Genomic DNA, 56,973 nt, shown 5'->3' on the forward strand with positions numbered 1-56,973 from the left:
GCGTAGGAGTGGCCGGTCACGCGCTCGATGATCAGTCCGGCGATGAGGTAGTTGGTGTTGGAGTAGCCGTAGCCGGTGCCGGGCGGGAAGTCGGCAGGCTTGGCCGCGGCCCGCCGCACCTACCCGGCCCCGTCGTAGTGGCCAAAGCGCGTACGGACGAGCTCCTCGCCCTGCGGCAGGTCCCGCGCGACATCGTGCAGCCCGCTGGTGTGCTGGAGCGCCATCCTGACGGTGATCCTGTCGCCCTGGGGCACCAGCCCCGTCGGCAGATAGCGCGAGAGGGGCGCGTCCAGCGCCACCTCCCCCTGCCCGACGAGCTGGAACAGCACCACCGACGTGAACATCTTGATGGCGCTGCCGATGCGGAACCGCCCGTCGCGCGGCACCGGAGCCCTCCCGGCTCTCTTCGCGCGGCCGGACCTGGCAAGCCAGGACCGGCCGCCCTCGGTCACCCTCACCTGCGCCCCCACCGCGCCGCTCCGGGTCAGCAGGTCCAGATCGCGCTGAACCTCACGGGCCGTACCGGCCGCGCCAGCGGTGCCGGGGCCGGGCGCCGCCGCGGTGGGGAGGGCCAGGGAGCCCACCACGGCGGTGGCGAGCAGGCAGGTGAGCAGGGTCCGGGAGACGCGCATGGTGCCCCTTGGTGTCGTGTGCCGAACGGTTCGCGACACCCACCCCACACCCTGCTCCTTGGCACGTCACGGGGGGGTACCTCCCGTCCTGAGGTAGGAATTCGCGAACCTTGTCGCCCGGCGAGGGAAGCAACGGCTCGCTCAGTTCACGCCCACCGCACGTCGGTCAGCGACACACCGGCCCAGCAAACAGATGGTCCAGACGAAACGGCCGAGTCGTGCCGAGTGAGCAGGTTGGGGGGCGTACGGCTGGGACGACGGGCCGTGCCGTATGTCGAGGTGTCGTGCGCAGATACCGCTGGCAGACAGCGACGGCCCTCTCGGCTGGACTGTGTGACGGCCAGGTTCCAGGACGCGATTCCGCTACGGCTCGTCCGGCTCCGGACGAGCACATCGCAAAATCGGTCCACGGCCACCTTTTCCTGCACCATTCAGAACCGATCAGAGCGTTTAAAGCCCGTAGAAAGTTCGCACGGGCTCCCTGAAATCAAGCGGCGACCGCGCCCGGTGTGCATCTGCCATATGAGGGAATATGCCCTGAGCGCCGCCGTCATGCGCACGTCTCAAGTCCAGCCAATCGCGACAATCGCCGTTATGACATCGATGACGGAGACCTTCCGCCAGGCTCTGCAGACTGCGCTGGCCAACCGCGAGACGGTGAGCATCCGCGGCACCCTGGTCGAGATCCTGGAACGGGATCCCTCCAAGGGGGAGATCTCGGCAGCAAGCAAGGCAGCCCGAAGAATCGCCGAGGCCGGGGGCGCGGTCCTCATTTCTCTGCTTCCCGAGCAGGCCGGCGCCGACGCGTACGTACCCAAGGGACGCGAGTGCAGAAGGCACGCATCGAACTACCTGACCCTGAATGAAAAGACCATCAAAGACTTGCCCTGCCGCGTCGAGTTCGCCACGGAGAAGTGGGACGCGATCATCGACGAAGGGATGCGATCTACCCAGCAGAAGATCGAAAGCGACCCAAGTCTGTCTGCGTTTCTGCCCAACTGGAAGGCCGAACCACGTGCCGAATGGCGGGCCCGCCTCATGGATGAAGCAGATAGTGACAGCTGATCCCCTGTTCAGCGTGTCTCTGCCGACACACAGAACAATTAGCGCAGTGTAGGCAGCAAAGCTTCGAAAGGGCACCGGCACTTCATCGCCGCAGCGCTTCAATGGCGCAGACCAACATCCGCAGCCCATCAGGCATGTCGTAGGGCGGCCTCACGGGCCACCTTGCCAATCAAGTTAGTCGCCGGAGGCCGGCGTACAGCGGACGACCGGATTCGCTATCCATCGACAACTGGCGAAGCACGGTGGAACCCCCCGCATACCATCGCATCCGGCAGGAGTGTGAGCCTGAAAATAGAGGCCTTGGCCCCTTCCCGAATCCTCTGCCGCGTTGTTCCCGTTCAGCGAGGCCACACAGTGAGCGCCCGGGCACGCAGATGCCCCAGGAACCTGGGGGTAGGTTCCTGGGGCATCATGGGCGACGTGTATCGCGTTGTGTCAGTTCTCTTCGGAGGCCTCGTCGCGGCGATGTCGCCGGGCGGTGATGACCGCCCCTCCACCAGCGGCGATCAGTAGTGCCGCACTACCGATCAGCCATGGAGTGGCGTCAGCGCCTGTGTGGGCGAGCACGCCCCTGGACACGGGATTCGAGGCGCTCGGTACGTCCTCGTCTGCGGCAAGGGCGTCGAAAGCCTCGGCGGACGAGGAGGACGAAGAGGAAGCGCTGGGGCTCTTACCGGGCTCGCTCGGGGAGGCCTGGTTCGGGGCCGGCGTATCCGTTGCCGACTTCTCCGGAATTGGTTTGTCAGATGGCTCCCTCGTGGCAGTGGGCGTCGGAGGCGTGCTAACGGTTTGGGTGTGGGTGACGATCATGGTGACCGGGTCGCCGGGTTTCGCGGTGAAGGCACGCGCGGGTTCGTCGAGCTCGTATCCGACTGGCGCCTTGATCTGTTTGACCCAAAATCTGTTCCCCGCTCGTCTGTTGATGTTCAACGTCGCGGCGGCCGTGCCGTTGGGGCCAGTGGTCAGCGTGACAGTGGTCTTGTCTCCGGTGCCGATGTTGACTGTGGAGCCGGCCAGCGGCTTACCGCTCTTGCTGTCCTGCGCCTTCAGCAGGAGGGATGCGGGTTTGAAGGGATCGATGATCGTCAGCAGTGTGTCAGCGCCCGGTGCGACGATGACGTCCTGGTCTTGGACCACATCGTGCAACCGGCTTCCGCTGGTGACCTCTTTGAGTCGGTAGATACCCGCGGCCAGATCCCGGAAGGACAGTTGCCCGTCGGCGTCGGTCTTACCGCTGCCTGCCTGTCGTCCCTCGGAGTCGAACAGTGTGAACGTGGCCCCGGTGACGGTGTCGCCGCCGGGGTCCTTTGTCAGGATGGTGATCCCGCCAGTCTCCGCGCCGTCGCGCGGGGCAGCGGACGCGGACGGGGTTGGCTCGGCGGGCTGGGCCCAGGCGGCAGGGGACCAGAGCACGGCGCCGACCACGGCGGCGACGGTGATGGCCGCAGCGGGAAGGCGGCGTGCGGAGCGGGTGCGCAAGAAGAGATTCTCCTGAGTGGGATGTGAACCAGGGGCATCCGTTGGCCAGCAAGGGTGGGGCGCAGACCGGCTGGTACTACGGAAGGCGCCGACGCGGTGGGTCGTGGGCCCGACGGGTTGGCGTCGTAGATCAGCGGGTGCGGGTCGCTGCGGCACTGATCGGCATGGATGGGGCCTTCCGGACGGTCAGAGCCGGTGAGCGGGAGGGGGTCGTGCCCGTCCACGAGCCGGGGAGCCAGGTCTGCGCGTACCGCTGGATGGCCGCCCGTAGCTCGCCGGTCTCGGCGCCCTTCCAGGGCACCAGGTCGGTGTCGCGGAAGTGCTGGATGCGGGCGTAGCCGCTGGTTCCGGGGCGGAGGCCGTGGGCCGCGTCGCGGCGGGTGAAGGTGTGGTGGTCAGCGAAGGTGAGGACGGCGGCGTCGATCTCCCCTTTTTCCGGGTGGATGACGGCCAGGCGCAGGCCGTCGTACTCGTCGGCGCGGATGGTGCGGGAGAAGTCGATGCGCAGCCGCAAAGGCAAGCTGGGCAGCGGGGTGGCGTAGTACGTGTTGCCGACGATGGCGCTCTCGCCGAACGGCAGCCTGAGGTGCTCGGCGAAGAACTGCTGGGCGTGCAGGGCCAAGGGGTGCCTTCTGAGGGTGCGGACGGGCGAGGGAACGGCACGTTCAGCGGCGCGGACTGCTACGGACACCGGCTGGGGCCGGGGGCAGGGTGGTGGTGCTCCAGCGTGGGACGCTGCTGGTGCCGAGTGTCGGAGGACGGCGTCGCGCGGCGGCGCGGCGGACATCGAGCGGTGTCGGCGCCGGAGGTTCGGGGGGTTGGACCGGGGTAAGCCGGGCCAGGGCAGCCAGCCTGGGCTGAAGGCACTCTCGGTAGCGGGCGACGGGGGCCGAGTCCGTGAAGGCGGCGGCGGTGGCGGCGATCAGGTGAGCCGGGGTGTTGGCGGTGAAGGCGGCCTCGGCGCGGGTGGCCCAGCCGGGAGGGCCCGCCCACAGGGTGACGGTCTCGTCGTCCGGATCGTGGCGGCGCAGGTCGATGAAGGCGCCGGCCTGCTTGTCGGGGGCGATGATCTCCACCGTGCCCCGTTCGGCGGCTCCGTGTGCCCAGCCCGCGGTGAACAGCGGGCGGACGTAGTCGTGCCAGGTCAGCGGCGGGCGGGCGAGGAAGCGGCTGTTGCCGTCCGGGTAGTCCTGGACCAGGGCCTGGGTGAATCCGGCGACGAGTTCCGGGGGTGTGTTCTGGTTGAAGGTCGCCGCCCAGCTCCGGGGGCCGAAGGGGTCGGCGTAGGCGGCGATGTTCCACAGGTCGTAGTCGTCGCCGAAGAAGCCGACGCGGAGTCGGCTGTCGGGTGAGACGTATACGGTCCTGCCGAGGTCGTCATCGACGTGCTGGCTTGGCCAGTTGCTGTCGGTGAACGGTTTCAGGGCGACCTCGTCGACGCCGGGCATGCCGGCGAGGTAGCGCGGGGAGACGTACACGTCCCCCTCGATCGTGTCGGGGTCGGACATGGGCACATCCGGAAGAGTCGGGAGCGGTGTCAGGCGGCTGCCTGGGGTTCGACCTGGACGGTCAGGCGCCGGTACGCCTCGGTGGCACGGGTCTGGGCGAGGGCGGCGGTGGGAGCCGTGGTGATGAGAAACCCGATGCGGGCGGTGAACATGTCTCCGTCCGGGGGCAGGGTGAGCAGGTCCCCCGGTTCGCGCTGGAAGTGGACGCGCTCCAGCCCCTCAGTGATGGCGTTGAGGTCCTCGTCGAGGTGGCGCGCCGTGAGGGTGCCGGAGTAGGCGGGGTAGACGATGCGGATCGCCGCTGCCTGGCGGCGTGTGGCGGTGAGATCGGGAGCGTGGCCGCAGGCGATGTCGGCGGCGGCGCGCGCGAGGTCGATGCCGGTGGCGAGGTGAACGAGGTGGCCGATCACGTCGCCGGCGATGCGGGCGTTGACCTCGATCAGCCGAGGGCGGTTGTCCACCAGGCGCATCTCGACGTGGCTGACGCCGTCGGTGACGCCGAGGGCCTTGAGGGCGGCGACAGCGGCCGGGGCGACGGTGGCGAGAAGTGGGTCGTCGGCGTCGACGGAGTGGGCGAGTTCCTCGAAGTACGGTTCCATGCCGACGGTCTTGCGGGTGACGGCGACCACCGTGATCCGGCCGCGGTAGGTGACGCATTCGACGCTCAGCTCCGGTCCGTCGAGGTACTCCTCCACCAGTACCTGGGTGCTCTCCACCCCACGGTCGGCTGCCTGGGCCGCGAAGGCGCACGCCGTCGGCAGGTCGTCGGCGCTGTCGACGCGGATGACGCCGATGCTGGCGGCGTGCGAGGCGGGCTTGAGGACGACCGGGTAGCCGATGTTTCGCGCGGCCTCGGCGGCCTCGGCGGGTGAGGACACGCTCACGGAGGCGGCCGAGGGGACTCCGTGCCGGGCGAACAGCGCTCGGGCGGTGGCCTTGTTGCGCAGCGCCGCATCGCTTCCGGCGCGTTGGCCGGCAGTCCGAGCCGGCGGGCCAGGCGGGCGACCGGGACGAGGTACCACTCGGTCCAGGTGACCACCCCGGCCAGCGGGTGGCGTTCGGCCAGGACGCGACCGGCGGCGTCCAGCGCTGCCTGGTCGGTGGGGTCGGCGACCTCCCAGTCGACGAGGAACGGGCGCTCCTGGGCGGGTTCGGCCTCCGTGATCAGGACGACGTCGTAGTGGGCCGCGATGTTTTCCAGGCAGTACCCGCGGTATGCCTCGGCCTCCCTGCCGGATGCGGCGACGACCAGGACGACGGGGCGAAGGGACAAGGGAACGCTCCAAGCAGGTGGGAGGAAGAGACGGCGGTCCGGTGGTACGGAGCCGGGTCAGGCGAGGAAGGCGCGCAGGCCGGGGACGGTGCGCAGTCGGGTGAAGGCGGCGGCCAGGCCGACGGCCTGCAGGACGGCGCAGCCGGTGATGACGTGGCCGAGCAGGGCGGACGGGACCGCGGTGACAAGCAGGCCCGCAACGGGGAAGGGCAGCAGGAGCAGCAGGATCGTCAGCGACAGGGTGCTGCCGAACGCGTCGGCGAGGATCATGTGGGACCGCAGGGTGCGCAGGACGACGGTGATGCCGCCCTCGCCGGCCATGAGGATCGCGAGCACCGCCAGGTACGCCTGGTAGGTATGGGCAAGGGGGATCGCGAGGCAGGCCGCGGTCGTGACGAACGCGAATACGGCGCCGACCGGCCACAGGCCCCATCGGTCGATGGCGCGCCGACAGGCCGCGACCGCGGCCAGGGAGGCGATGGCGGCGGCCGACCAGACCAGGCCGACATCTGCATGGGAGTGCCCGAGCTGCTGGACCACGATCACGGGTGCGGCGGCTTGCAGAAGGCCGATCGCGAGGTTGGACAGGGTGACTCCCGCGACCAGCCACGCGAGGGCGGGCAGGGAGCGCAGGGTTACCCAGCCGGTGCGGAGGCTCCGGACGACGGAAGCGGGAGCGGTGGTCCGCCGGTGCCTGGGCTGCCGGAGCGCGAAGGCACCGGCGAGCAGGGAGAACGCGGCAAGCACGGTGAGCATCCCTGTGGGCCCTCCCCACTCCAGGAGCAGTCCGCCCAGTACGGGCCCGGCCAGGGTGGCGGTCTGGTCGATGCCCAGGAGCACCGTCTGTATGCGGTGCGCGCATTCGCCGCCGGAGCGGCTGGCGACGCCGCCGGCCGTCTCGGCCGCGAGGTAGCTGAACTCGGTGAGCATTCCGGTGGAGGCGGCGAGCAGCATGACGGTGACCGTGGCCCCGAGTCCGTCGGCCTGGGTCGGCAGGAGAAGCGCGGCGGCCAGGACGACCGCGGCGCGCAGGACGGTGGCGAGGCGGAAGACGCGGATGGTGCCGTAGCGGTCGACCAGGGCGCCGGCCAGCGCGAAGGCCAGCAGGCGCGGCACCCATTCCAGGGCGAAGGCCAGGCCGGTCAGGGCGGCGGAGCCGGTGGTGGCGAGCACCAGCAGCGGGATGCCGTACGTGGTCATGGCGGACGCCGCGGCGTCCATGCTGCGCGGCAGGTAGACACCGCGCAGGAGGGGGGAAACCGGTCGGCGGGCCGAAGGGTGTCCGGCGTTGGGTCTCACGCGGCGTGCTCCCCTTCGTCCGCCCCGGTCGTGGACCGGAGCCCGTGCTCGGTGAGGACCTGTGGGGTCTCCTGGATCCACGCGGTCAGGGCGGTCCAGGGCAGGTACAGGTCGGACGCCGCCTCGGAATGCGGGAGGAGGCCGGCGTCCACCAGTCGCTGCGCCCACCGGCCGAAGGAAGCGGGCCCGTAAGTGATGGTCGGCACGCGGCTCAGGAGCAGGAGGGTGTGCTGGACGCGGGTGACGAAGTCGGCGGCCGTAGAGGGGAACTGGTGGGTGCGGGCCCACCGGGCGGCGGTGTCGTATACCTCGGCAAGCCCGGTGCCGCGGTCGGTGAGCAGGTAGCTGGTGCGCGCGTGACGGCCGAGGCGGACCAGCCCCAGGGCCCGTCCGGCATCCAGGGCGTGGCGGACCTGGTGGCGGGTGAGGTCGGCGAAGGTGCGCTGCAACATGCGGCGGTCGACGGGGCCATTGTCGTCGATGTCGCTGATGATGCGGATGAGGCCGGGGTGGGACAGGGCGGTGACCACGCGGGCCGTTCGACCGGTGCGGGACTTCTCGGGAGGGATCATCGACGCGGGCCCCCGGCCGGAGCGCTGGGGCGGGCGGGCATCTGGTGCGAGAAGAGGTCACTGGCCCGCCACGGCGTGGCCGGCGCTCGTGTGGACAGCGCTGGAGCACCCGCCGCTCCGGAAGCGACCGACGGGACCCCACGCCGGGACTGGGTGGTCAGCCACGCGCCCGACCGTGCCTGGGAAGGCGCGGGACTCTGCCCCCACAGCGGGTGCGCGTCGGCGCCCTTGAGCGAGCGTCCGGCCGCCCACGCCGACAGGGCCTGGTAGGCCGGGGCCAGCGCCTGGCCGCTGGCGGACAGCTGGAAGTCACCGGTCTTCGTGACCTCGATCAAGTCGTCGTCGATCAGTCGCCGCAGCGGCGGGTACACGTTGCTCGGACTGGTCTCCGGCATGGCTTCGGCGGCCAGCGACTTGGCGCCGGCGGTACCCCGGGACTTGAGCACCCACAGGAGCGCGGTGGTGTGGCGGGGAGTGATCAGGGCGAGGGTGTCTTCGATGTTCTGCGCCGGCGGAAGCGGCTTCGGTTCCAGTTCGCCGGTGGCCTCGTTCCGTATGAGGGGCTTCTCCAGGTGCGTGTCCCCCCAGGTGGCCAGCACCGCCAAGACCGGCATCAGGTCGGTGCCACGGCTGGTCAGTCCGTAGGTGACGTGGCGCGGGGCGTGCTCGGTGCGCTCGACCAGCCCGGCGTCGACCAGCTTGCCCAGTTTCGGATGAAGCTGGCCGTCGTGGAGCCACGGCAGGCGGGGCTTGATCTCCGCGTAGCGCAGCGGCTGCGAGGCCAGGGTCATCAGCACCCACACGTTCCAGGTGGGAGCGAGCATCTCCAGGCTTTCGGTGACGCGCGAGATGTCGTTCAAGGTGGGGCGGGACAGACCGGTAGGGGCCAAGGGGGAACTCCTGGAACGGGCGGGAAGGTCAGCGGGTGCGGGGCGTGGCCGACGCCGGAGCGGGAGCCGGTACGGGCGGCGCGGTCGGCGGCGAGGGCGTCGGCTCCGAAGCCGATTCCGGGGCCGGGACACGGTGCAGGCTGCTCAGGACGCTGCTGAGGCTTTTGGCGTACGCGTCACGGGTGGCGACGGACTCGGAGATCCGGCGGGCGCAGTCGAGGATGTGGCCCGCTGTGAAACGGCCGATCTCCTTGCCCGGCCCCACCAGTTCGCGTAGCCGCGCCAGTTGGAAGGCGATGTTGCGCTCGGCGAGTTCCAGGTCGGTGCGGCTGCCGGTCAGAGCGGCGAGCATGCTGTCGCGGGGGTGGGCGGCGACGTGGGCCTCAAGGGCGGCGAGCGGGGCCCCGTACAGGTCTTCGATGCGCGCGGTGAGTGTCTGGGCAACGGTTGGGTCGGTGGTGTGGTGCTGGGGCTCGGCCAATCGGCGGTGCCTTTACGGTCGGTGCCCGGGTGCCGCCCCGGCACGGTGGGCTGCAGGGGAGGGCGGAAGGGCAGTGGTGATCTTCGGCTGGGTCATCTGTACGGCCCGGCCGGGCACCGGAGCGGGAGGAGGCATGCTCCGCAGCAGCTCGCCGAGCGCGGTGAGGTAGCCGTTGCGTCCGGCCAGTGCCGCGTCCATCCACTGAGCGTCGAAGCGCAGGTCGGTGGCGGACAGCTCGTCCATATCGCGGTCCGCGGCGGTGGCCTGGTGGACACGGTCTCGTACCCGGGCCACCTGCTGCTCGGCGACCGCCAGGAAGCTGCGCAGTTCCAGCGCGCGTACCAGGGCCGGTGGTGCATCGGGCCTCACCGCCCGTTCGTACAGGTCACTCACCGGGGCGCCGAAGGCTTGCTCCAGCGCCTCGTCCTGGCTCGTGGGTTTCGTCCGCGCGCTCATCGCATCGCCCCTGGTACCGGGACGGTCGCGGTGGCCGGCAGGGTGGGTGGGGTCGTCGTCAGGGCGGGACGTTGACGGCCGCCGACGTGGACCTCCTGTCGACCCCTGCGACCGTTGGAAGCATCGGGGTCGAGGAGGTACTGCACGAGCACGGCCCGCCCGTCGCGCACGGCGACGGCGGCGTTGACCTGTTGGGCCAAGTCCATGACCGGGTCCGCAAGCTCTCCGGGTTCGGTGCCCAGCGCCTCGACGAGCGCGTCCTCGGCCCGTTCCAGCGCGGCCTGAGCTTGGGCAAGAAGGCCGTACCAGTGCACGGTGGCCGTGGCCTCCCGGTTGGCCTGCGGCGCCGCCGTTACCGCCCGGCGGAGTTCATCCAGCGGCATCCGGAATCGGTTCTCCACCTGCTGGGTGATGACGCCCATGACGTCCTCGGCGTCGAACACGGCAAGACTCCTTTCTTTTCCTTCCCATGCGAGGAGCGGTGCACGCTTCGCAGGCAATGCGCGTTGCCGGTGACGGGATACCAACCGAGCCGGGAGCTGGCGTAAGCCGGCCGGTCAGTGCAGGCAGGTGTAGACGTCGCGGAAAACGTAGTTTCCGGATACCCAGCCCTTTACGCCAGTGGTCTTGTCGGTGATGTAATGCCAATTCCCACTGGTCTTGTGGACGGTGAACTTGTGGCCCCGGTACAGGATCCCGACGGCGGTGGACCTGGTCGTGGCCTTGGAGCGGATCGTGACGGCGTTCGTATCGATCACCCACGGCCCGAGCCGGTCACACGGCCCGGACACGGCTGCCGAGACCGACGTATGGGCGGGAGCGGCGCTCGCGGTCGTGGTGGTCACGAGCGGCAGGGCCAGTGCGCCGAGAACGGCGGCAGAAACGGCTATGCGGGTTGCGCGCATGGGGAATTAAGCTCCATTGGGTGAGAGCGAGAAAGAGGAATCAGGCCCGGGAGTTACCGTGCAGGCCGGATTCAAGAGTCCGAGGAATCCCCGGTTTCGCTAACCGGGTGCGGACTGCTATGTTCCGCACGGACTGACGTCGGCGGGTCGGCATTTCCCAGCGAGCCTGAAGCGCGCCATTCTCAGCGGCTGTGGCCGCGCGGCGGCGCGGGAGGTACGGGTCGGCCAGGAGTCGAAGGCAGCGCCGCGCGGCGGTCGGACGCCGGAGGGGCCGGCAGCGGAACGTCCTCGCCGTACCAGTGCGCTTCCCACCACCTCGTGGCGGCTTCGAAGGTGGTGAAGCCGCCCTCCCGCAGGGTGTGCGTCCAGGCGTCGGTGTCGATCTCTTCCAGCAGCACCCGGAAGGGCAGCGGTTCCCGTTCATCGCAGGCGCGCAGGAGCACCGTGGTCTGTTCGGGCGGGCTGTCGCGGGTGTAGCTGGTGAGGAGGGCGAAGTGATCGCCGTCGCCGCGCAGCCGCTCCTCCAGGGTCCGTGTCGCGTCGTCCGCCGGGGCGGTCCCTGTGTCCCGGGACAGAAGGGTCTTGTCCTCGGGGCAGCCGCGGGCGATCAGCCAGGACTGTGCCATGGCCGGGAGCGGCAGTTCGGCGTGGTCGAAGCGGAAGGTGCGCGCGGCGACGTCCCGCTGGAGGTGGAGGGCGACCATCTGTGGTTTTCCGGGGGTGTCCCAGGTGACGGACTGGTTGTGCAGGACGTAGAAGCTGTGCCGGTCGTCGCTGGTGTGGTGTTCGGCCAGCACGGTGAGCATGTCCTGGTCACCGGCGATGTGCTGCGAGAACTGTTCGTCCACCCGGTCATCGGCCGCCTGGTAATCGTCTAGGCGGAAGTCCGGTTCGTAGGAGGGCATCGGTGCTTTCGGATCGGAGGCGGGCGCGGCCTCGTACGGGTGCCCGGCCTGGCGCTCAGCGACGGGCGCGGGAGGGCGCGGGCCAGGCTCCCGGTCGTTGTGCGGGAGCCGCGGCAGGCGGACGCTGACCGGCGAGGAGCGCGCGGCCGGCCTCGGTGACGGTGACGGGCTGACCGGCGTGCAGGGGATGCGAGTCGTCGCGCACCACGAGACCGGCGTGCTCCAAGCGCTGGAACTGGCTGTAGGCGACCCGGGTACCGGAGGCGGTCACGACCGACAGGCGCTGCGTGAGCAGGTGCTCGCGCAACGTGGCTCCCTGGGTGATGGCCAACAGGGCTGCGTGATCCAGTGTCGGCAGCTCCGGTGCCGGACCGGTCCGGTGGGTACGGGCGGCGGCTTCGATGGGCGTCAGCGCGTGCTCGACCTGCTGGTGGCATTCGTCGCGCGTGGCGGCTGCCTCTTTCAATTGCCGGACGGTTCGGTCGAGTCGTGTGAACAGCGCCTGGTCGACCGGGAATTCGCCGGAGGCCAGTCGCTGCAGGAGGACACGGTAGAAGGTCACCGCATGCCCGGCCTGGACCAGAGCGCGGTGGGCGTCGGCCAAGCGGGCGTGCGGTTCGGCGAGCAGCTCGCGGTCGCGGTGCTGCCAGAGCTGATCGATCGTGTGGCCCACCGCCGCCTCGATGCGGTGGTCGAGGGCCGTGAACGCCTTCGTGGGTGGTGTCGGTGCGGGGGCTGCGGGCATGGCTGCGGTAGTTCCTGAGTGCGGTGATCACGGTGGCCCGCTGGCGACGAGAGCACCTGGCCGACCAGGTCGTGAAGGGGTGACGGCGTTACCGTGCGCGGCCCTTCGCGGTCGTGGGTGCGGGTGCGGGAAGGCCGGGCAGCGCGTACGGCGGCGGGCCCGGCTTCGGGACCGTCCGCCGGGGGACCAGTTGCGGCGAACGGACGCGGGCGGCGTGGGCGCGGGCCAGGCTCGGGCGCCGGACGACGCCCAGGCGGGCGCGGGCGGTCTCGTAGACCTCCTGCTTGGCGCGCGGGCCGACGGCGACCACGTGGATCTCGACGCGATGATCCGAATGCGGCGGAGCCGGACGCTGGGCGTACACGACGCGCCACGCGTTGCGGTGATCGATGTAGAGCTTTCGGCAACCGACGAGTTCTTCGGTCAGCTTGCTGCCGAACACCCGGGCGCTGACGACATCCTGGAGGCGGGCGAGGGCCAGGTCCCGGATGTCGCCGGGGGCCTGGAGAAGGTCGGTCAGGGCTCGCGGATCGAAGGACAGGCCGAAGGCCGACCGGGCTTCGGGGCCGGTCATCCGGTGGCCTGGCCCGGTGCGCCGGGCGTCCGCGGCTCCTCGACCTCCGGGCTCGAAGATCGGACGGAGGGCATGAGACCGGGCAGCAGGCGGTGGGCGGGACGGTCCGGGTCGGTCATGCAGGCGGACAGCGGCCCGCCGGGGGCCCGGACGGCGGCCATGGCGTGGGTGAGGAAGTCGCGGTGCCACACGAACAGCCCGCTGGGCCCCGCTTCCGGGTCCTTGTGCTGCTGATAGGCCAGCCACAGGGCGTGTAGCCAGGCGACGACGGCGTCGTGCTCCTGCCACTGCCGGCACCAGGGCGCCGCGGTGGTGACCTCCACGCCGTAGACGGCCATGAGGAAGTCATCCACCCAGTCCGACAGGGCGTCGAGTTCGTCCTCGTACTCCTCGCCCTCCAGTTCCAGGATCGGGCGGGGCTCCGGCGGTGCGGACGGCATCGGCATACCGGAGAATCCCGGAAGGCCGAACGCGCCGAAATCCGGCGGTGGCGGTGCGGAGGACAGACTGTCGAGCTGCTTGGCCTGCTCGGCCGACTGCTCCAGCAGCTTGCGGACGCTCGCCTCGATGCTCTCCAGGTCGGTGTCCGGCAACCGGACCGGTTCCCTTTCCCCGCCGCCTGTCGGGTCTATGGATTCAGGCACGAGAAGGTCCTCCTTGAAGCCCCGGCCGATGAACGTGCAGTGCGGTCCCAACCATCCGGGTAAAACCCGGTTTCGCCAACCGGAAAGGCGCTGCTATACGCCCGGCACGGCCCGGCGAAAGTTCCTCTACCGTGCCGCGCCATAGGCGCGGATCAGGAGGACAGGACGAAATCGTCCTGGTGCAGGGTCTGGCGAACGGTGTCGGTGAGCCGGTCGGCGGCGATCTGCGCGTAGTGCTTGGTCTTTTCGACGCCGATGAAGTCCCGTCCCTCCAAAAGGGCGGCGACGCCTGTCGAGCCGGAGCCCGCGCAGAAGTCGAGCACGGTGCCGCCCGGCGGAGAGATCTTCACCAGCTCGCGCATCACCTCGACCGGCTTCTGTGTGAGGTGTTGGCGGTTCTTGCCCGAGGGCTGCGAGGCGCTGTAGAGACCCGGCAGGTAGACCGGGTTGCGCGTACCGTCGATCGGCCCATTCGACGCCCAGACGACGAACTCGCAGTTCTGGGTGAAGCGTCCCTTCTGCGGCCTGGCCAGCGGCTTGTGCCAGGCGAGCACACCGCGCCACAGCCAGCCGGCCGCCTGGATCGCGTCCGTCGTGATCGGCAACTGGCGCCAGTCGGTGAAAAGCAGCGCGGTGCCGCCCTCCTTGGTGAGCCGGTGCGCCTCCGTCATGATCTGCGTCAGCCAGAATCCGTAGGACCGCTGGTCCATGTTCTCGCCGGTGAAGTCCGGCAGGTCATGGCCGGCGTCGGCGGAGGCGTACTTCTGGCGGGCGCTGCGGGACGTGCGCTCCTTCGCGGTGCGGCCACCGGAGTTGTACGGCGGATCGGTGATGACGGAGTCGACGCAGTTGTCCGGCAGTTCGGCGAGAACGCTCAGCGCGTCGCCCTGGTGCAGGGAGAAAGGCAAAAAGGTACCCCGATTCGGGTCGTGCGGGTTACGGGAAAGACACTCCGGCTCGCGTGCGTCATCCGCAGCCGGGCCATTCGGGTATGGACGCGCCGCGCGGTGGGATGGCGAGGGGAGGAAGCAAAACTGTAGGGGACGATTCCCGGTTGAACGGTGCCGCCGCCCGGCAGCCCAAGGCGCCCGATGATTTCGGCAACCGGAGTTCCGCCCCTACTGTTGTGGAACTGCTGCCTGACGTGTCCCCGCCCCTGCCTTTCGCAAAGGCACGGCTTTCCCCGGTACGGCTGATGCGACGCGGGCCACCGCACCTTCTTCCCGTACGGCAGGGATCTGATCCGGTACGCGCGATTTCGGCCGCAGCACTCTTCCCGGCCCCCGTTGACACCCGGCCGAGGCTTCACTTCGAAGGACCCCTTGTGACCGATCCCCATCCTCGCCTGCCCACCTCCCGGCCGCCGGACGGCCCGCGCCCGTCCACAGACGGCCCGCACCCGTCGGCGGACGGCCCGGATTGAAGGGCATAGCCGCCGGCATCGGCGTCGTCATCCTCTCCCCGCTCCTGTTCGCCGGGACCGCCATGATGATGGCCGCCTCCAGCGAAGCCGCCCAGACCACCACTTCCCTCAGCAGGTGCTCCGGCGACCTGAACACCGAGGCGGTCGCCAAACAGGTCACCGCCATCCTGGACGGGGCGTCCGCCAAGGACGTCAAGGTCGAGGGGCTGGACCTGCCCGCCGAGCAGATCCCCAACGCCCGGACCATCGTGGCCACCGGTATCAGCCTGGGCGTCCCCCCGCGCGGGCAGATCGTCGCCCTGGCCACCGCGATGCAGGAATCGCGCCTGCGCAACCTCAACTACGGCGACCGCGACAGCCTCGGGATCTTTCAGCAGCGCCCCAGCCAGGGATGGGGGACCGCCCAGCAGGTCCGCGATCCCGTGTACGCGAGCGAACGGTTCTACAAGGCCCTGCTGAAGGTCCACGGCTGGCACCAGTTGTCCGTCACCCAGGCCGCCCAGGCGGTACAGAATTCCGGCTATCCCGGCGCGTACGCGCAGTGGGAGAAGCTGGCGACGGCTCTGCAGAAGGCCCTCGCCGCGACATTCCCCAAGAGCGGCCAGGGCCAGCCCGGTACGGGTGCGGCCGAGAGCAAGGAGGCCGAGACCGGCACCCGCGGCTGCCCCGCCGCCAACGACGGATCCGGCTACGGGCGCATCCCCGAGGGCAGCGTGCCGAAGGGGTACGCGATCCCCAAGGACGCCGCCCCCGCGGCCCGCAAGGCCATCGACTGGGCGATGCACCAGCTCGGCACCCTGTACCAGTGGGGTGGAAGCTGCACCAACCCCCACGGCCCCGATCCGATGGGCCGCTGCGACTGCAGCTCGCTGGTGCAGCAGTCCTACGCCCACGCCGGCATTACGCTCACCCGCACCACGTACACGCAGGTCAGCGAGGGCAAGGCGGTCTCCGCCGGCGATCTGCGGCCCGGTGACCTGATCTTCAGCCGCGGCACCGCGAGCCGACCCGAACACGTCGGCATGGCCATGGGTGAAGGACTGGTGATCGAGGCCCCCAGGACCGGGAAGCCGGTCCGGATCACGCCGCTCAAGGACTGGAACGTCCTCGCCGTCCGCCGCGTCGTGTGACACCCGTCTCGAACGATCCCCGGCCGGCCTTCTCGCGCCCCGAGCGCCGCCTCCCTCTCCCCTTCCTCTCACCCCGGCGCACGCAAGGAGCCCCTCCATACCCATGTCACTCGCAGACCGCGTCGTCCACCTCGCCTACGACCCGGGCGTCTCGCCCCAGGGAGGCGGCCTTCCGGGCCTCGCCGTCCTGCGCAACGTCGTCAACAGCATCAATCTCTTCGGCATCGTCGCCGTGGTCGGCGCCCTCGCCGTCTCCCTCGGGGTCTGGGCCTGGGGCCACCACACCGGCGGCCACCAGGCCGAGGCCAACGGGAAGAAGGGCGCGGTCGTCGCCGCCGGTGCCGCGCTCGGCCTGGGCGCCGCCAACGGCATCGTCGCGTTCTTCAGTGCCCTGGGCTCGCAGGTCCACTGATGAAGAAACGCCTCCCTTCGCTGTCCGCGTTCGGCGCCGGCTGGTCGGCCAACCGCCGTATCGCGCTCGTCTCGATCGTCGTCGCCGCGCTGCTCGCCATCGCCGCCGCTGTCGCCCTGGTCACCGGACGCGGCGAGCAGCAGCCGCGCAGCAGCACCCCGCCCACCGCGGCGAACAGCCCGTCACCCTCCGAGGCCGCCGTGAAGCCCGCGGCCGGGTCGGGATCGGTGCTCCGTCCGCCGCAGATCGCCGAGCCGGTCGCCTACGCCAAGGCCGCCGCCCGGATGCTGTGGTCCTACGACACCCGCGACACCGGCCGCGACCAGCAGCTCGCCGGAATGCGCGCGTGGATGACCGCGGAGAGCCGGTACGCCGACTGGAACTCCGTGTCCGGCCAGGTGCCCGATCCCCTGCTGTGGTCACGTATGCGTGATCAGGACCAGTACGCCACCGCGACGGTCACCGAAGGGCACTACCCGAGCGCGTTCAAGCAGGCCCTGGCGGACGATCCCTCGGCGATCACCCAGGCGTACCTCTACGTCGTCACCGTCAACGGCAAGCAGCACATCGCGTGGAAGAAGGGCGGCTCGGGCGCCGAAGAGCGCGCCGTGACCCTCGCCGTGCAGTGCCGGCCCGGCCACGACTGCTCTCTGGCCGCCATCGCTCCCAGCGTCACCCAGTGACCCACTCCCGCTGAAAGGAGGGACGCCCTCCCTTGGGCTTTTGCGACTTCCCCCTCGCGAAGCAGCTGTGCGCCGTCGGTGACGCGGTGGACTTCGCCTCCAACCCCGGCAAGGCGATCGGCGACTGGATGGCCAAGAGCGCCGGTGAACTCGCCGCCGCCGCGGCGGACCTGGCGGCCAAGGCCGTCAACGCCACCACCACGGTCGACCTGAACGCCGGCTGGTTCCGCGACAACTACGAACTTCTGCTGCCCATCGGCCTGATCATCCTGGTCGGTACCTTCTGCGCGCAGCTCATCCGGGCCGCCGTCAAACGCGACGGACAAGCCCTCACCCAGGCGTTCACCGGCACGATGAGCGGCGTCCTGTTCGCCTTCGCCGCCATCGCGCTGACCACCGTCGCCATCGAAGTGGTCGACGCGCTCTCCAACGGGCTGTTCAAAGCCTCGCACCTGGACATCGAGTCCGCCGTACGCCGCATCATGAAGGTTTCCCAACTGGGAGCCTTGTCCGGGCTGGGCTGGCTCGTCGCGGTGTTCGCCGGGCTCGGCGCCGCCTTCGGCGCGTTCCTGTACTGGTGCGTGATGATGGTCCGCAAGGTCGGCATCCTGGTCATGGTCACCCTGGCGGTCTTCGCCGGTGCGGGCGGCGGCTGGGAGGTCGCCCGCCGGTGGCGCCGCGGCTGGATCGAGGCCACCGCCACCCTCATCGTCTCCAAGCTGCTGATGACCGTGATCTTCGTGCTCGGCATCGCCGCGATGGGCCGGACCGAGGCGAAGGACGGGCTCGGCGCGCTCGCGGACGTCCTGTCCGGCATCGTGATCATGGTGTTGGTGCTGCTCTGCCCTTCGCGACGTTCAAGTTCGTGCACTGGGCCGCCGAGGGCACCTCGGGCGAGGAGATCCACCGCGCCGGCGGCGCCGGTGCCCAGCTCGCCCGGCAGCACGCCGAACGCGCCGGACGCAAGGCCACCGCCATGGCCGCCACCGCCGGCAGCGGCGGCGCGGCGGCCGGAGCGGGCGCCGCCCCACAGGGCCCCGACTCGGTCCCCGGCGGCTTCCCCGGCGATATCGCCGCCCACTCCGTCAGCGGCGGGCAGGGGAAGAAGGGCAGCGGCTCCAGTGCCCCGTCCGGAGGCGACCCGCTCACGAGCAGCCTGCGCAAGGACGCTCCTCCCCCGCCCGTCCACGCTCCCGAAGACGCCGGAAGCCCGTTCGGCGGCAGACCCGGCCAGGGCGGCCCCAGCCCGGAGCCTCCCTCCAGTCGGCGCGGGGCATTCCTGTCCACGCCCCCGGTGGGCGCGCCTCCGCCCCAGGGAACTCCGCCCACCCCGAACGCCGGCAGTTCGGCCATCGGGGCCGGCACACCGCCACCTCCGCCGACCGGCCCTTGATCCCAGCCCTTCACCGGGGCGGCACCCACCGCACTCCCGTGGCGTGCCGCCCCGGCTCCGCCCCGCGCTTCCTCGGAACGGCCCTTGTCTGAACTCTCCGTCCCCCCGATCACGGTCAAATTCCCGCACCGGTCCAGGCGGGGCGTCCTGCTCGGCCTGTCCCTCCCCCAGCTGGTCCTGGTCGGCTGCGCGCTGGCCCTGCTGCTGGCCACCGTGGTGGAAACCGGACTGCTCGGCGCCCTCGTACTGACACCCGTGTGGGCCGTGATCGCAGCCCTGGTGGTCATCCGCCGGCACGGCCGTTCGCTGGTCGACTGGGCACCGATCGTCCTGCGGTACGCCCGGCGCCGCCGCAGCGGCCAGACCCTGTGGCTCGCTCGGCCCGTCTCCCGCCCCCGGCAGGACGGCGTCCTGCACCTGCCCGGTACCGCCGCCGCGCTGCGGGTGGTCACCCCCGGCGACTCGGTGAACCAGGCCGCCGCCGTGCACGACCCGCACCGCCAGACCCTGACCGCCGTCGCCCGCCTCTCCTCCCGCGCCTTCGCCCTGCTGGATCCCGCCACCCAGAACCACAACGTCGCCGCGTGGGGCAGGGCCCTCGCCGGCATCGCCCGCACCGGGCACGTCGCCACCGTGCAGGTCCTGGAACGCACGGTGCCCGACTCCGGCGACACCCTCACCCGCCACTGGGCTCAACAAGGCCGCCGCGACACCCCGGTCGCCGGCCAGGTGTACTCCGAACTCGTCGCCTCGGCCGGGCCGGCCGCCGCCCCGCACGAGGCGTACCTGGCCATCTCCCTCGATCTCAAGGCCGCCAAGCGCCTGATCAGCCAGGCCGGCGGAGGGCTGCCCGGCGCGTTCACGGTCATGGAGCAGACCACCTCCTCCATCGCCCAAGCCGTCCGCAGCGCCGGGCTGGTCGTCACCGGCTGGCTCACCGCACGCGAGATCGCCGCCGTCATCCGCACCGCGTACGACCCCAAGGCCCTCTCCGGCCTGCAGCAGTGGTCCGCGTCCGGTCGCGCCGAAGCCGACCCCGCAGCCGCCGGACCGGTCGTCCAGGTCGAGGAGTACGACCGCCTGACCACCGACTCCGCCCGGCACGCCACCTACTGGGTCGAGGACTGGCCCCGCACCGAAACCAGCGCCGGGTTCCTGCACGGCCTGATGTTCACCGCCGGAGTCCGGCGCACCCTCTCCCTCGTCTACGTGCCCCAGGGACTGGAGTCCGCCCTGCGCGACGTCCAGCGCAAGAAGGCGGCCATCATCGCCGACGCCAACGAACGCGCCCGCCGCGGCCAGGTCGACTCCGAGGCCGACTCCGTCGAATACGCCGACGTCAAGGCCCGCGAACGCCAGTTGATCGCCGGGCACGCCGACATCGCCCTGACCGGCCTGCTCACCGTCTCCGCCGAGACCGACGCCCTGCTCGACGCCGCGTGCGCGCAGATCGAGACCGCCGCCGTCACCGCCCAGGTCGACCTGCGGCGCCTGAACTTCCAGCAGCCCGACGCCTTCACCCTCGGCGCCCTGCCCCTGGCCCGCACCGCCCTGTGACCGCCCCGCCACGGCGCCCTGCCCGCCACCGAACCCCCGGCACGGAGGACTCCCCCTTTTGACCGCAGCCGCCGCTCCCGACGCACACCCCTACCTGCGGGCCGCCAGCGCCGGCATCCGCCACCACGCTCGTACCCTCGCCCGCGGCGCGCCGAGTGCTCCGCCCCCGCCCGGGGACCGCCTCCACCTCGACGTCCTGCACGTGCACCTGATCACGCTGCACCGGCTGCTCGACCAGCTCACCGAATCGACCCGGCCCCCGTACCCGGCCGCCGCGCGCCACCTGGCCGCCACGCGCACCCGGCTGTGGCAGGCCACCGCCGAAGTGCACGACGCCTTCCATCTCCTGCCCACGGCCGACACACCCGCACCCGACACCAGCTGCCGCCCCGAACGGCTCCCGGACGGCCCCCCGGTGCTGACCATCTGCCAGCGCCACCTCGCCGCCGGCCACAGCGTCCGCCGCACCACCACCCCCACCGATCTCAACACCCCGCTGCACGGCCACACCACCACCTGCAGCCAGTAGCTCCCTTCCCGCAGGTCAGCGCGTTCGCGAGCCGAAGCGCCCCCTGTTCTTCCTCTGCACGAGATCGTCTCCGGTCCCGGACCGGCCACCGCTGGAACGCGCCCCGACCGGGACGTCCAGGAGGGGAAGCACCCGTTCGACACCTCGTCGATGGTCTGACCCTCGGCGCCGCTCCACACCCCCGCCCCGTGAAAGCCGCCCCTCATGACCCACCGGCCCGCACGCCGAGCCCGCCGCGCCAGCGCCAGCCCCCTGTTCACCCCGCACGGCACCGACCGCGCCAGCCGCAAAGCCACCCGCCGACAGCTCGCCGAAGCCGTCGCCAAGGCCCGCGCCGAATCCGCCACCCTCGCGGCCGGGACCGAATCCGCCGAGCACGAGACGCCGCTCCCCCTGTATCCGCCCGCGGGCCGGCCCGGCCCCGCCTCCGCCCGGGGGAACAAGCTCAAGCTGCCCGCGCACCGCATGACCACCGCCACCGCCTCCGGCGCGTACCCCTTCCTCGCCGAAGGCGGACTCGGCGCCGAGGGCATCTACATCGGCCGCGACGTCCACGCCGAAGCCTCCTTCTGCTTCGACCCCTTCGCCCTGTACGGCAGGATCGAGGGCTTCACCAACCCGAACGTCCTGCTGGCCGGCGTCATCGGCCAGGGGAAGTCCGCGCTCGCCAAGAGCTTCGCCCTGCGGTCGGTCGCCTTCGGGTACCGCGTCTACGTCCCGTGCGACCCCAAGGGCGAGTGGACACCGGTCGCCGCCGCGCTGGGCGGCACCTCCATCGCCCTCGGCCCCGGCCTGCCGGGCAAGCTGAACCCGCTGGACGCGGCCCCCCGCCCCGCCGGCGTCGCCGAGACCGACTGGGCCGGTGAGATCCGCAAACGCCGCCTGCTGCTCCTGGGCTCCCTGGCCCGCACCGTCCTGGGACGCGACCTGCTGCCGATGGAACACACCGGCCTCGACGTCGCCCTGGACACGGTCGTCAGCCGAGCCACCGCCACCGGCCGCACCCCACTGCTCGGCGACATCGCCGCCACCCTCAACAACCCGGCCGAACTCGTCGCGGCCGGCGGCACGATGTCCGGCCGCCTCGGCGACGCCGCCCGCGACCTCGCCCACGCCATGCGGCGCCTCGTCCACGGCGACCTGGCCGGCATGTTCGACGCGCCCTCCACCGTCACGTTCGATCCCAGCAGCCCGATGCTCACCATCGACCTGTCCCGCCTGGGCGGCTCCGGCGACGACACCGCCCTCGTCCTCGCCATGACCTGTGCCTCCGCCTGGATGGAATCCGCGCTGACCGACCCGAACGGCGGCCGGCGCTGGATCGTCTACGACGAGGCGTGGCGCCTGATGCGCCACCCCGGTCTCCTCCAGCGCATGCAGTCCCAGTGGAAACTCAGCCGCGGCCTCGGCATCGCCAACCTCATGGTGATCCACCGCCTGTCCGACCTGCTCACCGCCGGCGACGCCGGATCCCGCGGACGCGCCCTGGCCGAAGGTCTGCTCGCCGACTGCTCCACCCGCATCGTCTACCGCCAGGAAACCGACCAACTCCACGCCGCCGCGTCCCTCCTGGGCCTCACGTCCGTCGAGACCGAGGCCATCGCGCACCTCAACCGTGGGCGGGGCTTGTGGAAGGTCGCCGGACGGTCCTTCATCGTCCAACACCTCCTGCATCCGCATGAGCTTGCTCTGTTCGATACCGATGCCCGGATGCACTGACAAGTGCAGGTCCTGCCCACGATCGAAACCTGGCCGGCGGGGGTGAGGTGTTCGTACGCCAAGGTCGTGCCGTGTCTTGGGGGAACGGTGACGTTGTCCACGCCCACCATCCGTCCTCTGATCCCACCCCCCACCGCCCCGCCAGGGCTCTTCCGCCGCTGGCCCGCACCTGAAAGGAGCGGCCCCTGCCCGATCACTTCCATTTCGGTACCCACCCCGAGCACGGCTACGTCGTCGCGACCACCGCGCGCATCCCCCGGCACCTGGCTCACTGGTTTCTCGTCCGCGAACAGTTCGAGCCCGTGCCCGGCACACCAGGCCTGTACCGGCTTTCCGAGCCCCACCGGGACGGCGCCCGTCGCACCCGGCAGGCCGTCCATGACCTGCGCCGTCATGGTTACCGGGTGCAGGCCGATTACGCCCTCGACCCCGCCTTGCCCTCCGACCCGCCACGACCGGTCATCAGCCACGAGCTGTCGGAGCGCCGCAGCCGCATCGCGCAGGCAGCCGCCGCGCCCTCCCCTCAACGAGCGCCGGTCCTCAGCGCCACGCACGGTCTTCCCTCCCTTCCGCCGTCCGGCAGGCCGATCACCGGGCCCACCCCGTCGGCCAGAACCGGCCGGGGGCGGTGAGCGTGCGCAGCGATCCCATCCGCATTACCCGGGACGCGCTCGGCGCCGTGGAAGTCGGCGGTCCGGTGGATGCCTTCGCGGCGGGCCTCCTGGCCAGGGCCGGGTTCGAGACCCATCCCATGCTGGGCGGGGTGTGGATCCGGCTGCCGTTCGACATGGGCGAAGCATGGGAGAACGAACATGCCGGCTGGGCTGCCACCATGCTCACCGCCGCCCGTTACCCGGTCGACCTCGATCCGGACCTGCGCGGCGGCCCGGCCACCACGTCCCCGCCAGCATCGGCCCCCCGCCGCGCACCAGACGCCACAGCAATGTGGCCCGCGCCCCCCAACCAGCCCACGGCACGCACGCCGCTGAACGCCACAGGAGAGGCCATCCCGCACCCCACCACCCCTGAGCTGCCCGTCCTCATCGATCGCCTGCGCGACTACCGGCTGCGGTTCTCGGTGATCCACCTGCGCTGTGAGACCGCTTTGAACCAGTTGCGCGACCGGCACCGCAACATTGTCGGCAGCGACGGCCTCTCCGCCGCGCAGGCGGCCCGCGACGAGCGCAACCGGGTCGCCGAACTGTTCCGCAACACCGTGCTGCCCCACGCCGACACGCTTCTCGATGCGGCGCGCAGCGCCATCGAGACGATGCCGCCCGCCCCGCATCATGCCGCCTGGCGGCTGCTGCTGGAGGACCTCGCGCACGCCACCAACGAAATTCGCAGCGTCCTCGCCGCAGCGCCCTCCCCCACCGGGCAAGAGCAACTGAAGGCTCGCGACATGGGACTGTGGCCCTATGTAAGGGCTTGGGCCGAGCACTCCTCCATCGTCAGCGATCTTGCGGAGCAACATCGCGCCCCCGCAGCGCCACTGTCCGCCGATGAGCAGCGGGAGTGGAACGACCGTGCCCAGGCCGCGTGGCACCGAGGCGAGTTGGACGCCTCCCAGCGCTGGCACGACGCCGAGGGCCGGATGATCACGCTGGCCTACCTCCTCGAAGGCGACGAATCGATCATCCTCGTCCTCGCCGGAGAGCTCGGTACACCGCAGATGCAGGTTCTGGGGCACTACGACACCGAGTATGAAGCAGGGCAGTCCTCTCCACCCCAGGTACCTGCTGGCGTGCTGCGCCCGGACGTGCACCCGTTCGCGCCTCGCAGCTCCGAGAGTGAGGTCTCGCTGAAAGACCTGACTCGGCACGTCGTCGCTGCTCAGCACAGCGCGGATGTCGCTGACGCCCTGCTGATCGCCGTCGAGAGCGAGGGAAGCGAGCGCGGCCCGCTGCCCCGCCTTGGCGAACTCATCTCCACAGCGGCGGAATTCGCCCAGGCGCTGGATACCCAGCGCGGCTGGCGCTCCGCCGCTCGGCTCGGGGCCCTCGCCCAGCAGCTGGATGTCCTGAGCCGGGAAGTACGGGCGGCGGCTGAGGAGCTGGAGGCCGCCATCGACGTCCTGCCGCCGCACCGTACGCCCCACCCCCTTTTCCTCCCGCCCGCACCGCGCTCGGCCCCAAGCGCCACACCGCCGCCGTGTCTGCCTGGCCGCCCCTACAGCGGCTCCGCACTGCGTCGCTGACCCCGGCCACCCACTCTGTCCACCGACAGCCTCATCAGCGGTCTCCGGTACGGGCAGCTTTCCGGGCCGGCGTGCGCTTCTCAATTTGGAGGCTGTGTCGAACCGTTCGCGCTCGTCTGGTAGCCGCTCAGGCCGCCCCGGTCCTTTCGCGGCAGAACACGGTGTGTCGAGTCCGTCTTCACCACGCTGGTCGACCGTGAACACGTTCGTCTCCTGTCGGCATCGCCACGGGGACGTACGCCTGGCTGATCGTCTCGCTCCGGATCGACCAGGCGCCCGGGCACTAGCCTCCGCCCCTTCCCCGGCCTCGGGCTCCCGGCCGCCCTAAGCCGCACCCACCCTCGCGCGTTCCGCGCCGCCCGCCTCGGCCGGCGCCGCCCCTCCCCGTACGCGCCGCCCACGCGCCCTTGCCCCTTCCAACCCGACGAAGGAGTTCCCATAGCCGTCCGTAAAACGTGGACCGTCACCCACCGCTGTGGCCACGAGGTCACGCACGACCTGTCCCATCGCCCCGCCGATCAACGCGCCGGCTTCGCTCGCTGGCTGGCTGCCAAGGACTGCACCGACTGCTGGAAAGCCGCCCGCGACGGCGACAGCGTCGGCAAGGAAGAGTGGCTCGCCGCCAAGCGGGCCGCGGAACAGGCCGCGGCCAAGGAGTGGGCCGAGCAGTTCGACATGCCCGCACTCGAAGGTCCCCAGCGTGCCCTGGACTGGGGCGAACGCTGTCGCCATCGGCTGGTCACCACCGCCTATACCGCTCTGGTCACCGAAGGGACCTGGGACGAGGCGGACTGGGCGCAGTTGGAAGAGCAGGCCCGCACGGTCACGCGGGCCGGGTGGTGGATCGACCAGCGCGAGGCGGAGGGCACCGACCTGCCCGAACTCCTCGACTCCGCCGCCGAGGAGGATCGCGGCACGGAGAATCCGTTCCGGTGACGAGCCGGGCGTATACCCGGGCGGGCCCGGTTGGCCAAACCGGGGATCGCTCGGACCATTGATCGTCCCACCGCCACCCGCGATCCCGTGGAAGGAACCCTTCGTGCCCGACGCCGTCTCCCGGCCGCCGTACGTTCCCGGCGACATCCTCACCCCCGAGCGGGAGATCACCCACCAGCACTTCCAGCCCGGTGACCACGTCATCATCCTCAAGGGTGTCGCCGACGGCGAACTCTGGGGCGACGCGATGACCGTGATCACGCCTTCGTGGCACACCCCGACCGACGAGGACGGGTGGCGGCTGCGCGACCCCGACGGCGGCGAACGCACCTACATCACCGCCCACCCCCGCTACCTCGTCCACCTCTCGCGGCGCTGCCCCGACTGCCTGATCTACCAACGTGCCGTGGAGCAGTACCTGTTGCCCCGGTTCGCCGGCACCCGAGAGGTGATCGACTGCGGCTGGTACTCCCTGACGCATCTCAACCAACTCGTTCACGTCGATGACGTCCGAGGTGGCCGGTGACGTCGGCAACCGGCCCCGAACGGACCGCACAGCGGTCGGCCGGCGTTGCCGTCCCGGCGCAGCCCGCCGACGTGAGCACGGCGGTGAGTGCCACGGTGCAGCTCGCCCAGGTGCTGCATCAGCTCGCCGATGAGGCGACCGGTCCGCTGGCCACCGTGCGCGGCCTTGTCGAGCACGCGGCGCACCGTCTGGGCGCCCTCCCTCACGCTTACGGGCCCGAGTCCGGCCACCAGCTGGAGCTGCTGGCCCGACGCCTCTACGGAATCCAGCACGACCTCCACACCACGGCCGTCGCCCTGTCCGCACACGCCCGGCCGACCGTCTTTCCCGCCTGGGCAACCGCCGTGCCCCAGGCAAACGCAGCCCACGCTTCCCGCTGAGCCGCCTGCCGAAAGATCCGGCCCTGAGCCTGGCTGGCCACCGCACACGGACGTTCCTCCGGGTTCTCCCCTCGGAAGCCCTGCGAAAAGCCCCCCGGGCTTCGTCCTCGTGCTCGATCGGCGCGCGCCCTGCCATCGCTGACCATCGGTCGTCTGCCGCGTGCCCCACCCGCCATCCCCGGCTCTTCTCCGGCTCGACCACCGCAGTCGGCCGACGGCCCTGACTCCCCCTTCAAGGAACACATGCCCGATCCGCACGACACGCTCGATCTCGCGTCGTTCGCCACCACCCTCGCCGCAGAGCTCCCCGGCCGGTGGACGAGCGAGTACCGCGGCCATGAGGAGTACCCCGACCAGGTCGCCCGCGCCGTAGACGTCTGGGACATGAACCTGCTCGCCCACGCGATTGCCGCAGAGGTCCTGGAGCACGACGCCGTCCTCACCCGTGACGACGGTGTCCGGCTTTACGTCATCGCCCGCCCCCGCCATGACGAGGAGTTCCTCGTCGGTGCCATGGCCCCGCCGGGCATCGATGCCCACGCCTTCCGCGGCGTCCGGGAACCGGACGGGATCGTGGTGCCCGACGACCCCTTCCGGGCCGCCGAGGACATCACCGCCGATCTGCTGCCCCGGTACGACAAGGCCGTCGCCCAGGTCCAGGACCACGCCGCGCGCCCGGCCCGGGCGCCCGAACCGGAGCGCGTGGTCCTGACGTGGTCCGGCCAGGACCTGGTCACCGCCGAGCCGGAGCACTCCGAGGTCGCCCGGGCGCTGACGGACCACAGCTTCGTTCACGTCCCGGACCGGCAGGCGTACGTGCTCTCCGGCGACGACACCGCCCGGCAGGCCCGGTGCGTTCGCTCGGTGAGCGCGCGGCTGGCGGACCTGGGGATCGGCGTGGCCCTGCGCCATCCGCCGCGGCGGCCCGCCCCGGAGACCACGGCGGTCGTGCCGCCCGCCCCGCGCATCCCGGCCACCCATCGACCGCGTTGAACGGCCCGCGCGAGGACGAACCGCTGTTCCTGGTCGGGGACTATGTCACCATCACCCGGGACGCGCGCACGCGGCTCGTCGTGGCCATCGGCGGCGACGAACGCGCCGCCGGTCTGCTGCAGACCAGAGGTGGCTTCGTCTCCGCCGCCGGACCGCGCGGCCCCTACCACCGTCTGCCGCACTCTCTGGCCATCGAAGAACAGCGTCAGGGCGCCACCGCCGCGGCCCATGCCCTGTTGGGGGCCGGGTTCAGCGTTCATCTCGACCCCGCTCTGAATGTGCTGGGCACAGTAGGCGGAGATCGCCAGGCCGCCCACCGCTACCTCGCCCAGCTCGCTGAACGCGCCCGCGCTGCCGACGAGGACCACGAAGTCGCCGCTGTCCTGTCCGAGATTGCCACGCCGTACGAGGGACTGCTGCCCCGCCTGGTGGAGACGCTGATCGCCGCCTGGGCGCCATGGAGCGAGCGTCTGCGGGACACCGGACGTGCCCCAGACCCCGCGCACCAGCTGATAGCCGTCACCAGCCGCCTGTCCGAGCACGCCCGACGGATCGAGGAGATCCGCAACCAGGCCGCCCGCAAGACCGCGCCACCCACGACCGCCCCGAGCGCGGCGTCCGTCCCCTCGTCCTCCCCGTCCGAGCCGTCTGTCCGACGGCGCTGAGCCCGACCGACGAACAGGAACACGCACCAGTGGGAAACCGCGCCGACGAAGAAGGCACCGATGTCGAGATCTACCGCAAACCCCTGAGCGACACCGTCCAGGTCGACACTCCCACCGGGGCGCCCGAAAGGCTCCTCGCCCTGCTCGACAGCCTCGGCTTCGAGCGCACGACCGTGGAGACGAACGGGCCTGTCTACGTCTGGCACGAGGTCCCCGGCCACCTCGGTGAGGACGAGAAGAAGCAGCTCGTCAGCCGTGCCCTGCCCCCGCTGCTCAGCGCGGGATGCCTGGTCAACCTCCCCGCCGATCTCTTCGACCCGGTCGTCTACCAGGACGCCGTCGCGGAAGCAAAGCGCCGGTCCCGGAGTTCCGCGCCTGTCCACGGTGGCCCGCCGCATCCCGCACCGCGTCCCGCCGACGGTCGCACTGCCCCGCGCCGACGGTGACCGTCACGGGCCCGAAGCTCGACGCGGACTGTGCTGGTGCGTACGGCATCGGGGCCCGGTCCGGCACCGTGACGACCCCGCCCCGTACTCCCACACCGCCTCGGTCCGTTCCCCGATCTCGGCCTCCACGCCGCTCCGCGCCCGGAGAGAGGCGAACCCGTACGCCCTTGGAGTCCTCGTCACCCGCAAGCCCCAGCGCACCCCGCCTCCGATGAGCGCGGAACGCCCAGCCCGCCTGGCCACCTTCCTCTTCCGCCGCTATCTGTACGCCAGCGCCGTCGGTTGCCGGGAGCACGGCATTCCGCTGGCCGGTGGCCGTCCCGAAGCGGCCCCGAGCGAAGCCCGCCGCCTCGACGCCCTGCCTCCTCGCCATCCCGCCCGTCCGCACCGCCCAGGAGGTCCGTGACCGCCCCCACTTCCCCTCCCGTCCGCCTCGCCGAAGACATCGCCCGCCAACTCGGCCGACTCGCCGAACTTCTCGCCCAGGCCCCACCGCACCAGGCCGCCCGGATTCTCGGAACGGTGCTGGACGCGGACGAGGGCATCCTGGGGCGGGTCACCGGACTACTCGTCACCGGGGCCCACTTCGCCAAGGATCGCTCCGCGCGCGGAACCTTTCCGCCCGAGGTGTGGCTCGCGCTGGGCCGGGCCGCCAACGCGCTCGACGACATCGGCCTCGACCTCGACGAACACGCCGAAACCCTCCGCACGTTCACCGGTCCTCCCCGACCGGCAACTACTCCGGCGCCACGGCCGGTGGTGTGTGCCCTGACCGGCAGGCGGCGTGGATGAGAAGGAAGCAATGGTCCGGCCACGGCGCGCAGGCCGTGCAGCACTACCTCGTCCATCCCCGTCACCTCGCCGGCGGCGGTGACCTGCGCCACGCCACCGAGTTCCTGCGCGCCTCCGGCTGGCGGGACCGGTCCAAGGCGCGTGGTCCGCTGGTCTTCGACAGCCCGGACCGCACGGTGCGCGTCGGGTACGACCCGTTCATCCAGCCCGGTGGCTGGACGATCACCGGCAAGCCGACCGCGCACCAGGACGCGTGGCACGCGACCTTCACCCGGCAGACGCCTGTCGAGATCGTCTCCGGCTTCACCGACGCCCTCACCCGTCCCCGCTCCGCGCACGCCCCCCACGTATGGGCGCCGCTCCAGCAGCAGGGATGGACTACGGAGCGCGCACCGCAGTTCACCGCCACCAGCCCGGACGGCGACGCGTTCGTACGGTTCCACCAGTCCGGTCCCGGGCAGGCCCACTGGTTCGCCGGCGCCCGCACCGAGCACGGCCGGACGTGGGATGCGATGTTCACGGCCACCACCCCGATGCATCTGCTCCAGGCGTTCACCACCGCGCTGGCCGACCCGCAGCCGGTGATGCGTCCGCGCGGCCACGTCCCGCTCTCCGACCGGGTCCGCACCACCTCCGTCTCCGTGCTGCCCCACGAGCTCAGCGCCTGGCAGCAGGCCCGGCTCACCTCGGCCCGCGCCGCTACCTGGGCCCGCGCCTCCGGGGCGTCCGCCCGCCGTGCCGCCTTCCCGGGTCCGTACGCACCGGCCGGCGGCGCGCGGCAGCGGCGCTGACCGGCCCGGTGCCGCATCACGCCCCTTTTTCCCGTAAGGACGTCCATGCCTGAACCGCGCCTTGCCGCCTGCCCAGTGCCTGCCGGAATCCAGCGGTCTGCCCGCGCCGGCATCGTCACGGATGCCACGAGCTCCGCAGAGGTCGCGTGCCGGTGACCGAGCGGCAGCTCGCCGCCTTCGCCGACCGGCACGCCTGGACCCTCCCGCTGGATGTCGGCCCCCGCTACCTGGCCGGTCCCGGTGACGCCCGGCACGTCACCCACGCCCTGGCCGCCGCCGGATGGCCCGGCGGCTCCGACCCCCTCTCCCCCCACGGTGGAGCTCACCAGCCCCGACCACCAGGCCAGCGTGGTGCTGGACCCGCAGCACCCCATGGGCGAGTGGTGGCGCGTCCTCGGCCGCCCGGACGGCGGACCCGCCTGGTGGGCGTCCTTCGGCGAGAAGACCCCCGCGGAGGTCCTGGCCGGACTGACCGACGCGCTTACCGCGCCCGCCCCCGAGGACCCGCCGGAGGTGTGGGCGGTGCTGGCCGAGCGCGGCTGGACCTGCACCGAGCAGGCGGACGGCAGCGAACTGGCCGTCTCGCCCGACGAACTCGCCCACCTCACGCACGGCAAGCGCTTCCCCGACGACCCCTACCCGCCCTGGCGCATAAAGGTCATCGAAGCGCCCTGGGCCCGAGGGCCCTTCTGGGAGGCGCAATTGCACCACACCACGCCCGCTCACCTGCTCTCGGCCCTCGGCGCGGCGCTGGCCAGCCCCGAGCCGGTTCAGCGCGGCATGCACGACCGCACCGCCTACAGCGCCCACCGGAACGAGAGCCCGCTCACCCCCGAGCAGGTCGTCGAAGCCCACACCCGGCGACTCGACGCCGCCCGCGCCCGGGCCCGAGCCGCCCGGCGTGCCCAGAAGTTCTCCGCCCAGCGCACGCCGGTCCCCGACCGCCCCGTTCCCGTCTCCACGGCCCGAGGCCGTTGACCCTCGGCCCGCTACCGAAAGACCGCCATGCCCTCCCCCTCCGCCGACGATGTCCACCAGTTCCGCCTGAACCAGCTGGCCGTCTTCCTGCGCGAGAGCGAGCAGATCCTCGCCTCCTGGGACGCGTACTCCGACGAGCACACCGACCGTGACGGCTGGCCGTACGACGACCAGGCGTACGGGCGACGCGCCGCTGCCCGGGACGCCGCGACCTGGCGCAGTTTCAACCGGGTGCGGCAGTACGCCACGCACCTGCTGGCCAGCGCCGAAGCCCAGCTCCAGCAGTTGTCGGCCCCGGCCGTCCAGCCCCGCTGGGCCTGGCAGCTCGGCGTTCTCCAGGACGCTCTGCGGTGCCTGGATGATCTGCAGCGTGAGTGGCTCGTCGCCCGCGAGGCGCTCCCCGGCTCCGCGGCACCGGGCACGGAGGCGTACGAAGCGGTGCTCGACGAGCGCAACTCCGAGGCGTGGCACCCCCTGAACCAGTGGGGCGCCCACGGGCAGGTGCTGCTGGACATTCACACCGCGGCCCGCACGTCCCCGTCCCGGTTGCCGCCCGCCCCCGCGAAGGCTCCGACCGTACCCGGTGCCACCGCCACGCGGTCCACAAAGCGCCGGTGACGAGCACGGACGAGGCCGCATCCAGCCGCACCGCCCGTCCTGTGGCGAGCCTGCCCGCCCTACCCCCGGAACCGCCTCTTGCCCCAGCCCTCCCCCAGCTCGTCCACCGACGGCTACGACATCGCCTTCAAGCTCCTGCTCGGCGTCCTGGCCGTCGCCGTTCCCCTGGCCAACCTGGCCTGGCTCGGCGGCAACCTCACCGCCCGGACCACCGGTTCCCGCCCCTGGACCCCGTACCAGCCCGTCCAAGCACTGCTGCACCCCGATCAGCTCTGGCCCGACGCGGCAGAAACGTCCCTGCTGATCGGGACGCGCATCCTGCCCGTGGCCTTGCTGCTCGCGCTCGGCCTCACCGGCGCCGCCCTGTGGTCCCGGCACCGGGGCAGCGGGGGCAAACGCACCAAACGCGTCGCCGGAATGGCCAAGCACACCGACGTCCAGCCGCTGATGGCCAAGGCCATCACCGACAAGGCTCGCTCCCTGCGTCCGAGCCTGAAAAACGCCAAGCGCCTCGACCCCAAGGACACCGGCGTCCTGCTCGGCAACCTCCAGGGCACCAAGTACGAGGTGCGCATGGGCTTCGAGGACGTCGCCGTCGCGATCATGGCCCCGCGTTCCGGCAAGACCACCAGCCTGGCCATCCCCTCCATCCTCAACGCCCCCGGGCCCGTCCTGCTGACCTCCAACAAGGCGGCCGGCGACGCCTACACCGCGACCCTCGACGCGCGGCGTGAGACCGGGCGGACCTGGTCGATGGACCCCCAGCAGATCGCCCACACCGAACGAGAGATGTGGTGGAACCCGCTCGCCGACGCCAAGACCCTCGATGGCGCGGGCCGTCTGGCCGGACACTTCCTGGCCGCCTCCGTGGACGCGAGCCAGCAGGGCGACTTCTGGTCCAAGGCGGGCAGCAACATCCTCTCCCAGCTCTTCCTCGCCGCCGCCTTGGACGACCGGCCGATCACCGACGTCATGCAGTGGCTGGCCTTCCCGGCCGACCGCACCCCGCTGGACATCCTGCGCGACCACGGCTTCACCGCGGTCGCCGCCCAGCTCAAGGGCACCGTCGAAGGCCCGCCGGAAACCCGGGACGGCATCTACGAGACCGCCCGCCAGTACGCCGCCGCCCTCCTCAACAGCGAGATCGCCGCCTGGGTCACCCCGCAGCCGGGCGTGCGGGAATTCAAGCCGTCGGAGTTCGTCACCAGCACCGACACGCTATACCTGCTGTCCAAGGACGGTGGCGGCGGCGCCAGCGCGCTGATCGCGGCGTGCGCGGACTCGGTGATGCGGGCCGCGACCGCCCAGGCCGAACGCGCCGGCGGACGCCTGGACCCGCCCATGCTGGCGATCCTGGACGAGGCCGCCAACGTCTGCAAGATCAGCGACCTGCCCGACCTCTACTCCCACCTGGGCTCGCGCGGCATCATCCCGATCACGATCCTGCAGTCCTACCGCCAGGGCCAGAAAGTGTGGGGGGACGCGGGGATGGACGCCATGTGGTCCGCCTCCACGATCAAGGTGATCGGCTCCGGCATCGACGACCCGGACTTCGCCGACAAACTCTCCCGGCTGATCGGCGACCACGACGTGGAGACCAAGTCGACCTCCACCTCCGACAGCGGCACCTCCACCAGCATCAGCATGCGCCAGGAACGCATCCTCGCCGCCGACGCGATCCGCGCCCTGCCCAAGGGCACCGCGCTGTGCTTCGCCACCGGACTACGCGCCGCGATGCTCGACCTGCGCCCCTGGTACCTCGAACCCGGCGCCGACGAACTGGCCGCCGCCTCCGGCCGCGCCTCCCAGGCCATCACCACCCGCGCCGTGGCCAAGACCGCACCGCGGCGGAGCGACTTCGGTACGGCGGCCTGACAGCCGGCAAAGACGCCGTTGCCGTGAACGCCCCGGCTTCCCAGGCCTCTTCTTACGGAAGAGGGGTCATCTCCCCCGTCTCTGCGTAAGGCCCGGTGACCACCGGCGTCCACCCGCTCTCCCTCGTAGCAGAACAGGTCCCCGTGCCCTCCATCGACATCACCGAACAGATCGAGCGCCTCCAGCGCCTCGGCGAAGACTTCGCCTCACTGCACCAGAAGGTGCGCACCCTATCCTTCACCCCTGGCACCGACGCGCTGAACAAGATCTCCCCGCTGCTCCTGACAGCCCAGGACCTCACCGGCCAGGCGCTGCGGCGGCTGGCCACCTTGAACGGCAGCCCGTACACCGACCTTCCCGGCAGCCGCCCCGCCCTGACCGCCCTCGCCTCGGTCGTCTCCTCCTCGTCGCTGGCCGGCAGCGACCTGTCCGGCGCGCTGGGTGCCAACCCGTACGAGGGCACCGCCTTCCCCGGCCCGCCGGCCGACGAGGACTCCGTCCGCAAGACCCGGCACGCCCAGGCCCGTCCGGTGATGACCGAGCATCTCGCCGACACCGCGCACCAACTCGACCTGTGCGCCACCGGCTGCCGGTATCTGGCCGCCGGCATCCGCCGCGACCTGCGACACGCCGCCGAACAGCGGCCACCGCACACACCGGCGCCGAAGCTCAGCGCCACCCAGCACGCCGCGCTGCGGGCGCTCGCGCAGGGCGAGGGAAAGCTGTACGAGTCACACCGGATCGGCACCCTCCGCGTCCAGACCAAGGACGGCACCCGCGTCAGCATGGCCACCTTCCGCGCGTTGAAAAACCGCGACCTGATCCGCGCCGACGCCAGAACCTCGCTCCTGCACGGCCGGGACATCACCGTCACCAGCCAGGGACAGCGCGCTCTGGCCCACGCCCACCAGAGTCCCGGCCCCGCGCCCTTCCCCTCCTCGCCCGCACCTGCCGCCCTACCGGCCGCCCGTCACAGCGAAGTGCGGCGGTGAGGGACTTCGCGCCCGAGGACCGGGTGCTGGTCTCCCCGCGTCATCTGGCGGGCGGCGGCACCGAGCGCCTCGGCGATGTGATCGGCCCGCTGATCCACCTCTTCGGCTGGCGCTACCACCACGAGGCGGCCACCGGGCACGTCACTCTGGACAGCCCCGATCACAGCGTGCTGTTCGACTTCACCCCCGGCCGCAGCGACGGCACCTGGTGGCGGATCGCCCACCACGATCCCTACTGGGAGGCGGAGTTCAGCCGCCAGACGCCCGTCGAGTCGCTCGCTGCCCTGTCCCAGGCCCTGCCGCAATTCCTCGGCGACCGCCGCCACGCCGAACGGATCCCGGTCACCACCGCCACGCTCGCCCAGATCGCCGCACTCAACCACTGGACCGCCGCGCCGGACCAGACGGCCTTCGCCTCGCCCGACGGACGCTGCGTCCTGCGCCACGCTCCGGACGCGGAGACGGCCTGGCGCTTCCGGCACGCGGTGCATGACGGCTTCGACACCCACTGGCAGGCCATCTTCACCCGGCAGGTCCCCGAAGCGCTCGTCGCCCAGTTCTTCGCCCACCTGGCAACGCCCGAGCCCGTGGAGCGCGCCTTCCGCGACATTCCCTACCTCGCCCGGGACCTGGGCCAGGCACTCATCACCCCGGTGCGCGGCGCGGCCGTCAGCCCGCGCGTCCACCACGCCGTCGCCCAGGCCGCGCGTACCCACCCCGCCCGTCGCCGCTGACCGCGCCACCGAAGGGAACGCTCCGCGCCCCGATGACCGACTCCCTCTCCCCGGCCGAACGGCTGCTGACGCTCGGCACGGACTTCACCCGCTATCACGACACCCTGCGCACGCTCACCGTGGACGGAGCCGCCCCCATCACGGCGCTGCGCCACCAGATCCCAGCCACCCAGGACCTGGCCAAGGGAGCCCTCGCCGTCATCGACGCCCTCAACGGCCGGCGGATGTACCACAGCGCCGGCGTCCGTGCGGCGTACGCGCGGATCAGGCAACTCGCCCACCTGACCACGGACGCCGCCGATCACCTCCTCGACCGCGACAGCATCCTCACCGGCGCCGCCGCCGACGGCGAGCAGCCCCGGAAGTACTACGACTTCGGCGACGGTTACTGCAGCTACGACTTCTTTGCCAAGTGCCCCCACCGCATGGCCTGCGCCCGCTGCCCCTTCTACGTCCCCCAAGGAGTCAAACCAAGGGCCGGCTCCTTGCAGTCAAGGACGGCATCAACAAGTGCTCGAACAGGTCGACCTCACCGACGACGAACGCGACGCCCTTGAAGGCGACCGCGACGCCGTCACCGCCCTGGCCCAGAGGCTGGCCGATGTCCCGACTCCCGCGGGTCCGACACCACGAGACCTCGGAGCCACTACCGCCTTCGTCCCCCTTACCCAGCTGACAGACACGATCAAGCTCGGCCAGGAGCCGTCTGGTCAGGAGGGCCAGTCGTCGCCCTGAACCCGTGCGTGAAGGTGCTCGTCGTGCCATCCGTCGGCATGCAGCAACGCCTCGCGCATCGTTCCCTCCAGCCGGAACCCTGCCCTGGCTGCGATCCGACAGGATGCCGTGTTCTCGACGGAATGGACGATCCGCAGACGATGGAGGCCAAGGTCCTCCAGAGCCCAGCGGCTGACCTGAGTGGTGGCTTCAACCATCACCCCGCTCCCACGGCCGGCAGGGAGCAGCCAGTACAGGAACTCGCCCTGCCCACCTGGTAGATCGAGGTCGGCAAGACCGATCAGGCCCAGGGCTTCGCCGCCATCCGGGGCGATGGCCCAGATCGCCGCGTCTTCGCTCCGCCAGCGGCCCCGCCACTGGTTGATCTTCTGACGAGCTGCATCGACCGTCAGATGAGCCGGACGGTTCCAGTGCCGAATGTCTGGGTCGAGGCACGACTGAGCAAGCGCGCCAGCGTCCCTCGCCTCCCAAGGGCGCAGCTGCATGCCGCAGGCAAGCCGGAAGACCGGCTGCTCGCTCTGACTCATCCGGCCGGGAGTAACCACTGGCGGTATCGGGCTGATCATCCGCCCATGATCACAAGCCATCCCTAACCAACACCACGCGAAAGGTCACAGCCCTGTCTCGATTCTCAATAACTTGCCCCTTCCACGGAAACGCCCAATGGCGCCACATCCGCGACACCTCACCACAGGAATGGCAGGACGTCGTGGCGTTCGACGCGGCGATCCGCAAGGGCAACGCCCGCGTCAACGCCACCGGCAACCGCCTGCTGGGCGAGGCCTTCCTTCACCGCTCCCGCGTGCCGCTGGAGCAAGCCCCCATCGACCACGTCACCGCCGCCGAAGGAGCCGCGCTCCAGCAGGAACCCACCGACGCCGAAGCGGACCCGGAAGAGCTGGAGTACGGCGTTCCCGACGGCTGTTCGCCCTGGGCCTGCCGCGGTCACATCGAGTCCGGACGGGACGACTTCGGGCTGGCCGCTTGATCACCCTGGACCTGTTCGCCGGTCCGGGCGGCTGGAGCCACGCGCTGACCGTCCTCGGTGCCCGGGATGTCGGTCTGGAGTGGGACGAATGGGCCTGCCGGACCCGCGCGGCGGCCGGGCAGCTGACGCTGCGTACCGACGTGGCGCTGTATCCCGTCCGGCCGTTCGTCGGCAAGACCGGCGGGCTCATCGCCAGTCCGCCCTGCCAGGCATGGTCGAGGGCCGGCAAACGCCTGGGCCTGGTGGACCAGCCCCTGGTCCACCAGGCGGTCGCCGACCTCGCCCAGGGCCGCGACACCCGCGCCCGCCTCCTGACCGCGTGCCGCGACGAACGGTCCCTGCTGGCGGCCGAACCGATGCGCTACCTGCACGCCCTGAACACTGCCGGCCAGCCGGAGTGGGTGGCCATGGAGGAGGTCCCCGACGTCCTGCCGCTGTGGAAGCAGTACGCGGTGATCCTGCGCGGCTGGGGCTTCTCCGCCTGGACCGGCATCCTCAACGCGGCCGACTTCGGCGTCCCGCAGACCAGGAAGCGCGCGATCCTGCTCGCCTCCCGGATACGGACCGCCGCTCCCCCGGCGCCCACCCACGCACCGGTCGCCGAGCCCGAGACCCTGTTCGGACCCGGCCGCGCCCGGTGGGTCTCCATGGCCCAGGCCCTGGGCTGGGGCGCCACCGACCGCCCGGTGCCGACCGTCTGCGCCGGTGGCGGGCCCGGCGGCGGCCCCGAGCCCTTCCCCTCCGGCTCCCGCAAGACCCTCACCGACGCCCGTGACCGCGGCACCTGGAAACCCCACCCGCCCCACACCGGCATCGTCCTCAAACCCCACACCCGAGGCGCCGGATGGACCGCACGCCACGGCACCCGCGCCGACACCCCCGCCGAGAACCCCGCCCCCACCTTCACCAGCAAGGCCACCCACTGGCGCTGGGCCCTGCGCAGCAACAACCAGGCCAACGCCACCATCCGCGGCGTGGACAAACCCGCCGGCACCCTGTTCTTCGGCCACCGCGCCAACGAATGCACCTGGGTCGCCGAACCCGCCCCCGACGCCTCCGACACCGCCCCCGCGCCCGATCCCATCCGCATCACCGCCCGGGAAGCCGGACTCCTGCAGACCTTCCCCGCCGACTACCCCTGGCAGGGCAACAAAGGCCAGGTCTTCAGCCAGATCGGCAACGCCGTCCCACCCCGGCTCGCCGCCCACCTCCTGGCCCCGCACCTCGGCAAAACCCTCACCCCCGACGACTTCGCCCTGGCCGCTTGATGCCCCACCCCACCGATCCGCCTCCGCACGAACCCCCGGACGACCCGGCGCCGCCGACACCGGTGCACTACGCCGAACAAGCCCTCCTGGGCGCCCTCCTCCTCACCCCGCAGCGACTCGCCGACCTCGGCCCCCTGACCGCGCAGCACTTCACCGACCGCACCCACGGCGCCCTTTTCACCGCCCTGCGCACCTCGCCGGCACCCGACCCCGAACACCACCGGACGAACCCGGCCTGGCTGACCACGGTCCTGAATTCCGCGCGCCCCATGGCGCCCGGACTGACCCCGTCCTACCTCCACACACTCATCCAGACCTGCCCCCGGCCACGGCACGCCGCGGCGTACGCGCGCCTGCTCCGCACCGACCACGCCCGCCGCACCCTGCGCACCCACGCCCAGCACCTGGCCGACACCGCCGCCGACCCCACCCTGCCCGACCCGGTCGCCGCCACCCTCGCCCAGGCCGACGCCCTCGCCCGATTCCTGGAAGACCTCACCGGACAGTTCCCCTCACACCCCGGCTCGCTGCCCCGCACCACCCCACCCCCAACGCCCCCACGGGTCACGTCCGAAGAAGACTTGGAGGAGGAGCGTTACCTCCTCGCGAGCGCGACAGCACACCCGACGGAACTGACACAGACGCGGTGGCTCCAGCCCGAGGACTTCGCCCTCCCCCTGCACGGCACCCTCTGGCAATGCCTGACCACCCTCGCCCACCGTGCCCAACCCATCGACCCGATCACACTGATGTGGGAAGCCCAGCACCACGGCCTCCTCACCAGCACCATCACATCCACCGAGCTGATGACCCTGCTCTCCACCCCCGTCGGCACACCCGAACACTGGGCCCAGAAGATCTTTCAACGCGCCCTGCTCGCCCGCGCCCACACCGTCGCCACCCGCATCACGGCCTACACCGACGACCCGGCCAACACCCCCCACCAACTGATCACCGGCAGCCGCCGCGCCCTGGCCGACCTCACCACCCTGCGCGCCCGCCGACCGCAACCCACCAAGCCGACGAAGCCTCCCCGCGTCGGGTCGCCCCGCGCCGGCCCACCACCGTCCGCCACCACGCCGGCCGCCCGCGCCGGCCGATAGGCACCCGGGAAGCCCCGGTGCCGTCACCACAGTCATCGACGCCGAACCGCAAGCCGCCCGGAGAGCACTCGGGGCCGATGCCGGTGCGGGTGTGGGTGCGCGGCTCACCTCCGCTCGCACGGAGAGCACCCGAAGTCGCTCACGCCAGCTCGCGTCCGCTTCGGCTCAGCTCCGCTCGCACGGAAAGGACGGCACCTCTAAGCCCGTCGCGATGGCCAGCACCGGCTCACCTCCGCTCGCACAGAGAGGACGCCGTGCCGCCAGCGCGCGAGGCCCCCTGCGACGGCTCACCTCCGCTCGCACGGAGAGAACCACGTCAGGGCGTGCGTACGGGCCCGCGTCGGCGGCTCACCTCCGCTCGCACGGAGAGCACGGCGCATGCGCGGGGAAGGACCCCGCGCATTCCGGCTCACCTCCGCTCGCACGGAGAGCACCCTTCCCGACCTGCGCTTCTAGAAGCCCTTTGCCATCTCTTTGTCGTTTGGCTTCTTCTGGAATGCGATCAGTGTGAGGCCGTCGAAGTCTTGTGGAACTCGGCGTCGGGTGCCGGCGGTGCGCAGGGCGAAGCCTTGTTCGTTGTCGGCGGGGTGGGCCAGGACGGCCATGCCGTCTTTGGTGCAGGCGGCGATGGCGTCCCAGAGTTCGTCGCGGACTCGGGCGGAGACGGTGCCCACGTAGAGCTCGGGGGTGGCTTCCAGCAGCCAGCGGGTCAGGGCGCCGCGGAGGTGGTCGGGGACGGCGGTGGCGTAGAGCACGATCATGGAGGACATGGGCGGCCTTCTCGCAGGGGGTGGGTCATGGTTCCTGTCCGTGGTTGGTGCCGCCTTGGACGGGGCCGGTTACCGGGTCCCACAGGTCCACAAGTTGTTCGTCGGGGTCGGGGGTCTCGTAGGTGGCGTTGGGGTCGAGGAGGCGTTGGATGTCGGTGACGATGCGGGGCAGGAGTCTGAACAGGCGGAGCCCGTCGCGGAAGGAGCGGCGGGCTTCGGCTTCGGGGTTGGTGGAGGCGTGGAGGGCGAAGGCCAGGGGGATGGTCAGTTCGGCTTTGTAGAGGTCGGCGATGTCGTAGACGAAGGCCTGCTGGTTGCCGCTGTGGATGTAGCCGAGGGCGGGTGAGCAGCCCAGGGCGAGGATGGCGGCGTGGACGATGCCGTACAGGCAGGTGTTGGCGGAGGACAGGGCGAGGTTGACGGGGTCTTGGGTGTTCCAGGAGGCGGGGTCGTAGGCGCGGCGGAAGCGGCCGATGCGGTATTGCCGGGCCAGGAGCTGGTAGTGGGCTTTGACGCGTTGGCCTTCCAGGCCGCGGAGCTGGGCGAGGGTGGCGCCGGCGGGAACCGTGCCGGGGCCGAAGCGCTGTTCGTACATGGCGGTGGCCACGGCCAGGCGCTGGTCGTCGTCGGCCCAGGCGCGGGTTTGGCGTTCGAGCCAGGTGGTGGTGAGCGAGTCGGGCAGGGCGGCGGCGTAGCAGCGCACCCCGCCGGCGCCGGTGACCAGGACGGTGGTGCCGTGGCGGGCGAAGGTGGCCAGGGCGCGGGCTGTGATGGAGGTGCCCGGGCCCAGCAGGACGCAGCTGAGGGCGGCGGTGGGCAGGTAGAGGGTTTCCGTGCCGCGGCGCTCGCTGGTCACCTCGGCGCACACGCCGGTGTCGTCCTGGTGGATGCGCACCACGTCGAGGTAGAGGAAGGAGAGGGAGTCGGCGACGCGGGGCAGCATGGCGACGGTGGGCGCGGCGAGTCTGCGGCGGGCCTCGGCGGTGCCGCGCGGGTGTCCCGGAGGGGTGTACGGGCTCATGCGGCGTTCCGTGCGGGGGCGATGGTGAGCAGGCCGCAGCCGTAGGGTTTGCCGCGCCCGATGCCCTGGGTGATCTTTGTGCGCAGGGCATCGGGGTCGATGATGGCGGCGCGGCCCTCGAAGGCGGTGCGGGCGTGGCGGATGCGTTGCCGGGCCGCGGGGCCGTGGGGGGCGCGGCGGCCTTGGGCGGCGTCCAGGGGCTGGGAGTGCAGGCTGAGGGGTTTGAGGCCGGCGGCGTCCGCTTGGCGCAGCCACCACTGGTCGGCGGCCGCGCCGCTCAGTGCGACGACGGCGGGGAGTTGGTAGAGGGCACGGGTGGTGGCGCCGGGTTTGCGTACCGGGCTGGCCACGCACCGGTAGTGGACGGTCAGTCCGGGGCGCAGGGCGTCCAGGAGGGTGTCCAGGGGGCGGGTGTGGAGGGTGCCGTAGCCGTCGGGGAGGCGGTCGGGGTCGGGCTGGTGGGTGCTTTGCAGCAGGAGCTGGGGTCCGGTGGGGGTGTCGTCGGTGCGGAAGAGGACGCCGAAGTGGGCGCGCGGGTCGGGGCCGGGGTGGTCGGGGAAGAGGGACATCAGCCGGCGGTGCAGGCGGATGGCGCCTTCGCGGTGGGCGGTGTCCTCTCGGGCCTCGCGGGAGCGCGGGTCGGGGACGATGCGGGTGAGCCACACGGTCACGGACGGCTCCCTTCCGGATGGGGCACGTGATCCTTCAGGTAGGCGGTGAGGGCGTTGAGGTAGGTGGTGCCGAGCCCGGCGTACTGGGTGGCGGGCAGGGGCAGGGCGCGCCGGTAGTGGGGGCGGGCGCGGTAGGTGCGGCGGCGGGGGTGGAAGGAGAGCGGCTCGTCGGTGACCTCGCCGACGATCTCGGCTGCCTCCGGGGCGGCGGGACCGGGCAGGCGGTCCAACGGCCGGTCGGAATAGAACTGCACCTCCGGGTTCGGGGTGCGGGGCGGTGTGCCGGTCAGGGGCAGGTGCACCAGGTGGTGCAGCGCGTCGTCGGTCTCGCCGAGCAGGACGGGGCCCTCGGGTGGGCAGGAGCGGCGCCCCAGGAACAGTGGCCAGCGCGGTCGTTGCAGCGCATGTGCCACCTGGTGCAGCAGTTCCCGGCTGTCCGCGTCGTCGGCGGTGGGGGTCAGGGCGAGGGTGAAGGCGGCGTCGGCGAGGTAGGTGCGATGGGTGAGCAGGGTGCCGGTCTCGCCGCTGCGCTTCTTGCCCTCGGCGGTGGTGACCGTGGCCTGCGGGGGCAGGCCGCCGCCGACCGTGTGCAGGTCCCGCAGGGGGATGCCGGGACGGTCGGCGCGGATGGTCAGCGACAGGCGGGCCAGGTCCTGCACGGGTTCGTGGCGGCCCCGCCCCAGGGCGGCGGCCAGCAGGCCGATGACCCCGGAACGGGTGGGGAAGGCGGTGGTGTCCCGTTCGTTGAAGTGGCTGCGCTCACCCCAGGACTGCAAGGGGCCGGCCAAGCGCAGCAGCAGGCCGGGCTCGGCGGTGCTCACGCGCCGGCCTTCGAAGCGGCCGGGGCCAGCGCGGCGTCCAGGACGTGGCGGATCAGCTGGTCGAAGCTCTCCTGCCGGTCCCCGAGCCCGGTGAGGTCCTTGGCGGCCAGCCCGGCCCAGCCGCGGGCCCGGATCCGTTCCTGGCCCAGCAGGGTGTTGGCGGCCTTGGCGTAGCGGTCCAGTTCCCGGGCGGAGGCGGCCTCGAAGCCGCCCTCCGAGGGCGCGGCGACGGGCTTTTCGAAGGCGGCGGCGAAGGACAGCGGACGGTCGGCGCGCACCGCCAGGTGCACCAGGCCGGGCAGGGTGTGCGCGGCGGTGGAGTTCTTCTTGGCCTGCGGCAGCGACTCGATGAACGCGCTCAGGAAGGCGGCGCTCAGCTCCCGCAGCGCGGCCGGCTCCTGGCCGATGTTGGCGGCCAGGTCGCGCAGGTCAAGGGTGGCGTAGCGGTAGAAGGTGCCGGCGCTGAACTCGGCATGGCCCATGTGGCCGCTGCCGGTGGCATCGCCCCACCACTGGCTGATGTCGTCCACGGCGCTGAAGTAGTCCAGTTCCACATCCGTGGCATGGGTGGTCAGGGCGTGGGCGACCTGCACGGCGCCGTCCACACCCGCGTCGTCGACCTCGGCGAGCATCCGGCCGAACAGATTGATCACACCGTTGCGGGAGCGGAGCACCGCCTCGATCGGCCCCTTGGGCAGCACGCTCTTGTCACCGGACTTCTTGATGTCCTTGGCTCCCGCGAGCTTGTCCCGGTGCTCCTCGGCCAGATCGGCCAGCTCCACGATGGCGGCCTGCGGTACGTAGATCATGGCGTTGGTCAGCACCTTGTTCGGCACGGTCTTCTTGGGGTCCTCGGGGTCCTTGGCCAGCTCGAACTTGATGCTGCTGCCGGCCGCGAGGTGCCCGCCGGCCCGCCGGGCCAGCTCGGTCGGCCAGCCGCGCTCCTCCAGCTCGCGGGCGACGCGCTCGCCGATCCGGCGGGTGCGCAGCGCCACCTGTCCGATGCGCTCTTGGAACAGTTCCCGCGCCGCCCGCTTCCAGGACTGGCTGGAGACCCGGGTGCGCAGCACGTTGCCGTACTGGACGGTCTTGACGGCGTTGTTGTCGTCCCGGTTGAGGTTGGCGAACGGCATGGACTGCAGAACGTGGATGTCGACGAAGCGAGCGGGCGCGGTCATGACGGCTTCTCTCTCACAGCGGTGAACGGAAAAGGTGATCTTCAGGTGCGGTGGCCGGGTCGTCCCCGGGCCGGCGGGGTGGCCTACGGGGTGGGCTCGGCCAGTTCCTGCTGGTCGGCGGCGTCCGCCTGGTCCCGGTCGGCCGCGGCCCGGGCCCGGTAGTAGTCCTGCAGCCAGTGCCGGGCGATCCGTCCCGAGTGCACCGGCCAGGCGATCAGGTCGTCGAGCAACTGCGCCCAGTCGACGGGCACGCCCAGCTCGCACAGGTACCGGACGGAGGAGGGCAGGTGCCGGTGCAGGCCGGTGATGCTCTGGCGGGTGAGCAGGTTCAGGCGGCTCTCCGCCGCCGACTCGCGCATCTCCCGCTCCCGGCCCGGCCCGGCGGCCACCGCCAGCGCGAACGCCGCCCCCAGGCTGGCGCCGTACCGCTCCTTGGATGGCGCACGGCTTTGTGCGGTGGGGGAGGGCGCGTCCGGCTCGGCGCGCGGGGCCGTCGTGGCGTCGGCGTGCGCGTCACCGGGCCGGCTGCCGGGCCCGGTGCCGGGCTCCGGCGCATTGGACTCGGCGTCGGGAGTCGGTTCTTCTTCGGTGTCGGCGAAGCTGCTGCGGGGCTGAACGGCGATCATCGCGGCCACCGCGTAGTACGCCCACTGCTCCGTCTCCGGCGTCTCCTCCTTGGGGAGCCACGCGGCGACCAGGCGGTGCATGCGCGGCACGCTGTCCAGGCCGCGGCGCCAGCCACTGCGCAGCGCGGCGCGGGCCCCAGGGTCCTCCTTGCAGAGGCGCTCGATCCAGGAGACATACTTCAGGTGCTGCCGACGCCGGGCCGTGGCCGCATCGGGGGTGGTGCCAAGGGTCATGAGCATCTCTTTTCTTCACGCTCCGCGCATCGCACGAGGGCGGAGGACGAGGCGGGGCGGGTGTTACTGGCCGTTCCTGCGTCGGCCGCCATACAGCTCGATGCGGGCCTCGGACACCGCCTTGGCGCCGCGCTGGGTGCGGGTGACCGTGGCGGTCACCGCCTCGTACGCCGCCTCCGCCAGACGGAGAAACGCCCGCCGGGCCGCGGCCTGGTCCAGCCCGGCGTCCAGGGCCTGGCCGGTGCGGTCCAGTTGCCCAAAGCGCGACCAGAACTCCGTCTCGGCCTGCGGCCAGTAACGGGCCGCCGCCTGGGCCACCCAGCTGTCCGCATTCGCCTTGGGATCGTCCCGGTAGGCGGCCCAGGCCCGCTTCACCGCCCGCTCCAGGCGAAACCCGTACCGCTCCCCCAGCTGCCGCAGCCGCCCCACCGCCGGCGCCGACCGCCAGGCCCGCTGCTCCAGGTAGCCCAGCACCGGCGGGGTCGAGCCGTCCACGAACTGGATGTCCTTGGCCTGCGCCTCCTGCTCGAACCCCAGCGCGCGGACCCGCAGGAACTCGGAGACCTCCACAGCGGAGGCGAAAACTTTGGGCTGGCGGGGCTGTGCGGTGCCGGGCGGGTGCTGCAGCAGCAGGGCGTCCAGGTCCCGCCACAGCGCGCGGCTCGCGTCAGCCGGGCGCGGGTAGCGGTTGTTCTGCTGGCTGGTCTGCCAGATCACGAAAGCGTCGTCGCGCGGGATGCGGCCGGTGCGATACGCCCAGGTGATGAAGGCATCCCGCACCAGGAGACCGTCGCTCTCCTGCGGCACCAGCAGCAGCGCATGATGGGAACAGGCGGTCAGCCGCGAGCACGGCCCCACCGGCTCCGGCGGGGCCGCGTCCGGGTCGGGCAGCTGCTCCCATTCCCAGGGGCACTGGTCCTCCGTACGCCGCACGGTGGCACTCGGCGGCACCAGGCCCGCCAGCAGCGTCTCGAACAGCGTCTCGCCCACCGGGTGGTAGGACAGCGCGGTCCGCAGCGGCCCGGCCATCACGCTGGCGCTCTTGACCCCGCCCACCGTGCGCGCCGAACACCGCCCGGACGGCCCGTAGTAGTGCCACACCAGCAGGTTCAGCACCGCTTCCGGCACCGTCGGCAAATCCGGCGCCGCATCACGGCCGTGCCGGAACCAGGCGTGATTGTTGCCCGAGGGCCGGGTCACCATCAGCTTGTTCACCCCGGCGGTATTGCCCGCATCACACTGCTCGGCCAGCCGCGCATCCTGCATCCACGGCCGCCCGCCCTCGGCATCGAAGACGAAAAACCGGTCCCGGAAGGCGGCGAAGTACTTCTCAATCCCCTCCGCCGGCAGCCGCCCCGCATCCAGCACGTCCAAACGACGGTCCGCCCAGTCCCCAGGTTCGGTGGCGGACCGGGCCTCATCGAGCCCGGTCACCCGCGCGGTCAGCGCGTACAAGATCCGCAGCAGCGCGGCGTGCGCGGGCGGCTCCACCACCGCCAGCCCCGCGATGTCCGCACTGCGCAGCAGCACCTCCCGCAGCCCCACCCGATCCGGCAGTGATCCGGACGTGGGACGCGGTGCCGTGGCAGCCCAGCGCACCGGGATCCACGGTTCATCGATCAGGTTGTAAGTGCTCATCGAGATCAGGTTTCTGTGGGTAGGCCACAATGGTGTGGGAACCCCGCAGCGAGCGGGGGTGACCCGCTCGCTGCTTATGGCGATGAGCTGGGTGTTGTCCCATGCCCGCGCAAGCGGGCGAGAGCCACTCCGGCAAGCGCTCTGAAGGACCCGAAAGCCCTGCCGGAGTGGCCACGCGTCACAGTACAGCAGAAGCTTGCCGCTTAAGGAGCTGCTTCCAGGCCAACTGGTGAGACCCTGATGGTCTGTTGACCCAGCACGCACGCCCAGGCCCCGTCCCCGGCCGGTCGCATGCGCAGCAGCACCACCTCCCGCAGCAAGGGCTGCTTCGCCCAGCCGGCCGGCGCCGGCTCCCCGGCCGCCTCCCCCGGCAGCCAGCTGCCGGGCACCGGCGCGACGCCCCGCAGGATCTGCACCAGCTCCTTGCGCGACGGACCGTTCCCGCCTCCGCGCGGCAGGGGCACCGCCCCCGCCTCGTCCAGCGTCAGGGCCCCATCCGGCTGCTCGTACAGGCACAGCACCCGCCGGCCGTCCGCGCCCAGCCGCGTCGTGAGCAGTTCCTCGGTCACCCCCGCCTCGTGCACGCTCAGCGCGTACAGATCCCCCGCCACATCCGCCGGCGCGCAGATCTCCACCATGGACGCCTGCTGCCGCTCGACCATCTGCCGCGCCTCCCGCTCGGCATCCATCCGCCGCAACTCCTCCCGCGCGGCCCCCGCCAAGTCCTCCACGAACTCCGGCGCGTAGACCGCGTCCACCAGCTCCTGGACATCCCCCGGCACCGCGATGCCACCCGCTACCCGGGTCCGCAGCAGGCGGGCGGTGCGGTGCAGCAGCCCCGGGTCATACACCGTCCCCCAGGACTGCGGCACCTGCGTCACCTTCTTGCGGTCGACCGGCTCCAGCACCACCAGCCGGGGCTCGTCCTCATCGCCGGCCCACCCCGGCCGGCCCGACGCCCCCCGCTCGTGGCGGCACCCCCGCCCGGCTCGCTGCAGCAGCTGCGCCAGCGGCGCCAGATCGCTGACCACCAGATCGAAATCCAGATCCAGCGACTGCTCCACCACCTGCGTCGCCACCAGAATCGACCCCGGCCGCGCCCGCGCCACCTCCTCGGGCCCGCCGGGCTTGCCGTAGGCCGCCTCGCACTCCGCGGCAATCCGCTGCCGGACCCCCGCCGGATACCGCGAGTGCAACAACCGCACCCCGCCCTCCGTACCCGCCAGCGCCGGGAACGCCCCACACAAATCCCGATACGTGCGCTGCGCCTCAGCCACCGTCGTACAGCACACCAGCGCCGTACCGCCCTCCTCGGCCACCGACCGCAACACCTCCCGCAGCGCCTCCCGCCGCCCGCCCGAAACGACAACGGCATCCGGCTGCTCGTCCACATCCCAGGCGACCTGATGCACCTCCACCCGCACGGTGCGCTCACGCGCACTGCCGGTCGCGCGGGGAGCGGAGACCTCCCCGGTGCCGGCATCGACGAACAACCAGCCCGGGTAGCACGGCTCCACCCGCGACGGCTCCACAAAGCCCGCACCCCGGCGGTAGGCATCCACCAACGACGTCGCCACACGCCCCGTCAACGTCGCCGACAACAACACCACCGGCGCCCCCATCGCCCCCAACCACTCCAGCAAACGGGTCAGCAACTGGTGCATCCACGGCCCGTAGGCATGCGCCTCGTCCACCACGAAAACCTTCTCCGACAAGCCGAACAGCCGCAGCGCGTTATGCACCAACGGCAGCACCGCCGCCAGCGCCTGATCGACCGTGCCCACCCCCAGCGGCGCCAGCAGCCCCCGCTTGGGCCCCCGCAACCACTGGCCCGCCTCCACCGCCGTCGCCCGGCCCGCAACCACCCCACCGGCCGACTCCCCCTCATCACCGGCATCAGCGCCGGTGTCGGCGTCGGGACCGGCATAGACCGGACTGAGCCGCGCCATGGAGTGCAGCAGCGTCAACGCCCGCTCCCCGCCCAGCGCCCGCCCGGCGAACTCCGCCACCCGCGGAAACATCCCATCGGCCGTCGCCATGGTCGGCAACGCGAAATACAGCCCCCGCGCCCCCGCCGCCCGCCCCAGCACCGACGCCGCGAACAACGCGGCCTCCGTCTTCCCGTCCCCCGTCGGCGCCGTCACCAACACCAACCCCGACCCCCGCTCCCCCACCAACCTCGGAAGCCCCTCCACCAGATCCCGCTGCAAAAGATTCGGGGCAAACGGGAACATGTCTTCAAAACGGTCGGCCGTGAACTCGGCCCGCCCCAACCGCGCCTCCCGCACCAACCCCTGCGCCGCCGCCCGCGCCCGCCGCCAATGCTCATCCAACTCCGCCGGCGCACCCGCCCACCCGGACGGCGGCAGCAGCGGCACAATCGCCTTCTCCTGACTGGCCAGCCAGTCCGCCACCACCACCAACCCCGCCACCACCACCGCCAACTCCGCCGGCAACCCACCCACCGGCACCGCACCAGCCCCCACCACCCGCCGCAACTCCGCAAAATGCACCCGCCGCTGCGCAGCCCATCCCTCCTCCCCCAGCCCCGGCTGATACGCACTCGGCGCCGCCAACTGCTGCGCCTTCAACGCCACCCCGAACCGCCCGTGATGCCCACCCAGCAGCTGCGCCACCTGGTGACTCACCGCAGCCTTCACCCGCCGGTGCCCCGGATAACCGGCCTCCGCCAGCAACTCCGCCACCGCCCAGTGCGTCGCCATCTCATGCCGAAACCCCCGCTCGGCCTCCGCCCCCGGCGCACACCGATACACCGGGTCCTCCCGCACCGCCGCGAACGCCTCCGGCACCTGCACCTGAAACGGCGGCGAGATCTTCCCCAGGTCGTGCAGCCCCGCCCAGAACGCCAGCACCGCCCGCGTCTCCTCAGCCGACAACCCCAGCGCCCCCGCGATCCGCTCCCGCATCCGCGCGCCGACCACCACGTCCCACAGCGCCAGGAACACCGCGGCGGTATCCAGCAGGTGACACACCACCGGATACGGACGCGGCAACCCCTTCTGCTTGCCCCACATGCACGTGTCCACGACCAGGCCCGACCCGCCAACGTCCTCGCGCTTCATCATGCGCACAGACATAGCAGGAGGCACTGACAACGCCTCCCGGACGCCCGGTCGTTCACCCGCGACGGCACACGCGCGCCCGCCCTCCGGACCGAGACAAGAACGGGTGCAGAGGCGCAATCTGCGGCTAGGCATGAGCGAAAACCACAGCCGAGCCCGACGGCCCCAGACCGCCACGAGGCTGGCTTCCTCACCTCGGCCACCGACAAGGGCGGCCACTGGCCAACCCGCTCCGAGCAGCACCTAGACTCCGAGCCATGACGTCACACCGCGTGATGAGGCCGCCACCTCCCCACCATGGTAAAGAAACAGCAAAGCCCCTCTAACGCCGCAGGTCAGGAAGTGTCCTCTCCGTGCGAGCGGAGGTGAGCCGGTGATCAGGGAGCCCCGGCCGGCCTCGTCCACGTCCTCTCCGTGCGAGCGGAGGTGAGCCGACGACGGGTCCCGCTCCAGTTCCCGCAGCATCGTCCTCTCCGTGCGAGCGGAGGTGAGCCGACGTCGTCGAAGGCCCCGGCGAGGGGTGCCCGGTCCTCTCCGTGCGAGCGGAGGTGAGCCGTCGATCCGGCCGCCGGTGGTGATGGCCTTCTCGTCCTCTCCGTGCGAGCGGAGGTGAGCCGCCCTTGACGGCCGCGGCACGGGTGGGGGCGAGGTCCTCTCCGTGCGAGCGGAGGTGAGCCGGCCCTCGTCGTACCAGTCGGCCAGCTTGGAGGGTCCTCTCCGTGCGAGCGGAGGTGAGCCGGCACCACCTCCGGCGTTCCCCATGGGGATACCGTCCTCTCCGTGCGAGCGGAGGTGAGCCGGGAACGCAGGGCGCTCGTCGCCGCCTGGAACGGTCCTCTCCGTGCGAGCGGAGGTGAGCCGGCCAGGTTGTAGCTCAGGCCCGCCAGGGTCAGGTCCTCTCCGTGCGAGCGGAGGTGAGCCGAACGCCAGTCGGGTGCCCGGTGAGATCGTCGTGTCCTCTCCGTGCGAGCGGAGGTGAGCCGCGTCCAGCGCCCCGGTCGCGGCGTCCCACATCGTCCTCTCCGTGCGAGCGGAGGTGAGCCGGGGGAGGTATGGGGTCCATCGAGCACCAGGTCGTCCTCTCCGTGCGAGCGGAGGTGAGCCGCTGGTGCAGCAGCTGACGCAGGTGGCCGAGGAGTCTTCTCCGTGCGAGCGGAGGTGAGCCGATGTCGGGGAATTCGCGGTGGAGGATGCCTTCGTCCTCTCCGTGCGAGCGGAGGTGAGCCGTCGCAGCCGTGGACCCGCGAGGGCAGAGCGTGGTCCTCTCCGTGCGAGCGGAGGTGAGCCGTAACGGGCGCCGTGCCCGGGACGGGCCGCAGGGCCCTCTCCGCGGGCGCAGAGGTGAGCCGGGCTGTCGTACCATCGGGCCCTGAAACAACGGGCCCTCTCCGCGTTCGCGGAGGTGAGACGAACTTGTGGCGGCGGCCGCCTCGATCGCCCGTTCTTCTGGTCGTGGTTGGTCGGGAAGCGGTGGTCGGTTTCCGGCTGTCGCTGCACCGGGCGATCGTCGTCCGGCTTGCTCGGTGTTCGACTCGCATGTCGGCCGCAGTGGGATGTGCCACCGCGTTTTCGAGCTGCTGCGCCGTGGTCTTCCGGGCGCCGTAGACTCCCGGCCATGACTCCACAGTCTGCAACCGATCGTCCGGAAGTGCCTGACAGTCACGGTAGCAATGAAACGGCAAAGCCCGTCTAACGATGCAGGTCAGGAAGTGTCCTCTCCGCAGGCGCGGAGGTAAGCCACCAACGCCGCACGCGCCACCGGCGACCCGACCGTCCTCTCCGCAGGCGCGGAGGTAAGCCGCGCCTGGAACTGGCCGGGGACAAGCACGAGGGGTCCTCTCCGCAGGCGCGGAGGTAAGCCGGTCGGGGCCGTGGTCATCTTCCGCGGTGCCTGGTCCTCTCCGCAGGCGCGGAGGTAAGCCGCGGAGGCCCGGCGGGCGTACCGGACCGAGCAGGTCCTCTCCGCGGGCGCGGAGGTAAGCCGACGTCGCCCTTTGTACGGAGCGATCGGATCTTGTCCTCTCCGGCGCGGGACAACGTCCTGGGTACCGGTCTGCCGTGCGGCGCGTTCAGCTTGTGTGCGCCGTACGGTTGCGGTGCGGGTGGTCTCGGCTTGGCGGCGTTGCGCCCGGGCAACCTGGAGCAGGGCTCGCCCGCCGGCCGGGGCCAGGTTGGGGAAGGCGTGTTCGCCGAGTCGGCGCATCGCTTGGGTCTGCCGCTCGTACGCCGCGATGATCGCCGGGTCCGTCTGGTGGTCGGGCCCGGTGGCCTGCAGCGCGGTGGTATCCCGGGTGCGCACCGGCCCGGCGGACACTGCCGCGGGAGCCGGGGCGAGGTCGGTAGGCTCGGGGACGGGCACCGTCCCGGGGCGAGGATCTTAAGGGCGCGCACCACCGTACGGCCGACCGGTTGGCGGCCGCGATGATGCAGGCCTGCTCCAGCCGGCGTCGTTCGGGCTGGCGAGTCCGGGCACACGGTGAGTCGGCTGGTGCCGGTGTCGAAGCCGACCGCCACCACATGTCCAGCCAGGTCTGGGGCGAAAGTTGCCCACCACTTCGGGAGGGAGGAGCTGACGGCCGGGAGGGCCAGGCCCGCTCGGTGTCCAGCGCGCCGAGCGCCGGGCCCGCCGCCCGTATGGACACAACAGCGCGCGGCCACGCCTTCATTCGCTTCCGGCGGCCGCCGTTCTTCCGCGCCGCTTCCTGCGCGGCCCACAGTGCCACGCGGGCCAGGTCCACGCCGCTCAGCTCGCCGCTGCTCATCCCTGCCCCACGGGGTGAAGCCCGAGTTCGGATGGCCCAGCCTGCTCAGGCCCTGCACCTGGTCCACGAACCCGCCGGTGAACCGCCGCAGCTCCGAACTCTTGCCGTACCGCTCGATGTGCTCGGTCACGAGCTGCGCGTCCGTGGCGGCGCGGGCGCGCCAGTCGACTACCTGTGTGCAGGTCAACTCTTCCAGGACCAACTTCTGGTCGACGTTGACCTCCGGCTCCGATTCGGGCGGGAAGACCGTCGGGCGCGGCGCGGGCAGCACAACCGGGGCCACCGGTACGACCGGGAATTCGTCCTCGGGGTGCTCGGCAACGGCCTGCTCGGCGCGGGCCTTCGCAGCCTCGTTCTGCCGGGCCCGGACCTCCGCCCGCCGACGTGCCTTGGCCCGCGCGTCGGCGGTCACGGTCTGGTGCAGCTGTTGCTCGGTGGCTGTGCGGTATCGCGGCTTCGACAGGAGCGTCGGGTTGGTTGCCGCCCGTGGCCCTCGGAGTGCGGTCGTAGACTCCGGGCCATGGCGTTACAGCGTGCTCCCTATTCCCCCGGTCTGCTGGACCACTACGGTGGCAAAGGAATGGCAAAGCCCTTCTGACGTTGCAGGTCAGGAAGTGTCCTCTCCGTGCGAGCGGAGGTGAGCCGGACTGAGACGGCGAGAGGTTGTCCGTTGGCGGGTCCTCTCCGTGCGAGCGGAGGTGAGCCGCGTCGAGGTCCGTTGGGGTTTCGGTGTCGCTCGTCCTCTCCGTGCGGGCGGAGGTAAAGGTCGGCCCTCTTGCGAGGTCTGACGGCAGGGCACCTCCTGCACTCGGCCGGAGTCCTGGCACATGCCGCGTCGTGCCGGGGGCTTGGGGAGGGGGTATCGGGTCTGCCGCGTGGTGTCAGTGTGCGAGGTGCAGTAGTGCCCAGCGTCGGTTGCCGGGTTCGTTGCGTTCGGTTTCGGTGCCGCAGGAGAGCACCCCGAGTGTGCTGATCTTGGCGAGGAAGGCCGGGTCCGGGTCGGTGACGGGGCCGTCTTGGTGGGAAAGGACGAGGATGAGGGCGGTGTCGTCCTGGTCGGCCACGTGCACGGTGACCCGCTTTCCGCCGTCGCCAAGCGCCGCACGCACCAGCTCTTTGGTCACCTTCGCGCACCGGTCTTCCCGTACAGCGACACGGTCCCCGTATCCCCAGGCGGTGAGCTGCTCCCCCACGTGCCGGGCGGCCTTTCCCGGTGACCAGGGGGCGTTTTCGAAGACCCGGTTGGTGACGCGGCGGTTGCGGATGACGACGGCTGGTCGCCGCGTGGCGAGGGCGGTCTTGTGCGGGGCGGGCTTGGTGTCCGGCTCCGGGCGCGGCGGTTCCACCGGGCGCTTGGGCGGTGGCGGGGTTTTGGGTGGGTAGTCCGGCCGGTGCGGGTCGGCCTCCATGGCGACCACCTCCTGGCACGACGGTACCCGGCACCACCGCAGTGCGGGCTCCATCCGGCTTCTCCACACCCGCAAAGGCGAGCCGGAAAGGCCGAGCGGCGGCCAGGTCTTCGCAGAGCAAAGGAAGGTGAGCCGCTTCGGGGATTTCCGAGGCGACGGGCGGGTCCCCGGGAGCGAGTCGGCCGGAGCGCGCGGTGCTTCAGCCGGAGCGTCGCGTCGGGTTGCTGATCGTGCTCCTTGGGTGCGGTCGTAAACTTCCGGCCATGGCGTTACAGCGTGCTCCCCGTCCTCCCTGTCTGCTTGACCACCACTGTGGCAAAGGAATGACAAAGCCCCTCTAACATCGCAGGTCGGGAAGTGTCCTCTCCGCAGGCGCGGAGGTGAGCCGACCTCCACCAGGCGGAGCGTCACCGCGTCCTCGTCCTCTCCGTAGGCGCGGAGGTGAGTCGGCGGTGTACCCGGCATGAGCGCGGCACGCAAGGTCCTCTCCGCGCCCGTGGAGGTGAGCCAGGCATCACGGCCGGGGCCGCGATCGAGCTCCCGTCCCTTCCGCTCCGCGCCAGCGATGGTGCGCTGAACTCGTGGCGGCGGTTAGAAAGCGGTGATCGGTTTGCGGCTGACGCTGCATCGGGCGGTCGTCGTCCGGCTTGTCTAGTGTTCGATTCGCGTGTCGGCCGGGGCGGAGAAGCGTGCCGCCCCGGCTCGCTCGAGCTGCTGCACCCGTGGTGTTTGGAGCACCGTAAACTCCCCGCCATGCCCCCACAGACAGCAACCGATCACCCGGAAGTACCCGGCAGCCACGATGGCAAAGAAACAGCAAAGCCCTTCTAACGTCGCAGGTCAGGAAGTGTCCTCTCCGTACGCGCGGAGGTGAACCGGGGTAGATCCGCGCATCGCCGTCACGGGGCGGGTCCTCTCCGTACGCGCGGAGGTGAACCGTCAGCCGCTCTTCCCGCAGCCGCCGGAGCTGCGTCCTCTCCGTACGCGCGGAGGTGAACCGCTCAACGCGGTCGGGCGTCGTTTCCAGCTGGCGTCCTCTCCGTACGCGCGGAGGTGAACCGGTGACGACCGCGGTCAGCCCCTCCATCGCGTCGTCCTCTCCGTACGCGCGGAGGTGAACCACGCTGCTCCAAGTTCCCGTCGGGGTCGTATGGGTCCTCTCCGTACGCGCGGAGGTGAACCGCCTGCTGATCTGCGCCCTGGCCGCCGCCGAGCGTCCTCTCCGTACGCGCGGAGGTGAACCGTGGGGACTTGACACTGTGGTGGGTCGCGGGTGGTCCTCTCCGTACGCGCGGAGGTGAACCGACGTTGGGGACGTCCGAGAAGTGCCACAGGGGGTCCTCTCCGTACGCGCGGAGGTGAACCGCCGGGGCCACGGTCCGCGACGCACCCGCCCCGGTCCTCTCCGTAGGAGGTGAACCGTGGGAGTTGCCGTCGATGCCGTCGCGGTCGCCGTCCTCTCCGTACGCGCGGAGGTAAGCCGACGTACGGCGTCGACTCGCCTACGTGGGGCCCGTCCTCTCCGCGCCCGCGGAGGTGAGCCGGTCGGCGATAGCTTCAATGACGCGAAGGATTTGTCCTCTCCGTGCGAGTGGAGGTGAGCCGTTCCACGTGGCCGTAACCGGGGAGGCCCTGGAGTCCTCTCCATGCGAGCGCAGGTGAGCCGCCGACTGCACGCCCCGTCAGGCGCTGGCGTGGGTCCTCTCCGTGCGAGTGGAGGTGAGCTGGCGTTGTGCTCCGCTGCTTTGACGTCGGACGCCTTGCCCCCGCTCATCCCTGCCCCCACGGGGCGAAGCCCGAGTTCAGGTGACGCAAGCTGGACAGGCACTGCACCTGGCCCACGAACCCGCCGGTGAACCGCCGCCGCCCCGAACTCTCGTCGTACCGCTCGATGCGCTCGGTCACGAGCTGCGCGTCCGTGGCGGCACGGGCGCGCCAGTCGACTACCTGTTCACAGGGCAACTCTTCCAGAACCAGCTTCTGGTCGACGTTGACCTCCGGCTCCAATTCGGGAGGAAGCGTCGGGCGCAGCGCGGGCAGCACGACCGGGGCCACCGGTACGACCGGGACATCGTCCTCTTGGTTGCCGGCCGTGGGCCTCGGGGCGCGGTCGTAGACTCCGGGCCATGGCGTTAAAACGTGCTCCCTATTCCCCGGTCTGCTGGACCACCACGGCGGCAAAAGAATGGGCAAACCCCTCTGACACCGTAGGTCAGGAAGTGTCTTCTCCGCGCAGGCGGAGGTGAGCCATTGATGTCACCGCCGAGGATCACATACGGGCTGTCCTCTCCGTGCGAGCGGAGGTGAGCCGTGGAACCGAAGCCGTGAGTTTAGGTGATCGGTTTTCGGCTGCCGCCGCACGGGAGTCTTTACATCGGTTGTGGCCTGGTGGGCGGAGTCACACTTCGACGGCGGCCGTGGTTCGGCTTGTCCGGCGCTCGACCTGCGTGATGTCCGGGTGCAGAACGGCCTCACCAGGAAGCGATTCAAGATCCGGACCATTCACGGGCCAGCCCCTTACAAACCGTCCCATGAACCCCATTCCCGCTGGTCAAGCCGGGTGCGCGGCCTGTACCACCAGCACACGAAGAACATTCTTTGTTCTTATAGTCCAAAGAAACTCGGGTTCTTCTAGAGCCAGGAGTCGGGAGTCCTGGAGGCTTCTGCGAGGACGGGTCGTGGGTCAACACCCTCACGGTGATGCCGGGCCGTACAGCGAGGGCACGGACAACGTGAGCGCCCACGGCCCCGGTCCCGCCGACCACGAGTGCGGTCGCGTTCGTCGTCACCGTGCCACCTCCAGCACGAGCTTGCCGCGTGGCCTTTTCCGCTCCCCGCAGCTGGGGTATCCATGACGGTCGCCACCAGGGTGAGCGTCGTCGCGAACGGCTTCAGCGCGATGGGTCGCACAGCGTGGAGCGTGCCAATCCAGCCCGCCGGCCCCGGGACCTTGAAGACCCACAGCCGTCCGTCGACAAGGAACAGCGCCTCTCGGGTGTGGATGCCGTGGGCGGTGGCCTCGAAGGTCAGAACCAGGCGGTGTGCGCCCCAGTCCGGGATGACGTTCACACGCTCCAGCGCGCGTACCTGCACTGTGTAGGAAGCGTCGACATAGGTGAAGGTGACCATCGTTCCTCGTTGCAATCGGGCGCGTCCCTGATCGCGGCAGCCTCGGCGGGCTTTGGGGCTTTTCGATCAGTGGTTCCCTCGTCCGGTGTGTCTGCGGCGCGGCCATGAGGGTGGGCGTGCCAGCGTCGATGGCGTACCGCCCCCGTTCGGCCAGGGCTATCAGGGCTATCAGGGCACGATCCAGCCCAGCATCCGGGAACTCAAAGCCGGCAGCCCAGCGCACGGTCTCCCAGGCGTCGTCGCGGGCCCGGCGCAACTGTTCGGCCAGCGGCGCCGGCTCCCGCACGGTCGGTACGCGGTGGAAACCACCAAGGCCCACGCTGATCGGGTGGATGGCGCG

The 56,973-nt window shown here is 71.2% G+C and carries 55 protein-coding genes, 3 pseudogenes and 4 CRISPR repeat arrays (1 of these 62 only partly in view); of the genes and pseudogenes, 29 read left to right on the forward strand and 29 right to left on the reverse strand.

The window, feature by feature from the left end; all coding sequences use genetic code 11:
• Positions 1-632: pseudogene (locus ABZX96_RS20885) on the reverse strand (serine hydrolase domain-containing protein); the annotation flags it as partial.
• Positions 633-1,226: 594 nt separating this feature from the next.
• Here ABZX96_RS20885 and ABZX96_RS20890 point away from each other — a divergent pair.
• Entirely contained in the window at positions 1,227-1,697 is a 471-nt protein-coding gene (locus ABZX96_RS20890; protein ID WP_355546504.1) for a hypothetical protein, read from the forward strand.
• 435 nt (positions 1,698-2,132) lie between these two features.
• On the opposite strand, the gene ABZX96_RS20895 is transcribed toward ABZX96_RS20890, so the two are convergent.
• From ABZX96_RS20895 to ABZX96_RS20970, 16 genes and pseudogenes are all read right to left on the reverse strand, one after another.
• On the reverse strand, positions 2,133-3,176 hold the full coding sequence (locus ABZX96_RS20895; RefSeq protein ID WP_355546506.1) for a SpaA isopeptide-forming pilin-related protein: 1,044 nt from the start codon (positions 3,174-3,176) through the stop codon (positions 2,133-2,135).
• Between the two features lie 130 nt (positions 3,177-3,306).
• A complete protein-coding gene (locus tag ABZX96_RS20900; RefSeq protein ID WP_355546508.1) occupies positions 3,307-3,798 on the reverse strand; it encodes a hypothetical protein in 492 nt (163 codons plus the stop codon).
• 43 nt (positions 3,799-3,841) lie between these two features.
• The gene (locus tag ABZX96_RS20905) at positions 3,842-4,684 is read right to left on the reverse strand and encodes a DUF317 domain-containing protein (RefSeq protein ID WP_355546510.1); all 843 of its coding nucleotides are present in this window, start codon (positions 4,682-4,684) and stop codon (positions 3,842-3,844) included.
• A 29-nt stretch (positions 4,685-4,713) separates the two neighbouring features.
• Positions 4,714-5,936, reverse strand: a pseudogene (locus ABZX96_RS20910) (ATP-grasp domain-containing protein).
• A 78-nt stretch (positions 5,937-6,014) separates the two neighbouring features.
• The gene (locus ABZX96_RS20915) at positions 6,015-7,178 is read right to left on the reverse strand and encodes an MFS transporter (protein WP_355546644.1); all 1,164 of its coding nucleotides are present in this window, start codon (positions 7,176-7,178) and stop codon (positions 6,015-6,017) included.
• A gap of 74 nt (positions 7,179-7,252) precedes the next feature.
• Positions 7,253-7,828 (reverse strand): hypothetical protein, encoded by a 576-nt coding sequence (locus ABZX96_RS20920; protein ID WP_355546512.1) that lies wholly within the window; start codon positions 7,826-7,828, stop codon positions 7,253-7,255.
• Entirely contained in the window at positions 7,825-8,718 is an 894-nt protein-coding gene (locus ABZX96_RS20925) for a helix-turn-helix domain-containing protein (RefSeq protein WP_355546514.1), read from the reverse strand. The genes ABZX96_RS20920 and ABZX96_RS20925 overlap by 4 nt, the downstream gene beginning before the upstream one ends.
• 28 nt (positions 8,719-8,746) lie before the next feature.
• A complete protein-coding gene (locus ABZX96_RS20930) occupies positions 8,747-9,199 on the reverse strand; it encodes a hypothetical protein (protein WP_355546516.1) in 453 nt (150 codons plus the stop codon).
• Between the two features lie 12 nt (positions 9,200-9,211).
• The gene (locus ABZX96_RS20935; RefSeq protein WP_355546518.1) at positions 9,212-9,655 is read right to left on the reverse strand and encodes a hypothetical protein; all 444 of its coding nucleotides are present in this window, start codon (positions 9,653-9,655) and stop codon (positions 9,212-9,214) included.
• On the reverse strand, positions 9,652-10,098 hold the full coding sequence (locus ABZX96_RS20940) for a hypothetical protein (protein WP_355546520.1): 447 nt from the start codon (positions 10,096-10,098) through the stop codon (positions 9,652-9,654). The genes ABZX96_RS20935 and ABZX96_RS20940 overlap by 4 nt, the downstream gene beginning before the upstream one ends.
• Positions 10,099-10,212: 114 nt before the next feature.
• Positions 10,213-10,560, reverse strand: a complete 348-nt coding sequence (locus ABZX96_RS20945) for an SH3 domain-containing protein (protein WP_355546522.1) — start codon at positions 10,558-10,560, stop codon at positions 10,213-10,215.
• Between the two features lie 182 nt (positions 10,561-10,742).
• Complete coding sequence (locus ABZX96_RS20950; protein WP_355546524.1) at positions 10,743-11,465, reverse strand: hypothetical protein; 723 nt, start codon at positions 11,463-11,465, stop codon at positions 10,743-10,745.
• A gap of 55 nt (positions 11,466-11,520) precedes the next feature.
• The gene (locus tag ABZX96_RS20955) at positions 11,521-12,210 is read right to left on the reverse strand and encodes a hypothetical protein (RefSeq protein ID WP_355546526.1); all 690 of its coding nucleotides are present in this window, start codon (positions 12,208-12,210) and stop codon (positions 11,521-11,523) included.
• 88 nt (positions 12,211-12,298) lie between these two features.
• Positions 12,299-12,784, reverse strand: a complete 486-nt coding sequence (locus ABZX96_RS20960) for a hypothetical protein (RefSeq protein WP_355546528.1) — start codon at positions 12,782-12,784, stop codon at positions 12,299-12,301.
• A complete protein-coding gene (locus ABZX96_RS20965) occupies positions 12,781-13,428 on the reverse strand; it encodes a DUF4913 domain-containing protein (RefSeq protein ID WP_355546530.1) in 648 nt (215 codons plus the stop codon). Before ABZX96_RS20965 ends, ABZX96_RS20960 begins: the two co-directional genes overlap by 4 nt.
• A gap of 152 nt (positions 13,429-13,580) precedes the next feature.
• Positions 13,581-14,336 (reverse strand): site-specific DNA-methyltransferase, encoded by a 756-nt coding sequence (locus ABZX96_RS20970; RefSeq protein WP_355546532.1) that lies wholly within the window; start codon positions 14,334-14,336, stop codon positions 13,581-13,583.
• Positions 14,337-14,847: 511 nt separating this feature from the next.
• Between ABZX96_RS20970 and ABZX96_RS20975 the strand changes: the two genes are divergently transcribed.
• From ABZX96_RS20975 to ABZX96_RS21090, 24 genes and pseudogenes are all read left to right on the forward strand, one after another.
• The gene (locus ABZX96_RS20975) at positions 14,848-15,981 is read left to right on the forward strand and encodes a C40 family peptidase (protein WP_355546534.1); all 1,134 of its coding nucleotides are present in this window, start codon (positions 14,848-14,850) and stop codon (positions 15,979-15,981) included.
• A gap of 97 nt (positions 15,982-16,078) precedes the next feature.
• Positions 16,079-16,393, forward strand: a complete 315-nt coding sequence (locus ABZX96_RS20980; RefSeq protein ID WP_355546646.1) for a DUF6112 family protein — start codon at positions 16,079-16,081, stop codon at positions 16,391-16,393.
• Entirely contained in the window at positions 16,393-17,076 is a 684-nt protein-coding gene (locus tag ABZX96_RS20985) for a hypothetical protein (RefSeq protein WP_355546536.1), read from the forward strand. Before ABZX96_RS20980 ends, ABZX96_RS20985 begins: the two co-directional genes overlap by 1 nt.
• A 32-nt stretch (positions 17,077-17,108) precedes the next feature.
• Positions 17,109-18,469, forward strand: a pseudogene (locus ABZX96_RS20990) (ATP-binding protein).
• An 84-nt stretch (positions 18,470-18,553) separates the two neighbouring features.
• Entirely contained in the window at positions 18,554-20,026 is a 1,473-nt protein-coding gene (locus ABZX96_RS20995; RefSeq protein WP_355546538.1) for an SCO6880 family protein, read from the forward strand.
• Between the two features lie 58 nt (positions 20,027-20,084).
• Positions 20,085-20,555 (forward strand): DUF6238 family protein, encoded by a 471-nt coding sequence (locus ABZX96_RS21000; protein ID WP_355546540.1) that lies wholly within the window; start codon positions 20,085-20,087, stop codon positions 20,553-20,555.
• Positions 20,556-20,759: 204 nt separating this feature from the next.
• Positions 20,760-22,274: an ATP-binding protein gene (locus ABZX96_RS21005; RefSeq protein WP_355546542.1), complete on the forward strand. Its 1,515-nt coding sequence runs from the start codon at positions 20,760-20,762 to the stop codon at positions 22,272-22,274.
• Between the two features lie 302 nt (positions 22,275-22,576).
• On the forward strand, positions 22,577-22,906 hold the full coding sequence (locus ABZX96_RS21010; RefSeq protein WP_355546544.1) for a hypothetical protein: 330 nt from the start codon (positions 22,577-22,579) through the stop codon (positions 22,904-22,906).
• Positions 22,907-22,908: 2 nt separating this feature from the next.
• Positions 22,909-24,471, forward strand: a complete 1,563-nt coding sequence (locus ABZX96_RS21015; protein ID WP_355546546.1) for a hypothetical protein — start codon at positions 22,909-22,911, stop codon at positions 24,469-24,471.
• 675 nt (positions 24,472-25,146) lie between these two features.
• On the forward strand, positions 25,147-25,407 hold the full coding sequence (locus tag ABZX96_RS21020; protein WP_355546548.1) for a hypothetical protein: 261 nt from the start codon (positions 25,147-25,149) through the stop codon (positions 25,405-25,407).
• Positions 25,408-25,510: 103 nt separating this feature from the next.
• The gene (locus ABZX96_RS21025) at positions 25,511-25,933 is read left to right on the forward strand and encodes a hypothetical protein (protein WP_355546550.1); all 423 of its coding nucleotides are present in this window, start codon (positions 25,511-25,513) and stop codon (positions 25,931-25,933) included.
• Positions 25,930-26,313, forward strand: a complete 384-nt coding sequence (locus ABZX96_RS21030; protein ID WP_355546552.1) for a hypothetical protein — start codon at positions 25,930-25,932, stop codon at positions 26,311-26,313. Before ABZX96_RS21025 ends, ABZX96_RS21030 begins: the two co-directional genes overlap by 4 nt.
• Before the next feature lie 243 nt (positions 26,314-26,556).
• A complete protein-coding gene (locus ABZX96_RS21035; RefSeq protein ID WP_355546554.1) occupies positions 26,557-27,306 on the forward strand; it encodes a hypothetical protein in 750 nt (249 codons plus the stop codon).
• Positions 27,303-27,971, forward strand: a complete 669-nt coding sequence (locus ABZX96_RS21040) for a hypothetical protein (RefSeq protein WP_355546556.1) — start codon at positions 27,303-27,305, stop codon at positions 27,969-27,971. The genes ABZX96_RS21035 and ABZX96_RS21040 overlap by 4 nt, the downstream gene beginning before the upstream one ends.
• 29 nt (positions 27,972-28,000) lie before the next feature.
• Complete coding sequence (locus ABZX96_RS21045; protein ID WP_355546558.1) at positions 28,001-28,417, forward strand: hypothetical protein; 417 nt, start codon at positions 28,001-28,003, stop codon at positions 28,415-28,417.
• 211 nt (positions 28,418-28,628) lie between these two features.
• Positions 28,629-28,823: a hypothetical protein gene (locus tag ABZX96_RS21050; RefSeq protein ID WP_355546560.1), complete on the forward strand. Its 195-nt coding sequence runs from the start codon at positions 28,629-28,631 to the stop codon at positions 28,821-28,823.
• Positions 28,820-29,209, forward strand: coding sequence for a hypothetical protein (locus tag ABZX96_RS21055; RefSeq protein ID WP_355546562.1), 390 nt, complete (start codon positions 28,820-28,822; stop codon positions 29,207-29,209). Before ABZX96_RS21050 ends, ABZX96_RS21055 begins: the two co-directional genes overlap by 4 nt.
• Positions 29,206-30,000 (forward strand): DUF317 domain-containing protein, encoded by a 795-nt coding sequence (locus tag ABZX96_RS21060; RefSeq protein WP_355546564.1) that lies wholly within the window; start codon positions 29,206-29,208, stop codon positions 29,998-30,000. Before ABZX96_RS21055 ends, ABZX96_RS21060 begins: the two co-directional genes overlap by 4 nt.
• A gap of 315 nt (positions 30,001-30,315) precedes the next feature.
• Entirely contained in the window at positions 30,316-30,978 is a 663-nt protein-coding gene (locus ABZX96_RS21065; RefSeq protein ID WP_355546566.1) for a DUF317 domain-containing protein, read from the forward strand.
• Between the two features lie 27 nt (positions 30,979-31,005).
• On the forward strand, positions 31,006-31,596 hold the full coding sequence (locus ABZX96_RS21070) for a hypothetical protein (protein ID WP_355546568.1): 591 nt from the start codon (positions 31,006-31,008) through the stop codon (positions 31,594-31,596).
• A gap of 78 nt (positions 31,597-31,674) precedes the next feature.
• Positions 31,675-33,471: a TraM recognition domain-containing protein gene (locus ABZX96_RS21075; protein WP_355546570.1), complete on the forward strand. Its 1,797-nt coding sequence runs from the start codon at positions 31,675-31,677 to the stop codon at positions 33,469-33,471.
• Positions 33,472-33,566: 95 nt separating this feature from the next.
• The gene (locus ABZX96_RS21080) at positions 33,567-34,463 is read left to right on the forward strand and encodes a hypothetical protein (protein WP_355546572.1); all 897 of its coding nucleotides are present in this window, start codon (positions 33,567-33,569) and stop codon (positions 34,461-34,463) included.
• Positions 34,460-35,197 carry a DUF317 domain-containing protein gene (locus ABZX96_RS21085; protein ID WP_355546574.1) on the forward strand — a complete coding sequence of 246 codons (738 nt, stop codon included), beginning with the start codon at positions 34,460-34,462 and terminating at the stop codon, positions 35,195-35,197. The genes ABZX96_RS21080 and ABZX96_RS21085 overlap by 4 nt, the downstream gene beginning before the upstream one ends.
• A gap of 32 nt (positions 35,198-35,229) precedes the next feature.
• On the forward strand, positions 35,230-35,754 hold the full coding sequence (locus tag ABZX96_RS21090; RefSeq protein WP_355546576.1) for a hypothetical protein: 525 nt from the start codon (positions 35,230-35,232) through the stop codon (positions 35,752-35,754).
• A 153-nt stretch (positions 35,755-35,907) separates the two neighbouring features.
• Here the strand turns inward: ABZX96_RS21090 and ABZX96_RS21095 are convergent, their stop codons facing one another.
• Positions 35,908-36,459, reverse strand: coding sequence for a GNAT family N-acetyltransferase (locus tag ABZX96_RS21095; RefSeq protein ID WP_355546578.1), 552 nt, complete (start codon positions 36,457-36,459; stop codon positions 35,908-35,910).
• Positions 36,460-36,641: 182 nt separating this feature from the next.
• Between ABZX96_RS21095 and ABZX96_RS21100 the strand changes: the two genes are divergently transcribed.
• From ABZX96_RS21100 to ABZX96_RS21110, 3 genes are read left to right on the forward strand one after another with little or no spacing between them, the layout of a single operon-like run.
• Positions 36,642-36,920, forward strand: coding sequence for a hypothetical protein (locus ABZX96_RS21100; RefSeq protein WP_355546580.1), 279 nt, complete (start codon positions 36,642-36,644; stop codon positions 36,918-36,920).
• Positions 36,920-38,188, forward strand: a complete 1,269-nt coding sequence (locus ABZX96_RS21105) for a DNA cytosine methyltransferase (protein ID WP_355546648.1) — start codon at positions 36,920-36,922, stop codon at positions 38,186-38,188. Before ABZX96_RS21100 ends, ABZX96_RS21105 begins: the two co-directional genes overlap by 1 nt.
• Positions 38,188-39,291, forward strand: a complete 1,104-nt coding sequence (locus ABZX96_RS21110; protein WP_355546582.1) for a DnaB-like helicase N-terminal domain-containing protein — start codon at positions 38,188-38,190, stop codon at positions 39,289-39,291. The genes ABZX96_RS21105 and ABZX96_RS21110 overlap by 1 nt, the downstream gene beginning before the upstream one ends.
• A 100-nt stretch (positions 39,292-39,391) precedes the next feature.
• A CRISPR array of direct repeats spans positions 39,392-39,722; the repeat unit is 26 nt; unit sequence CGGCTCACCTCCGCTCGCACGGAGAG.
• 21 nt (positions 39,723-39,743) lie between these two features.
• Here ABZX96_RS21110 and cas2e read toward each other — a convergent pair.
• From cas2e to ABZX96_RS21165, 11 genes are all read right to left on the reverse strand, one after another.
• Entirely contained in the window at positions 39,744-40,061 is a 318-nt protein-coding gene (gene cas2e / locus ABZX96_RS21115; protein WP_355546584.1) for a type I-E CRISPR-associated endoribonuclease Cas2e, read from the reverse strand.
• Between the two features lie 25 nt (positions 40,062-40,086).
• A complete protein-coding gene (gene cas1e, locus ABZX96_RS21120; RefSeq protein WP_355546650.1) occupies positions 40,087-41,004 on the reverse strand; it encodes a type I-E CRISPR-associated endonuclease Cas1e in 918 nt (305 codons plus the stop codon).
• 74 nt (positions 41,005-41,078) lie between these two features.
• A complete protein-coding gene (cas6e, locus tag ABZX96_RS21125) occupies positions 41,079-41,753 on the reverse strand; it encodes a type I-E CRISPR-associated protein Cas6/Cse3/CasE (protein WP_355546586.1) in 675 nt (224 codons plus the stop codon).
• The gene (cas5e, locus tag ABZX96_RS21130; RefSeq protein WP_355546588.1) at positions 41,750-42,574 is read right to left on the reverse strand and encodes a type I-E CRISPR-associated protein Cas5/CasD; all 825 of its coding nucleotides are present in this window, start codon (positions 42,572-42,574) and stop codon (positions 41,750-41,752) included. The genes cas6e and cas5e overlap by 4 nt, the downstream gene beginning before the upstream one ends.
• Positions 42,571-43,752, reverse strand: coding sequence for a type I-E CRISPR-associated protein Cas7/Cse4/CasC (cas7e, locus tag ABZX96_RS21135; protein ID WP_355546590.1), 1,182 nt, complete (start codon positions 43,750-43,752; stop codon positions 42,571-42,573). The genes cas5e and cas7e overlap by 4 nt, the downstream gene beginning before the upstream one ends.
• 83 nt (positions 43,753-43,835) lie before the next feature.
• The gene (casB, locus tag ABZX96_RS21140; protein ID WP_355546592.1) at positions 43,836-44,612 is read right to left on the reverse strand and encodes a type I-E CRISPR-associated protein Cse2/CasB; all 777 of its coding nucleotides are present in this window, start codon (positions 44,610-44,612) and stop codon (positions 43,836-43,838) included.
• Between the two features lie 63 nt (positions 44,613-44,675).
• Complete coding sequence (gene casA, locus ABZX96_RS21145; protein WP_355546594.1) at positions 44,676-46,250, reverse strand: type I-E CRISPR-associated protein Cse1/CasA; 1,575 nt, start codon at positions 46,248-46,250, stop codon at positions 44,676-44,678.
• A 203-nt stretch (positions 46,251-46,453) separates the two neighbouring features.
• Positions 46,454-49,336 carry a CRISPR-associated helicase Cas3' gene (gene cas3 / locus ABZX96_RS21150; protein ID WP_355546596.1) on the reverse strand — a complete coding sequence of 961 codons (2,883 nt, stop codon included), beginning with the start codon at positions 49,334-49,336 and terminating at the stop codon, positions 46,454-46,456.
• 341 nt (positions 49,337-49,677) lie between these two features.
• Positions 49,678-50,743: direct repeats of the CRISPR family, unit length 29 nt; unit sequence GTCCTCTCCGTGCGAGCGGAGGTGAGCCG.
• Positions 50,744-51,044: 301 nt separating this feature from the next.
• Positions 51,045-51,317: a CRISPR direct-repeat array (repeat unit 29 nt; unit sequence GTCCTCTCCGCAGGCGCGGAGGTAAGCCG).
• Positions 51,318-52,976: 1,659 nt separating this feature from the next.
• Positions 52,977-53,558 carry a hypothetical protein gene (locus ABZX96_RS21155; RefSeq protein ID WP_355546598.1) on the reverse strand — a complete coding sequence of 194 codons (582 nt, stop codon included), beginning with the start codon at positions 53,556-53,558 and terminating at the stop codon, positions 52,977-52,979.
• 795 nt (positions 53,559-54,353) lie between these two features.
• A CRISPR array of direct repeats spans positions 54,354-55,231; the repeat unit is 29 nt; unit sequence GTCCTCTCCGTACGCGCGGAGGTGAACCG.
• A gap of 43 nt (positions 55,232-55,274) precedes the next feature.
• Positions 55,275-55,559 (reverse strand): hypothetical protein, encoded by a 285-nt coding sequence (locus ABZX96_RS21160; RefSeq protein ID WP_355546600.1) that lies wholly within the window; start codon positions 55,557-55,559, stop codon positions 55,275-55,277.
• Positions 55,560-55,990: 431 nt separating this feature from the next.
• A complete protein-coding gene (locus tag ABZX96_RS21165; RefSeq protein WP_355546602.1) occupies positions 55,991-56,293 on the reverse strand; it encodes an NmrA family NAD(P)-binding protein in 303 nt (100 codons plus the stop codon).
• 425 nt (positions 56,294-56,718) lie between these two features.
• Between ABZX96_RS21165 and ABZX96_RS21170 the strand changes: the two genes are divergently transcribed.
• Positions 56,719-56,973, forward strand: the 5' portion of a protein-coding gene (locus ABZX96_RS21170; RefSeq protein ID WP_355546604.1) for a hypothetical protein. The gene runs 144 nt beyond the window's last position; only the first 255 of its 399 coding nucleotides appear in the window; its start codon is at positions 56,719-56,721; its stop codon lies off the right edge, out of view.

Source organism: Streptomyces sp. NPDC003077 (assembly GCF_040611095.1).
In the GTDB taxonomy this organism is placed as follows: Bacteria; Actinomycetota; Actinomycetes; order Streptomycetales; family Streptomycetaceae; genus Streptomyces.

What these genes read in the sequence shown, in the direction of transcription:
- ABZX96_RS20890 (WP_355546504.1), top strand. Translation starts at nt 1,227, where the DNA reads ATGACATCGATGACGGAGACCTTCCGCCAGGCTCTGCAGACTGCGCTG.
- ABZX96_RS20905 (WP_355546510.1), bottom strand. Translation starts at nt 4,684, where the DNA reads ATGTCCGACCCCGACACGATCGAGGGGGACGTGTACGTCTCCCCGCGC.
- ABZX96_RS20915 (WP_355546644.1), bottom strand. Translation starts at nt 7,178, where the DNA reads ATGGACGCCGCGGCGTCCGCCATGACCACGTACGGCATCCCGCTGCTG.
- ABZX96_RS20920 (WP_355546512.1), bottom strand. Translation starts at nt 7,828, where the DNA reads ATGATCCCTCCCGAGAAGTCCCGCACCGGTCGAACGGCCCGCGTGGTC.
- ABZX96_RS20935 (WP_355546518.1), bottom strand. Translation starts at nt 9,655, where the DNA reads ATGAGCGCGCGGACGAAACCCACGAGCCAGGACGAGGCGCTGGAGCAA.
- ABZX96_RS20945 (WP_355546522.1), bottom strand. Translation starts at nt 10,560, where the DNA reads ATGCGCGCAACCCGCATAGCCGTTTCTGCCGCCGTTCTCGGCGCACTG.
- ABZX96_RS20950 (WP_355546524.1), bottom strand. Translation starts at nt 11,465, where the DNA reads ATGCCCTCCTACGAACCGGACTTCCGCCTAGACGATTACCAGGCGGCC.
- ABZX96_RS20955 (WP_355546526.1), bottom strand. Translation starts at nt 12,210, where the DNA reads ATGCCCGCAGCCCCCGCACCGACACCACCCACGAAGGCGTTCACGGCC.
- ABZX96_RS20960 (WP_355546528.1), bottom strand. Translation starts at nt 12,784, where the DNA reads ATGACCGGCCCCGAAGCCCGGTCGGCCTTCGGCCTGTCCTTCGATCCG.
- ABZX96_RS20985 (WP_355546536.1), top strand. Translation starts at nt 16,393, where the DNA reads ATGAAGAAACGCCTCCCTTCGCTGTCCGCGTTCGGCGCCGGCTGGTCG.
- ABZX96_RS21005 (WP_355546542.1), top strand. Translation starts at nt 20,760, where the DNA reads ATGACCCACCGGCCCGCACGCCGAGCCCGCCGCGCCAGCGCCAGCCCC.
- ABZX96_RS21020 (WP_355546548.1), top strand. Translation starts at nt 25,147, where the DNA reads ATGCCCGCACTCGAAGGTCCCCAGCGTGCCCTGGACTGGGGCGAACGC.
- ABZX96_RS21035 (WP_355546554.1), top strand. Translation starts at nt 26,557, where the DNA reads ATGCCCGATCCGCACGACACGCTCGATCTCGCGTCGTTCGCCACCACC.
- ABZX96_RS21050 (WP_355546560.1), top strand. Translation starts at nt 28,629, where the DNA reads ATGAGCGCGGAACGCCCAGCCCGCCTGGCCACCTTCCTCTTCCGCCGC.
- ABZX96_RS21060 (WP_355546564.1), top strand. Translation starts at nt 29,206, where the DNA reads ATGAGAAGGAAGCAATGGTCCGGCCACGGCGCGCAGGCCGTGCAGCAC.
- ABZX96_RS21070 (WP_355546568.1), top strand. Translation starts at nt 31,006, where the DNA reads ATGCCCTCCCCCTCCGCCGACGATGTCCACCAGTTCCGCCTGAACCAG.
- ABZX96_RS21090 (WP_355546576.1), top strand. Translation starts at nt 35,230, where the DNA reads ATGACCGACTCCCTCTCCCCGGCCGAACGGCTGCTGACGCTCGGCACG.
- ABZX96_RS21095 (WP_355546578.1), bottom strand. Translation starts at nt 36,459, where the DNA reads ATGAGTCAGAGCGAGCAGCCGGTCTTCCGGCTTGCCTGCGGCATGCAG.
- ABZX96_RS21110 (WP_355546582.1), top strand. Translation starts at nt 38,188, where the DNA reads ATGCCCCACCCCACCGATCCGCCTCCGCACGAACCCCCGGACGACCCG.
- cas2e (WP_355546584.1), bottom strand. Translation starts at nt 40,061, where the DNA reads ATGTCCTCCATGATCGTGCTCTACGCCACCGCCGTCCCCGACCACCTC.
- cas1e (WP_355546650.1), bottom strand. Translation starts at nt 41,004, where the DNA reads ATGCTGCCCCGCGTCGCCGACTCCCTCTCCTTCCTCTACCTCGACGTG.
- cas7e (WP_355546590.1), bottom strand. Translation starts at nt 43,752, where the DNA reads ATGACCGCGCCCGCTCGCTTCGTCGACATCCACGTTCTGCAGTCCATG.
- casB (WP_355546592.1), bottom strand. Translation starts at nt 44,612, where the DNA reads ATGACCCTTGGCACCACCCCCGATGCGGCCACGGCCCGGCGTCGGCAG.
- casA (WP_355546594.1), bottom strand. Translation starts at nt 46,250, where the DNA reads ATGAGCACTTACAACCTGATCGATGAACCGTGGATCCCGGTGCGCTGG.
- cas3 (WP_355546596.1), bottom strand. Translation starts at nt 49,336, where the DNA reads ATGATGAAGCGCGAGGACGTTGGCGGGTCGGGCCTGGTCGTGGACACG.
- ABZX96_RS21155 (WP_355546598.1), bottom strand. Translation starts at nt 53,558, where the DNA reads ATGGAGCCCGCACTGCGGTGGTGCCGGGTACCGTCGTGCCAGGAGGTG.